The following is a 57671-nucleotide window of genomic DNA, read 5'->3' as shown; positions in this document are numbered from 1 at the left end:
GAGCTTGAAACGGAGTTGGCGGAATATGTAGGAGTGAAACATTGCCTCTCGTGTGCCAACGGAACCGATGCTTTGACACTTGCTCTTAAAGTATGGGGAGTCGGAGCCGGAGATGCAGTCTTTGTTCCCGATTTTACTTTTTTTGCTTCAGCAGAGGTGGTCTCTTTGGAGGGAGCTACACCTATCTTTGTAGATGTTGATACAGATACGTTCAATATGGATTGTACGGATTTAGAGCGTAAAATAGAGAACACTATTAACGAGGGGAAACTAATACCCAAGATAATTATAACGGTAGACCTATTTGGTCTTCCTGCTGCTTACCCTCAGATTCGTAAAATTGCTGATAAGTATCATCTTCTTATATTGGAAGATGGTGCACAGGGTTTTGGAGGAATGATTGATGGTGAGAGAGCGTGTAGTTTTGGCGACATATCAACAACTTCGTTTTTCCCGGCTAAACCATTGGGTTGTTATGGTGATGGTGGAGCTATATTTACGGATAACGATGAGTGGGCTGCTTTGGCTGATTCATACCGTGTACACGGCAAAGGTGCATTTAAGTACGACAATGTACGAATAGGAATGAACTCACGTTTAGACACCCTTCAGGCTGCCATTCTGCAAGTTAAATTTAAAGCGTTTAAAGAGTATGAACTGGCAGATATAAATGTAGCAGCGGCCAAATACACAGAAAAGCTTCAAGGAAAGGTAAAGACGCCGCTTATTCCCGAAGGATACTGCTCCAGTTGGGCACAATATACTATTCAGCTGTCCTCTAAAGAGGAGCGTGATGTACTTCAAGCGAAACTAAAAGAGCAAGGCATTCCATCTATGGTATATTATCCTACCCCGATGCATCGGCAAACTGCCTACCAGAGTTTGGGTAAAAATGATTGTCCAGCAACTGTTCGCTTATGTGATACTGTTTTAGCTCTTCCATTGCATCCATATATCTGCGACGAAGATATTAATGCAGTGTGCAACGCTATTCTAAAATAAACTAATATACGATGGTTCGATTTACTCGCAGAGAGCTTATAATCATATTTTTTGATCTGCTGATTTCTCTGTTTGCATTTTGGTTTTCACGTTATTTTGGAGATTTTCCACGTTGGTATTACTTGGTGTTATCTGCTCTATTGTGGGTGGCTATCAGTTGTGTTTCAGGAAAGCTTAAATTTGGAGATTATAAACGAATAAGGTATGCTTTAGCGGGGATTTTTACAATTAATATCTTCACAGGAGTAGTTCTTTTCTTCTCTTATCGATATACTATCCCAGAATACAGATATGACTATTCTATTTTGCTTGCAGTAGTAATAATAACACTGTTAGAGTGGATTTTGTATTATTCTGTAAGGAAAATTGTGTATCGAAAAATACCGTTTTTCTATGAAGAACCTACTTTTGAGGATTTTACACTATTGGGGATTAATGGTGGGGCAACCGTAAGCGCAGATATAGATAATAAAGATGTTAAATTCCTGTTAGACAATACTCAAAAACAGAAGGATTTTACTACGTGGATAAAAGAAAACAGAGATTCATTTTCAAATAAGACGATTATTGTTGAAACATCGAACCCTGAGGACATTCTCAGTTATAAAACACGTAACGTGAGTCTAATAATAAATACATTACCTCTAAATAAAATACGTCATATTAATACAGGGCTTTCTTATGCCAATTACTGTCTTCAAGAGGGCGGCTTTATCTCTTGTCATTGCATTACCAGCGGTATTCGCAAAGAAAAGATAATGAAACAATGCCCCATTGTCATCAGAGATATAATACATTTTTTTGATTATCTATGGCATCGGGTTGCCCCGAAGATATCTGTATTTAAGTATTTCTACTACTGGTTAACAAAAGGTGAAAGACGCTCCTTGACCCGGGTGGAAGTGTTGGGTAGGTTTTATAGAGCTGGTTTTGAGGTGATAGAAGATAGCGTTATGAATGGTAAATTTCATATATTGGCAGTCAAAGTAAAAGCTCCGATACGGGACGATAAACCATCTAATGGAATGCTTATCAGACTTAGGCGTGTTGGGAAAAATGGTAAAATCATCGGAGTTTACAAATTTCGGACAATGCACGCCTATTCGGAATATCTGCAACCCTACATCTATAAATGCAACAATTTGAGCAAGGGTGGTAAAATAGAAGACGATTACAGAGTGAGCCCGATTGGTCATTTTTTACGAAAAACTTGGTTTGACGAACTGCCAATGCTTATCAATTGGTTGAAAGGTGATTTAAAACTGGTGGGTGTACGTCCGCTCAGTCAGCACTATTTTGGTCTTTACTCGCCAGAGTTACAGCAATTACGCGTAAAAACTAAACCTGGATTAGTCCCACCATTTTATGCCGATATGCCTGAAACGTTAGAGGAGATAGAAGCGAGCGAAGTTCGCTATTTAAAAGTTTACCTAAAGAATCCCATGCTTACCGACTGGAGATACTTCTGGAAGGCGTTTAGAAATATTGTGCTTAAAGGAAAAAGAAGTAAATGATCTAAGTTATTTGTAATAGTTAGATATTAAAAATATTTATATGAAAGGAATAGTATTGGCAGGGGGCTCAGGTACAAGATTGTACCCAATCACAAAGGGCGTAAGCAAACAAATGCTTCCCGTGTATGACAAACCAATGATTTATTATCCAATATCGGTTCTGATGTTGGCTGGCATTAGGAAAATCTTGATTATATCCACTCCAGACGATTTGCCTTCTTTTAAAAGATTATTGGGAGATGGCTCTAATTATGGGGTAAGTTTTTCATTTGCTGAACAACCTAGTCCAGATGGATTGGCACAGGCCTTCATCATTGGAGAAAAATTTATTGGAGAAGATTCGGTTTGTCTGGTATTGGGGGACAATATATTCTACGGCAGTGGCTTTTCAAAAGCATTGACCGATTCTGTACGAGCTGTAGAAGATAATGGCAAGGCTACTGTTTTTGGCTATTGGGTTTCAGATCCAGAGCGTTATGGCGTAGCAGAATTTGACAAGGAGGGAAACTGTCTATCTATTGAAGAAAAACCCTCTGTTCCAAAATCTAATTATGCGGTTGTGGGTTTATACTTTTATCCTAATAAGGTTGTTAATGTAGCAAAGAATATCAAACCTTCGGCACGTGGGGAGTTGGAGATTACAACAGTCAATCAAGAGTTTTTGAACGATGGTGAATTAAAAGTGCAAAAACTCGGACGTGGTTTTGCGTGGCTTGACACAGGAACTCACGACTCTTTGAGTGAGGCATCTACTTTTATTGAAGTCATCGAGAAGCGTCAGGGTTTAAAGGTCGCTTGTTTAGAGGCAATTGCATACAGAAATAATTGGATAGATGAACATCAGATGCGTGAGTTAGCACAGCCGATGATTAAAAATCACTATGGTCAATACCTATTGAAAGTTATTAATGAACTTAAAGGTGATAAATAACCGTGGAATCAATAAAGACAAATATAAATGGGGTTATTATCATTGAACCTCGTATTTTTAAAGATGATAGAGGATATTTCTATGAATCGTTTTCAGAGAGAGAGTTTACTGAAAAAGTCTGCAAGACCATCTTTGTACAAGACAACCAAAGCAAGTCAACCTACGGAGTGTTGAGGGGTTTGCATTTTCAGTGCCCTCCTTATGCTCAAAGCAAATTGGTACGTTGTATTAAAGGTAAGGTGCTGGACGTGGCAGTTGATATTAGAATCGGATCTCCGACATACGGTGAATATGTGTCGGTTGAGTTGTCAGAGGAGAATTACCGTCAGTTATTTATACCACGAGGATTTGCCCACGGCTTTGTTGTACTCAGCGATGAAGCTATATTTCAGTATAAGTGTGATAATTTTTATAATAAAGATAGCGAGGGGGCTATAATGTGGAATGATCCGAATTTAGGAATAGATTGGGGCATAAATTCTAATGATGCGATACTCTCAGACAAAGACAAAAAAAACACTTTGTTCAAAGAATTTAATTCTCCGTTTAGCTATTTTGAAAATTATTATGAATAAAAACATACTTGTAACAGGGGCTAATGGTCAGTTAGGTTCTGAAATGCAAATTTTATCCAAAACAAGTAAAGAACGATATATCTTTACTGATGTGGCCGAACTTGATATTACGAATTTAGCAGCAATTAGGCAGATGGTCGTCAAGAATAATATCGATGTAATTGTTAATTGTGCTGCTTATACTAATGTAGATAAGGCTGAGGAGAATGAGAAAATGGCAAATTTATTGAATAATATTGCTGTTGGACATCTTGCAAATGTGGCCAAAGAGGTTGGAGCAACGCTGATTCACATCTCGACAGATTATGTTTTTGATGGAGTTGCTCATATACCATATACAGAAGAGCATACTACTACTCCAATAGGTGTTTACGGCAGGACAAAGTTGGATGGCGAAAAGAGTGTCGTGGCATCGGATTGCAACTATATCATTATTCGTACTTCGTGGCTCTATTCACAGTGGGGGAACAATTTTGTTAAGACAATACAACATCTAACAAATGGAAGAGACTCACTAAATGTAATTTTTGACCAAATAGGAACACCGACATACGCTGGTGATTTGGCAAATGCAATAGGTATGATAATCAACTCAAACCAAATTACCAAGAAGGGTATCTATCATTTTAGCAACGAGGGTGTTTGCTCGTGGTATGATTTTGCAAAGATGATTTGTAGTATGAGTGGAAATAAATGCGAGATTCATCCCATACACTCCTCTGAATTTCCCAGCAAAGTTACTCGCCCTCATTACTCGGTGCTGGACAAAACAAAAATCAAAAATACATTCAATATTGCTATTCCGCATTGGATTGATTCTCTAAAAAAATGTATCTTAAATTTACAAAACTATGAATAGAAATATAATAATAACAGGAGGAGCTGGATTTATTGGAAGTCACGTAGTTTGCCTATTTGTAAACAAATATCCTGATTATCATATCATCAATGTTGATAAATTGACTTATGCCGGAAATTTGGCAAATCTTACGGATATCGAAAACGCTCCAAATTACACGTTTATAAAGGCAGATATTTGCGATTTTGATAAAATGGTGTCATTATTTGCTGAGTACAATATCGATGGAGTGATTCATTTGGCAGCCGAAAGTCATGTAGATAGAAGTATTAAGGATCCATTTACTTTTGCACACACCAATGTAATTGGAACATTATCATTACTGCAAGCAGCAAAAAATCAGTGGAAAGGCAACTATGCAGATAAACGATTTTATCATATATCAACAGATGAGGTATATGGCTCTTTGCAGTTTGACGGAACATTTTTTACCGAAGATACTGCTTACTCACCTCATTCACCATATTCGGCATCTAAAGCAAGTAGCGATCACTTTGTACGTGCATTTCACGACACCTACGGTATGCCGACTGTTATTACCAATTGTTCAAATAACTACGGGCCCTATCAGTTTCCTGAAAAATTGATACCTCTTTTTATCAACAACATACGTCACAGCAAACCGTTGCCAGTATATGGCAAGGGCGAAAATGTACGTGATTGGTTATATGTTGTGGATCACGCACGGGCAATAGATGTTATATTCCACGAAGGGAAAATTGCTGAAACTTATAACATCGGTGGATTTAATGAGTGGAAGAATATTGACCTCATTAAGGTGATTGTTAAAACTGTTGACAGGTTGTTAGGCAATCCAGATGGACACTCCTTGCGTTTGATTACGTATGTTACTGATCGTGCAGGTCACGATTTACGATATGCCATAGACTCTAACAAGTTGAAAAAAGAGTTGGGCTGGGAACCATCATTACAGTTTGAAGAGGGGATAGAGGAAACGGTTCGTTGGTATTTAGATAATCAGGAGTGGTTGGATAATATCACTTCAGGCGAGTATGAAAAATATTATCAAGAGATGTATAAAGGATAAATTATGAGTATGGATGATAAGAAATGGAGCACTATAATTAAGCCAAAAAATAAGTTGTGGGACATTGACTTTATTGAATTATGGCGTTATAGAGACTTGTATACACTATTTGTCAAGCGAGATATTGTTACTCAATACAAACAAACAGTACTGGGGCCGTTATGGTTCTTTATTCAGCCATTACTTACCACGTTGATGTATATGGTGGTTTTTGGAGGTATTGCGGGTATTAGTACAGATGGGTTGCCGCAACCCTTATTTTACTTATCAGGAATCTTGTGTTGGCAATATTTTTCAGAATGTTTGAATAAAACATCAACAACATTTACTGCTAATCAGGCAATATTTGGTAAAGTGTATTTTCCTCGATTAGTAGTTCCGTTAGCCACTGTAACAAGTAATCTTATAAGGCTTGGTATTCAATTGTTGTTGCTGATTATTGTCTATGTATACTATCTGTCGTTTACCGATTTTTCATTTTCAGTAAATTGGACATTATGCCTATTTCCTATATTAATTGTACTATTGGCTTTTCTTGCATTAGGATTTGGTATATTGATATCATCAATGACTACGAAATATCGAGATATGACAGTGTTGTTTACATTTATAATTCAATTATGGATGTATGCAACTCCTATAATCTATCCGCTTAGTACCATCAAAAATCCGAATATTTATATGTTAATGACTTTAAATCCCGTGACAGGAATTGTGGAGGCATTTAAGTATAGTGTTTTGGGGGTAGGTGAGTTTTCTTGGACATTATTAGGTTATAGCATTGGGTTTATGACAATACTAATGGTGGTTGGTATAGTTGTGTTCAACAGAGTACAACGAAGTTTTATGGATACTGTTTAAAAGTTTCAAAAAAGCAATGACAGCAATAGAGTTTAATAATATATCGAAACAATACCGTTTAGGTTTGGTTAGTACTAAAACACTATCACACGACTTGAATAGGTGGTTTCAGATGAATGTAAGGGGCAAGGAAGATCCTTATCTAAAGATAGGAAGTGTAAACGACCGCAGTGCTGCTGCTGATTCCGATTATGTATGGGCATTACGCAATATCGACTTCAAGGTAGAACAAGGAGATGTAGTTGGGATTATTGGTAAAAATGGTGCAGGGAAAAGTACGCTACTCAAAATTTTGTCGAGAGTTACAGCTCCAACAACAGGTACGATACGAGCAAAAGGACGTATTGCATCACTATTAGAGGTTGGAACTGGATTCCATCCCGAAATGACCGGACGAGAAAATATCTATATGAATGGTGCGATAATGGGTATGACAAAAGCTGAGATCGCCAGTAAAATAGATGAGATAATCGATTTTAGCGGTTGTGAACGCTATATTGATACTCCTGTCAAACGCTATTCAAGCGGTATGACGGTACGTCTTGGGTTTGCAATTGCAGCACACTTAGATCCTGAGATATTGGTGGTTGATGAGGTTTTAGCCGTAGGAGATGCAGAATTTCAGAAAAAAGCGATTGGTAAAATGCAGGAGGTGAGTAAAGGTGACGGACGTACGGTACTGTTTGTTAGTCATAATATGTTAAGTATGAGACAACTTTGCACTACTGGTATTTTATTGGATAAAGGAGGTGTTTGTTTCTCCGGTAATATATCTGATACTATAGCAACCTATATTGTAGACCAAATTGTACAATCGTCATTTGACGCTGGAGAAGGTGATAAAGATGTGCTGTTTTTAGAATATGCGAAAGTCTATCCTACCAAAGGAACTGTCATATATAATAGTTCGGAAATTATTATTGAATTTGGAGTTACAATCGGTAAAGATATACCATCACTTGTAATCGGCTTTAATATTAACAGTTCTTATGGACACCCATTAGCACGTGCTGATTATAATGATAATTCTAAGAAAGCAACGCTTAACCCTGGATCGTACATTTTTAAATTTAAAATTCCACCTTTGAGATTTTCAAATGGTGATTATAAAATTGTTTTTGATGTGGCAATTAGAAATATTAGAAATTATGCGACAAGTAAATCGAGTTTGTCGTTTAATGTAACAACTGATGAAAAAGGATTTGGTAATTTTTTTTGTGAAGATATGATAATTAAATCTTCAATAATGAGAGAAAATTGGTTTGATAAATATGAGATAGTAAAATGATTCCATTAGTATCTATAATCTTACCCAATTACAATCATGCTCGTTATTTGCCCGATCGAATAAATTCCATCTTGGGGCAGACGTTTCAGAATTTTGAACTGATTATTCTTGACGATTGCAGTACCGACAACAGCCGTGATGTGATAGAACAATACCGAAACCATCCCAAGGTTACTCATATTGTCTATAATGAGCAGAATGGAGGAACATCTTATAAACAGTGGGAAAAAGGCATTGCGTATGCCAAAGGCGAACTTATTTGGATTGCGGAGAGTGATGATTTGGCAGACGTACATTTTCTTGAATATTTAACCCCTCATTTTAAAGAACCCAAAATAGTATTAGCATTCTCAGGTATTCAATTTTTTATAGATAAAATCCATACCAAACCCATTATGAAAGAGATAGATATTAGATATAATGGAATCGATTTTATCAGAGATAGATTATTATGGGGTAATGGAATATGTAATGCAAGTATGGTACTTTTTAGAAAAGATAACTACTTCTGCGTTGATACAAATCTTTGGTCGAAAATGAAACTTGTCGGAGATTGGATGCTGTGGACAAACATCACCTCGCAAGGTGATGTTGTAGAGCAACCAGCTAAATTGGACTACTGTCGAAGACACGATACAAATGTAACGGGACGTTTCCGAAAATTAGGATATGATTTTATTGAAGGGGTTAAGGTATTGAATTTTGGGAAACGTGTTTGTAATAATAGATTTGATTGTAAAAAAGTATATTATAAGTGGTATGATAATTATATTCTATGGTCAAAAGAATGTACATATAAAACAAAATATAAAATTATAAAAACAATATTGTGTAGTGATTTTTATTTAGGATATTTTTTTTGTTGTAAACTAATTCGTAGAAAGATAAAACAAATATTATGTCTCCAAAAGTCTCAATAATTGTTCCGATATATAATGTAGAGAAATATCTGTCGGCTTGTCTTGATTCATTGATAAATCAAACGCTAAAAGATATTGAAATTATTTGTGTGAACGATTGTTCTCCGGATAGTTCTAACATAGTATTGCAGCAGTATGCTGAAAAAGACAATCGAATTAAAATTGTTAATCACAAAGAAAATCAGGGATTAGGAGCTGCTCGCAATACAGGCGTTAACGTTGCGTCTGCCAAATATGTCGGATTCATTGACTCGGACGACTATGTTTCAACAGATATGTTTGAATTGCTATATTACGCTATGTTATATGGGAATGTTCAGGTGGCAATGTGTGGTATCTCCAAAGTCTCTGATGATGGACTTGTCATAACCACTGGTGAATACCTAAAGAAAGGAAAGTTTTCAGTCTTGGAAGTGCTGACGAACGCTTCTCTCTATGAAGCTTTGCTACCTGCATGGAATAAGTTGTACATCAGGGATATAATCAAAGATATAAAGCAACTTCCCATTGTTAGTGAAGACCAACCTTTTCTTGGAGAACTATTTTCACAAATAGATAGAGTATCTATTGTTTCAAAACCTTGTTACTATTACAGAAATAGAGAGGGTACTTTATCCAAGCCGAAAGAGCATACTCCCAAAAATTGGGATGATTTCTTTTATGCACATCGTCTGTTTTTTTTAGCACTAAAACATAAGTTTTCAGATAAGGAACTACGATTGCAGTCATTAAGACGTAGTTTCTCCGTTCTATGGAGAATAAAACGATTTAATTTATTGAACAATCCTAACTGGACAGAACAAGAGAATTGCATTAGAGAACATATTAAGTCAGATGATTTTGAGCTGAAGTCTAATAGCAAAGTTGTATATTATATTTTGTTGTTTATTGTTTTTCGCAAGAAAATATCAATATACTCCAAAAAGAAACGAATAAACAGGGGAATGCAGCTTATTCAGTTATGTGCTACTAATCCTTGGTCACAGTCAAAAGATATTTTATTTGTTATAAAGATGGTGCGAATACTATCGCAACAATTCTTGTTTTCTATTTCAGATAAATTTGAAATATTATTTTATAAAAAATTGGCTTCCACGTTTAAACTTTTTGTACAAAAAAAGATTTGGCTTATCGGAGAACGTGTTGACACAATGCAAGATAATGGATTTGCATTTTTTAAGTATTTGCAAAATACTGCTACTGATAAAAAGGTATATTATATATCATCAACAAGCCAAAGTACTTGTATTCCGAAGAAGAACACTCTCAAATATAATAGTTTCTACCATAAACTGTTGTTCTGTGCTTCCAAAGTGTATGCTAACTCGCATTATAATGCTGGATATCCACGAACAAGATTCTCATCAAAAATATATCAAAAGCCCTTAAATTGTTTGAATGTTTTTCTACAACATGGTATAACTAACGCAGATGTGTCACCCTATTACGGAAAACAGAGTTCTGATATAGATTTATTTGTTTGTGGAGCAAAGCCTGAATATGATTACGTAGTTGAAAAATTTGGATTTAATAAAGAACAGGTTCTACTTACTGGATTTCCAAGGTTCGACAACCTGCATCATAATAATACACTAAAAAAACAAATGCTCTTTATGCCTACTTGGAGGCGGACTCTAAGTAATTTATCGTTAGAGGCATTTCAAGAAACTGAGTACTATATGCGAATAGATCAATTTTTAAATGCTCCAGAGCTATCTCTATTGCTTGAAAAGTATAACTATACTTTAATATTTCAGCCACACTACGAAATGAAATCCTTTTTATCCGTATTTAAAACTACTAACAAGCGTATTACAATTGCTGAAGATGGTACCGAAATTCAACAATTACTTAAAGAATCGAAATTACTAATTACAGATGTGTCAAGTGTTCACTTTGATTTTGCTTATATGAAAAAACCTATCGTGTATTATTGTTGGGATTATCCACAATTGATTGCAACGCATTTAGGCAGAGGGTATTATTCTCATCATAAAATGGGATTCGGACCAGTTGTTGGAAATCATGAAGAATTGATAAATGCATTAACTTCTATGATGGAGAATAATGCAAAAATGAATGACCTTTATCTTGATCGAGTGAATATTTTTTTTCCTTTAATGGACAACAAAAACTGCAAACGATTATATAATCATATCAATAAAATAGTAAAGTGAAAAAACTTATTAAAAAAGCGATCAAACAATTTCTGGGCATACCTGTACATTTATCTCTAAAGGAACTACTTGTCAAACATGACATTAAAGGAGATATTGATAGTGCCAATGGAAATTTTTGCTATATAAATAACAAAGGAAGCATAAAAGTGGCGTCCAATGTGCAATTTATCTCCGAGCCAAATGGGTCTATCTTCAAGGTCGCTTTATCGACCTATTTGCCAGATAGTGAATTGTTTATAGGGAGTAATTGTAAATTGCATGGTGTTGTAATTCATTGTAATGAAAAGATAACGATCGGGAATAATTGCCTTTTAGGTCCTGGTGTCATTTTATGCGATAACAATTCGCATCGAGTATCTGTTAATTACGAAGAAAGAATGAAATCTCCCGCTTCGGCTCCTATCGTATTGGAGGATAATGTTTGGATCGGGATGAATTCTATTGTATTAAAAGGAGTTACAATAGGAGAAAACTCAATTGTTGCAGCTGGTAGTGTTATTACCAAAAATTTACCTGCAAACGGATTGTATGGCGGTAATCCGGCGAAATTCATAAAAGTCATTGATTCAATTGATTAAAATGTTACTATTTGTAATTAGACCATTTGTTCTGATTTATATTAAACTTAAATTTAAGAACATCTACAATTTGTATCGATATTTACATTCAAACAGCAATAGAAAATTATGACTTAGTTCCTTCGAATATTTATTGCGAAAAAATAATAGTTGGATTGGGATTCAAGCTGAAATAAAATCTGAACCTATTTTCCCGCATGGTATTAGTGGTATATTTATATCTCATCAAGCCAAAATAGGTAAAAATGTAACTATTTATCAACAAGTAACGATTGGTTCAAACAATGACAAACAATCTCCTTATTATGGGTCGCCAACTATTGGAGATAATTGTTACATAGGGGCTGGAGCCAAAATCATAGGACGTTGCACAATAGGTGATAATTGTAAGTTAGGAGCAAACGTTGTCGTTGTACGAGATGTTCCTAAAGATTGTACTGTTGTTAGTGCAACGAACAGAATTATTAAGCTAACAGAAAATTTATAAATGATATCTATCATAATACCTTTATACAATGCTCAGCAATATATAGCTGAGACGTTAGAGTCTGTTTTGTCCCAAACTTACGCAAATTGGGAGTGTATTGTTATCGATGATGGCTCTACGGACAACTCGGCAAATATCGTTATGGAATATACAAAGAGAGATTCCCGTTTTTCTTATTTTAAGCAAGAAAACAGCGGTCCGTCAAAAGCTCGAAACTACGGATTGTCCTTATCAAAAGGCGAATATATTCAATTTTTGGATGCCGATGACGTGCTGTTACCCGAAAGGTTTGATGTGTTGATCCGGGAATATGCTAAGGTGGGAGACAATTTTATCCTGTATTCAAATTTAGAAGTAGGCAATAGTCGCAATATTTACGATACACAAAAATTCGGACAGCGTATATCGATGGGATATGACATCTATTTTAAAGATATGTATACTCATTTTCTGAAAGATTTTTTATTTATACCGGGTTGCGCACTTTTTCCTGCGGCATTAATAAAAAACACTCAATGGGATACCTCTATAAAACATTCGGAAGATTGGGAGTTTTATCTTCATGTATTATGTAACAATAAATCCGCATCATTTAGATATGTTCCTCAGGTGTTCTTTTATTATAGAAATACGGAACAAAGCTTGTCTAAAAATTTATCCTCTGTGTACGCAGCAAGTTATGTCGTATTAGAGAAATACTTCTCAATAGAGAATTTTTGGGGATATATAAAGACTACGTCAAAACTCTTTTCAAGGAATCTATTCAAGTATATTTTTAGCAAAGACGTTCATAAAGTTGTTTTCCCTATTAACGCCAAGAATCATCGTTCATACGGGCTATTCTTATGCTTTCCTATTATATGTATCTTGTCTCTTTATTACTTTGTTAGAACACTACTAAAAAATAAGTCGTATGCCGGGATTTTTAAGCTCCACAAATTCGAAGATTAATCTGTTTAGCGATCAGCGTCAGTTGGTTTCCAAATCGATAGATCGTGAAGATCTCTTTGTGCAGCAATATACAATAAATAAATTCTTACAAGATAAGATCATCTATGGTGATCCTAATTACATTTTCTTAATCGAGGGAGTTGTTTTCAATTACAATGTACTCCTTAAAGAATATAAAACAGCCGATAAAATTGAGCTTATCAAAGAAATGTACGGTAAGGAGGGAGACGCTTTCTGCAATAAATTCAGAGGGTCGTTTTCTGGGCTTTTTTATGATATAAATGCAAAAAAGCTCATCGTATTTACGGATCACATCGGAGATAAACCCATATTTTATGCTGAAAACGGAGGGGATTTATATGTCGGATCTGAGATTAAGTTTGTTACGCATATGCTTCGGCAAACCGGTGCTTCGATCGAGCTAAACGAAACGGCGGCATATAGCTCATTAACCTTTGGCTATATGATCGAGGAGATGACCTATGTGGACAATGTGAACAGACTGTTGGGGGGTAATTATTTGGTATTTCAATATGGGAAACTGAGTGTTTATACTTACTTTCAGTTTGAGTATAAACCGAACTATCAGCTCTCAAAAAAGGATATTATTGATAGATTAGATCAATTGTTTGCCGCATCGGTTCAGGCTCAGGTCGATAAAAACGCTGAGTATGGTTATCAAAACTGGACGTCATTAAGTGCAGGTCTTGATTCGAGAATGACAACCTATGCTCTTGAGCGTATTGTGGGAAAGGAGTTTTATTCATATACCTATTCTCCCATTGGGTTTGCTGATCATAAAACAAGCGGAAATATTGGAGGTCAATTACAATATGGACATTATGTCCATATGGCAAATTATATCGGTTCGCTACTAAAAAACATAGATGAGAGTATTTATGAAAATGAAGGTCTTTACATGTATTTTGGTGCAGCCGTCCTAAAAGACTTTTTTGAGATCTTGAATAAGACAAATATCGGTGTCATCCATACCGGTCAGATCGGAGATGTCATTGTCGGTACTTTTGCAAATCAAGGAGACGAAACCATCTCTACATTAAAAGGGTATGATCTGCATTCGAAACGCTTAGCCAAATCGTTTTATGCTAAATACGACATTGATGGATTATTGAAAAAATATAAAGGTCGTGAACTGTTTTCTTTTTATAATAGGGGATTCAATGGGGTAAATTCGGGTGCTAATCCGGTTCTACAAAACTTTACAGAAACCTATTCTCCTTTCTGTAATGTCGAGTTTATTGCGTTTTGTTTTTCAATTCCTTACGAGATAAGGCGCAATAAGATCCTATATGATCAATGGATTGTTACGAAATATCCGAAAGCAGCACGCTTCAGGCACAATGGAGTAAGGTTGATCGGTAAACCCAATTTAAATAAGATAATTATTACAATAAATAAGGTGCAGCGCAAACTTAAAAAATTATTCTTTGAAAACGCAACGGCAATTAATTCGGTGACGCCGATCAATATATGGTCATTAAATCCAAGTACGGCAAAGGCAATGGATGACTATTTTAATTCGCACATTCATAAAATGAATGATTATCCGCAATTAAAAGAAGATATGGTTGAATTATATAAAAACGGCAATCCATTGGAGTGTAATCAGGTGCTAACACTATTGGGCGCATACAATCTTTTAATTCGGAAATGACATGGTGAGGGTATTGATCATTATAGTTACCTATAACGGAGAAAAGTTTATTCGGAAATGCTTAAGCTCAATCGACCGCGTAAAATATGATGTGTTAGTGATCGATAATAAGTCGTCGGATGATACGATTCGCATCATAAAGAGTGAGTTTCCGGATGTCATGTTGTCGATCCAAAGTCAAAATTCAGGTTTCGGACAGGCGAATAATATCGGGCTGAAAAAAGTAATTCGGGAGGGGTATGACTACGCCTTGTTGTTAAACCAAGATGCTTGGGTGCTCGAAAACACCATAGACGATCTGATAAAAGCCCAGCAAGAACATCCTGCATTTTGGGTTTTATCGCCTTTGCAAATGCATAGCTCGGAAGGGGGTATCGAGAAACAATTTGCAAGTTATTTAAAAAATGCGCATATCGATCCATCGTCGAAGCAAGTTGAACCAATTGCATTCGTTAATGCTGCTATATGGCTGATGACCATTGATTGTATAAAAAAAGTAGGTGGTTTTGACCCTTTATTCCCTCATTACGGAGAGGATAATGATTATGTGAACCGAGTAGTATGCTGGGGCGGTAAAGTAGGGGTTGAACCTTCGGTGATAGCATATCACGACAAAGATTTGGGAAACAAAGCGATAAGTATTGATAAAAACATATACAGAACGACGTTAGCCTATATAGGTTCTGTTAAGAATCCGAACCATTCGATCGCTTACGGTTATTTTAAATGTGTGCAATTGTGTTTGCGGAAAACAGTAAAAGCGCTTTTAACGATGGATATGACGCTGATGCACATCAATGGTGCCGCTATGCGTAATGTGTTTAAACTGACACATCAAATTATGGAACATAGAAAACTATCTTTTGAGGAACGAGCTTTTTTAAACAAAATATGATATCATTTATAATAATAGGGCGAAATGAAGGAGAGCGTTTGAGGCAATGCTTTAATTCTGTATTAGATGTAATTAAAGCCGATGACATTACGCAGTATAATATTGTGTATGTAGACAGTCAATCTACCGATGGCAGTGTTGAATTGGCTAAGAGTTATAACCTTATTAAGACGATTCTCATTACGGGAGAGTGCAACGCGGCGGTAGCACGTAATATAGGAGCCAAAGAGGCAAAAGGAGATATTCTCTTTTTCATTGACGGAGATATGGAAATTCAGCCGGGCTTTCTTCCTAAGATACTCAAGTCGGAGCGCGAGATGATATATCCTTTTATTTCGGGTATTTTTATCGATTATGTCTATAATACCAAGCAGGAATTATTGTATAAAAATCAGCGTATCCCATCCCAAGAGGGGGGCAGGTATGAGGCGATTGTCGGTGGGCTATTCCTGATCGAAAAAGCCTATTGGATACGATTCAATGGGATGGATATGAGGCAGAAACGGAGTCAGGACTACGATTTGGGGCTTCGCATGGCGAAAAGCGGAACCTTACTGTTCCGAAAGGATCAACTGTTGGCTTATCACCATATGGTTAGCTATGGGATGAGGGTCGATAAGGTGTCCAATATTAAATATACAGCATTGTTGTTCCGCAAGCATTGGAATAATAAGTATTACATCCCGACTTTTGTGAAGCAGCAATATACGACGATTCTGTTATTGGTGTCCCTTGTAGCTGCTTATTTTAGTTGGTGGTTTTTCTGTTTGTATAACGTTGCTTTAGCGTATAAAATAAGAAAACAGATGCGTGTAAATAAAATCGGCGTTTTTACGCAATTAAAATCACTAATATCAAGAGACATACTATTTTATTGCTTCCTGTTATTTTTCTGGCCCAATCAAATTGTAGAGAAATACGAAATACGATAAATATATGATGCTGACACTGAGACTAACTGACTTGTTTCACAAGACAACACGTAAAGTAATAGATAGATTACGTTATTGCTATTTTAAATTGCAAATAGGAAATATTGGCAAAGGTTCATGTATTAAACCAGGTGTCAAAATAACGGGAAATCCTAAACGGATATTTATTGGTAAAAAGTTTAAAATATGGCATAATAGTGTCATTTCTGTAGGTAAAGGAAAGATATTATTTGGCGATGATGGATTAATTGCCGTTGGATCTTTCGTGAGTGCAGGAAATAGTCAGATAATAATCGGAAATGGTGTTGCAATAGCACCACATTGTAACATTATAGCCTACTCACATCACTACAAAGAAAATGAGGCATATGTAAAATGTTATAGGGAGGGAGATATTATTATTGGTAATAATGTATTAATCGGGGCAGCCGTCACTATTCTCCCGAGTGTGAACATTGGTAATAACTGTGTTATTGCTGCTGGCTGTGTCGTAAATAAAGATGTTCCTGACAACACGATGGTTGGAGGTATTCCTATGCGTGTAATTAGAACCATAAAATAATAAGTAAACTATTTCAATATGTTGATTAGAGGACTCTCGGCAAACACCTTATTGATATATAATATTGCAGTGTTGGTTGCTTTAATTTTCTTATTAAGAAGATATAAGAGCAATCAGATAGCAATTTTTATTATTATCCTATTCTGGGGTGGTCTTTTTGCTGATATGGGTAAAATAGTTCAAAATATATACAAAATTGCGGTGGTAATTTTTGCAATTCATTTACCTTATAAATACTATTTTAAAAATGAAATCAGGGCAGTACGCCCTTTGTGGATAACATTGGGAGCTTTTGTCGTTTTTGTCGTCTGTGTTAATTTGATAGTTCATAGAGAAAGCCCGTTATTGGTCTTTGCTCAGATGTATAAATATGTAGTACCAGCAGCTCTATTCCCTATTTTATTGCATGTTTGTAAGCAGACAATCAATGCATATCGATTAAATAGGTTGTTTGGAGAGATTTTAGTGATTCAGATCGTATTGAATATGGTTAAGTTAGTTCTTGTTGGAGGCTGGTATGAAGGATTGGTCGGTAGTATAACAGGGGTTGCTGGAGGTGGTGCGGGAACTACGCTACCGCTACTCGGATTATGCTGGTTCGCATTAAATACGAATATGAATATTGATAACAGAAAATCTATTCTTTTCCTTATAGGTTTTTTGTTTATTGGATGGATGGCAGGAAAACGTGCTGTTTGGTTATTATTCCCCATTTTGTTTTTTTTATTAGGGATTTTTGTATCTAAAACGATATCCGTGAAAAGGATATTGCCATTGCTTTTGTTATTACCCCTATTTTTATATTTAGGATTGCGATTTTCGCCGACACTTAATCCAGAAAAGAAAATATGGGGAAGTTTCGACCCTATGTATGCGTGGAATTATACAATGGAATATTCCGCTGGGAAAAAGGATGTGGCAGGAGACCGAGAAGTAGGTTCTGGACGTATAGGAGCAAACACCTTGTTGTTTCAAACGTTTTTCAATAAAGGAGGTGATTTAAGTACTTCATCAAGTCTAATAGGCCTTGGGATAGGTCATGTTTTCACACCCAATTATGATAATTATAGAAATAGAGATTATTATTTAGGGATAAGCACACGAGGTGCTTTGACTGGGTTTGGTATGTTTTTGATGGCATTTGGTGCTGTAGGACTTATCTTTTTTATTCTGTATATACTTCGTTTGATGTATTACGCTAAAAACAGAAACCTAAGATATATATTCGAAGGTGTCATCCTTTTCGATTTTGTATTCTATAATTCTACTATTGTGCAAGATCCAGCTTTAATGGTTTTCATGATGTTTCTTATTGCCTATTCAAATAAGGCATACAATAAGGATGGAGAATTTAGAGACATCCCCTATTTATATAAGCATTTGGTTTGTAAATAATTGGAGTAAATATTTTAAATGAATATACTAATCGTTGCTAATTGCAACACAGGGCATTTTGCACCATTTGTTGTAGAACAAGTAGAGGCAATAAAATCTTATGGTGTTAACGTAGAGTATTTTGGAGTAATAGGTAAAGGCATTAAAGGGTATTTGAAAAATATAAGAAAATTAAAAGCTAAGATTAAAGAATTTAAACCTGATGTAATTCATGCACACTATGGATTATGTGGTCTTTTGGCAAATATTCAAAGATCTACTCCAGTAGTTACTACCTATCACGGAAGTGATATAAATATACCAAGCGTAAGACGATTCTCGGAAATTGCTATTTGTTTATCGAAGTTCAACATATTCGTTTCCGAGAAAACGAAGAATCTGATAAAATCAAGATCTAACTCCGAATTAATCCCATGCGGAATCAATTTGAATTTATATGGTAATTTATCAAGGAGTATTGTTCGCACAAAATACCATTTTCCCGAAACCGAACAAATTGTACTCTTTGCCGGAGATTTTGACAATCAAGTTAAAAACTCAAAGTTGGCAAAGGAAGCTGTATTGTTATTACCGAAAGTGAGACTCATCGAATTAAAAGGCTATACAAGGTTGCAAGTTATAGAATTGATGTATGCTTCCGATGTTTTCTTGATGACATCATTCACCGAAGGTTCTCCACAAGTGATTAAGGAGGCGATGGCGTGTTGCAGACCTATTGTCTCTACTGATGTAGGAGATGTAAAGTGGGTTGTGGGTGATACTAACGGGTGTTATATATGTTTCTACGATCCACGGGATTGTGCAGACAAAATAAAACAGGCTTTGGAATTTTCAGAAAATAACACTCAAACTAATGGTCGCAACCGTATAGAGGATTTGGGGTTGGATAATAAGATTGTTGCGAAGAAGATCATAGAAATTTATAATAATGTAATCGAGTAGACATAGAATGAGAATATTGATTTATTTGGGGCATCCTGCTCATTTTCATTTATTTAAGAATGTAATAAACAGTCTTCAGAAAAAAGGATGTGACGTATTAATCTTAATTAAGAAAAAGGATGTATTGGAGGAATTGCTTATCAACAAAGGGCTAAAGTATCATAATATACTTGCTGAGGGTAGAAAAGATAGTAAAATTGGAATTATGTGGGGAACTATCAAAAGAGCGTATCGACTATTACGCTTTGTGGTTAATAATAGACCCAGCTTACTGGTAGGAACGAGTGTTGAGAATTCATGGATTGGTAAAATTATGAATATTCCAGTTATTAATGTAAATGAAGATGATGCAAAGATTGTTCCATTATATGCAAAACTCAGCTATCCATTTGCTTCTGAAATACTCAGTCCAATAACTTGTAATAATGGGAAATGGGAACAAAAGTCAATAAAATACGCTGGATTTCAGAAGTTGGCATATCTTCATCCCAACCAATTTAAACCTGATATAGAAATTGTAAAAAGATATTTACCGATAGATAAGCCCTATTTTCTACTAAGGTTTGCAAAACTAAATGCACATCATGATGTTGGAGCTAATGGAATATCAACTAAAGTGGCGCAAAATTTAATCGATATTTTATCAAAATATGGGAACATTTATATAACCACCGAGAGAGAACTTGAATTGCAATTTGAGAAGTATAGACTTAATATTAATCCACTGGATATCCATCATATAATGGCATCCGCCAAGTTATATATTGGAGACAGTCAAAGTATGGCTGTTGAGGCTGCAATGTTAGGTGTACCATCTATAAGATTCAACAGTTTTGCAGGAAAAATAGGAGTATTAGAGGAGCTTGAAAACAAATATGAATTAACTCATTCAATTTCGCCAAATTACCCAGAGGAACTATACCGTTTTGTTTATAATTTACTTTCTCAAGAGAATTTGAGAGACACATATCAATCACGACGAAAAAGAATGTTAGCTGACAAAATAGACGTCACTGCATTTTTCACTTGGTTCATAGAAAATTACCCTGAAAGTAAAAAGATAATAAAAGAAAACCCAGACTATCAATACAGATTCAAATAATGATAAAAATACTAACTATAATTGGAGCTCGGCCTCAAATAATAAAAGCCGCAGCCATTAGTCGAGCGGTGGCTAAACGTAATGATGTTGAGGAGGTTATTGTTCATACAGGACAACACTATGACCAAAATATGTCTGAGATATTCTTTGATGAGTTAGGAATACCAAAATCCAAATACAATTTAAATGTAGGCTCTGGAAGTCACGGAATGCAAACTGCGAAAATGATTGAGGCTTTGGAAAATGTATTTATTAAAGAGAGTCCTGATTGCGTGATAGTTTATGGGGATACAAATTCGACCTTGGCTGGAGCTGTTACTGCGAGTAAGTTACATATACCTATTGCTCACATAGAGGCTGGGTTACGCTCATTTAACATGAGTATGCCGGAAGAGATTAATCGCATTGCTTGTGATCATCTATCTTCTATACTTTTTGCTCCCACGCAAGTTGCAATGGAAAATTTGAGAGCAGAAGGCTTTATGACTTCTCATGCTCAATTTAGTAATGGTAAAGGTCGAAAGGTGTTAAATTGTGGTGATGTAATGTATGATAATAGTATTTACTTTGCTCAGATTGCAGAAAGCAATAGTGTAATACTTTCCACGCTTAATATAAAACCTAACGGGTTTATATTAGCAACCATTCATCGTGATAACAATACAGATAATCCTGAAAGTTTGAATAGTATTTTCAGAGCTTTATCAGATATATCTGAGACAAACAAACAGGATGTAGTTCTACCCCTACATCCTCGTACTGCTAAATTGTTAAGAACTCTCTCTCCAGAACTTTTTGACAAAGTTATTCATTCAGAATTGATGAAAATAATAGAACCTGTGTCTTTTTTAGACATGATTGCTTTAGAAAAAAATGCATCACTGGTAATGACTGATTCTGGTGGGGTACAAAAAGAATCCTTCTTTTTTGAAAAACCTTGTGTGATTTTACGTCCGGAGACAGAATGGGTAGAGATAGTTGAACATAACGCCGGCGTACTTACTGATGCAGATTACGAACAGATTATGGATGGATATCACAAACTATTATCAAAAAAAGTAACCTTCCCAAAATTGTTTGGCGATGCCAATGCTGCTGAACATATTTTGGATAAAATTATAATCTATATTTAGACATACTTCTTATCCTCAAAATGACGAAAACGGATTTAACCATCCTAAGAAGGTATTATAAAAAGGTATAGTTTCTTGTTAAATGAAATCGCACATAAAAATATCAAAATCCAGAATAGCTATATTATTGGCATTTATATACACACCTTATCTATCGGCTCAAGAGGAAGAGTTGCAAGATTTGAAATTTATTATAAAGCTTAATACTTCTACATTGGCTGGTGTTGTCAACCCAGCTGTTGAATTTAGGATTTTCAGGAAAGGGAGTATTCAATTTGAAGGCTGGAATATCTATACTCCAAGGAATTTTTAGGAACCGTACATCCTTGCACATTAGCTCTTATGTATGGTGAATTTATAAATTACCCAAGGTGGTATTTAGTGGGTTCTTTTGTGGAGCATATACTGGAGGCGGAGTTTATCGACTTAATAAAAACATACTTCCGATATTTGGATATTTGAAACAACAAAACTCACTACAAGTAGGACAAACCTTAATAGTAGGATTAACCACAGGCGATCATTTCGGTCTTAATAAACACTTTGGTTTTGAGATAGTTGTGGATTATGGCAAACAATGTTCTATGTATGAGTCATATACACGTATAGATGATGTTACGATTATATATCATTCTGTAAATGGTTCTGCCAAATATTTACCCATAAAAGCTGGGTTATTAGTAGTTATATATCGATTTTAAAAATAATAACAAAAAAATATGATTAAAACATCTTTCAAATTTATGGCGATTTTAAGCATTATAATGCTTTCAAGTTGCGCTTCACAGAAGCATATATCTTATCTCCAAAATACTCCCAACGGGTATCAACAAAAGGGAGAAGATAATTATGAAATTAGGGTAAGGCCTGATGATCTTGTCGCCATTATGGTGAATAGCAAAGACCCTCAACTTGCTCAGATGTTCAATTTGCCAATCCTAACTGCTCAAGGGAGCGATGGAACAACAGGTCAAAATAGAGTATTGGGATATCTTGTGGATAAAGATGGAAACATTGATTTTCCACAATTAGGAACGATTAAAGTTGGAGGGATGACTCGAAGTGAAATCACACGTTTCATTAAAGATCAAATAATTACAAAAGGCTATTTTAATGATCCAATAGTTACCGTTCAATTTCTTAACTTTAAGGTATCTGTAATGGGAGAAGTAGCCCGTCCCGGTACTATGAATGTGCCAAGTGATCGTATTACCATATTCGATGCACTGAGTGCTGCAGGGGACTTAACTATTTATGGAAAACGAGAAAATGTGAAAGTTATTCGAGAGATTAATGGTAGAAAAACAGTCTCAGAGGTTGATTTAAGGGATGCCGATATTCTTGATTCTCCATTTTATTACTTGCAGCAGAACGATGTCGTTTATGTTGAGCCTAATAAAGTTAAAGCAGGACAAAGGGAGATAAACCAGAATAGGTCTGTGGGTACGTGGGCTTCTATCGGTTCTGTATTAGTATCAATAGCTACATTAATTATAACATTGGCAAGATAGAACTATGAATAAGAAAAAAATAGAACAATTTGACTTCATCGATTTTACTGATGAAAAAGGTAGAGATAATACTGCCATATCAGATCTTTTGGGAGTCATTTGGCGGAATAGATTTTGGTTTGTTTTGTCAATTATTATAGCTTTATCCATAGCCGTAATTCATGTGCGCAGTACTCCTAAAACCTTCTCACGCACAGCAACAATTCTAATAAAAGATGATAAAAAAGGTGGTGGTGGGATTAGTGAAGCTGCAGCATTTAAGGATATGTTTTCGTTAGGGTCCAATTCAGTGTATAATGAGATAGGTGTGCTCAAAAGCAGACATCTTATGACACAAGTTGTCGAACAACTAAAATTAGAGACAAATTATCAAATAAAAGATGGGTTGAGATTAAAAGACTTGTATACCTCTTCTCCTATTGAGGTTGAGTGTTTGGATGATGTATCTTTACAAGGTACTTTTTCAATAACTATTACCCCTTTAGAAAACAAAAAAGCAAAACTTACCTATGTTGAGATTAAGGAGGATTCTGATGGTAAGGTTACTGAAACTACCATTGTTGATGATATTTCTCTTGATAGTGTGTTTGAATTTCGTTATGGTAAGGTGAAAGTGAAATCGACACTATTTATGAACCGAGGGTATATTGATAAGGATATAATTATCACCAAAAATAATATTAAAAATATAGCCAAATCTTATATACAGAAATTAAACATCGAATGTAATGATAAACAATCCACAATTGTTTTGTTGTCTATCATCGATACAAATCCTCAAAGAGCCGAAGATATAATCAATACACTTGTATCTGTATACGAAAACAGTGCAATAGACAATAAGAACAAAGTATTAAGTAAAACAGTCGATTTTATCACTGACAAAACAACTGTTCTCGAAAATGACTTGAAATTGATTGATTCAGATATTGAAAAATACAAGAAAGAAAAACAGCTTACAGATATTCCCTCTGTTAGTTCTATGTACCTGAATACATCTTCAAGAATTAACGCTGAAGCGTTAGAGCTGGAAAATCAACTGAGTTTAGCTTATTATATGAAAGAGTATCTTCAGAATAATTCTAATCAATCTGAATTAATACCTGTAAACCTCGGAATTAATAGTGGTGGAATTGAGAGCCAAATAGCCAAGTACAATGAAACAATGACTTTGCGAAACAAACTATTAGCCAATAGTACCTCTAATAATCCAATCATAAATGATTTACAGATATCATTAGTTTCAATGCGCTCATCTATTCTTAGCTCTGTTGATAATCTTGTAGCTTCACTAAAAATTCAGTTGAAGAAATACCATAGCGAAGAGCAGAAAAGTAGTTCTAAAATAGCAGATGTTTCATCTCAATACAAATTTATGGTCAATATAGAGAGACAGCTAAAAATTAAAGAGGAGCTATATCTGTATTTATTGAAAAAACAAGAGGAGAGTGAAATTCAACTTACAACAACCGAGAGCAATTGTACCGTTGTTGATGTAGCGGATGGTAGTAATAGTCCTGTTGCACCGAATAAGATGCAGATTATTCTAATAGCACTTGTATTGGGTTTTGTAGTTCCTGCTATTTGGCTCTATATCCGCTCATTACTAAACACCAGTGTATATACGCAGAAAGATATCAAAAATAGCATCGATATTCCTTTCGTGGGAGAATTACCATTAGAAAAAAGAAAAGAGAATGACAATAGTCTTGTTGTAGAAGATTGTAATCGCAATGTGATAAATGAGACATTTAGGCTATTAAGAGATAATATTGAAATGATGAATGCTAAGGAGGCGACAGAGGGAACCGTTGTGCTTTTTACATCGTTTAATGCTGGGGCCGGGAAAACATTTGCAACATCGAACTTGGCCCTTACAATATCCCTCTCAAATAAAAAAGTGATCCTTCTTGATATAGACCTACGCAAAGGTTCATTAGGAAAACGGTTTGGATTTGACAGAAAAACCTCTGGAGTTACAACCTATTTAAGTGGCAAAGTGAATAATATTGATGATATTATTAATGGATATGGCAATAGTAGTTTAGATATCATTTCGTCAGGTGCTTTACCTCCTAATCCAGCTGAATTACTTAAAACAGAGAAACTGGGAATACTTATAACTGAACTAAAAAAGAGATATGATTATATAATTGTTGATTCTGCTCCTTATGGTTTGGTTACCGACACAGGTATAATTGCTAAATATGCTGACTTGTCTATTATTGTGGTACGTTCAGGAAGGTTTGACAAACGACAGTTACCGGCATTAGCAGAATTATATAAATCTGAAACTCTAAATAACCTCAGTGTTTTGCTTAATGCGGTGAATATTAATAAGATAGGTTACGGTTATGGTTATGGTTACAGTTACGGTTATGGTTACGGTTACGGTTATGGTAATAAAGTTACGAAAAATTTGAGACATTACATAAGATTGATACTGGGAATTTAATGATGATAAGATGTTATTTGAGAAAAAGAAAAGATTGATTGATTCAGGTTGTTTCAATGGTATCACCGATTATCATTGCCATATCCTTTTTGGTGTCGATGACGGAATAAATGAACTATCGGAAAGTCTATCAGCACTTAGTTATTATGAATCATTAGGAGTGAAAAGGGTTTTCCTTACTCCTCATATAAATTTGACTTATAATAACATATCTTTGATTGAGAGGAATTTTGATATTTTAGAAAATCGATATAATGGCGACATTGAACTTCATTTAGCAGCTGAATATTTACTTGACTCAGGGTTTGAAAAACAAATAAAACAAGGTTTAAAATGTATCAAAGACAATATGGTACTTGTAGAGAGTTCTTATCTTCATAAATCTGCGAACTTTGATGAGACCTTGTTCCAGATTGCAAATGAAGGATTTTCTCCAATTATTGCCCATCCGGAAAGGTATCTTTTTATGGATATAAATAAATACCATGAGCTAAAAAATTGCGACTATTTGTTCCAATTGAACTTATTGTCATTATCTGGTATGTATGGGATTCAAGTAAAACGTAGAGCTCAATATTTATTAGAGAATAATATGTACGACTTAATAGGTAGCGATATGCATAATTTAGAGCTATTTAAAGACCATATACGGGAGATTAAATTATCAAAAATGAAGCATCGTAGTTTGATGTTGATTTTCAATCAATTGTGTTAGTAAAATGAATGAATTAGAGTTCTTAAAAAAATACGAATTGAGTTTTTATGAATCCGATTACAAACTAAAGGATATCAGGAACACCTAAGTTTTTGGCGTAATAAACGAGACCTCTCAAAACTTTCAAATTACCATATAAACTGCCTTCATTGTCTCGTTCTGCATCACGTTTTTGAATAAAGAGACTAAAGTCATCCGCAAATTCCTTGGTGATGTCATTGAAGTAAAAAGAGGAGAGCGTACGACCATGTTTTTGAAGAGTAAATTCTTCCATTACACGGCTAAAACATCTATATCGCGGAGCTGTACTAATTCTTGTCAAAACAGCCCATTCTTAATTCGTTCACGATTACGGAGTTTGTCGTCGATAATATCGAACATCTGACAAACAGAAACAACTTTTGTCCCTTGACGTTGTTTATCAATATCATTAAAATAGTGAGACCATTGAACTAAAGTCCATTGTTTCCCTTCTGCCTCCCAAACCTCCACCACTTTAAGATATTTGGTTTTGAATTCGAACAGATTTTTATTTTTTTCTGATGCTTCAACGCCTTTAGTTTTGAATTGCTGAGTCTGATTGTCCCAATCTTTAATGGACCCAGTGATGTTTAAGGCTTTGGTAACTCTCGCATAGCCAGTTTTAAAGAGCACTGCTTCGAGTTTAACTAATTGAGAAGTTTTAAAGCTTTCCTTTCCTTTGATGTTAATTGTAAACATAGCGTACAAGTTTAATTGTTATACATTCTTTTTCTACAATCCAGAGCCTAAATCGGACTACATGAACCACTACATCCGAATAGTGTTTTTTGCTGAAAAGAGTTTGTTTTTGCCATGAGATTACCCTTTTTGGCTTAAAATCTGTATGAATAATTAAACTAATACGATATTTTACTGTTACTTTCAATATACTAATTGTAAAAAGGGGCTGTTTCAAAAAGTGAAGTGTACCCCAAAAGTTTTATGTCCAACTTTTGGGGTGCACTTCACTTTTTGATGACAGCCCCTTTTATTATTTGTGATTCTTAGCAAATACATATTCTATGTATATGCTTACAATATCATCGCAGAAATGACTTTAGACCTATGTAGGATTTCTGCAATTTATTTCTTTTATTCTATTGGAATATAGATTTCAGTCAATAAATCTTCGGGAGCCGTACTACATGGATCATTCAAATACCGTTCTGCGCTGGCTTCATCACGTATGGTACATTCCATCTCCGGAAGATATGTTCCGTAAATAGTATCATATACTGCTTGCAGATTGTCATAAGGGCCTTTATAAAGGAAGGTTGCGTAGCGACCGGCAGGGATTTGTTTAAATCCAATATCTCCTTTGGGAGCCATTTTTTCGGGCATTATCATACACACGTCAGTGCGTAATTTTTCTACCGGGGTTACTTTGGGATCGTCGTGGTAAATACAAAGAGGGGCCGGTTCTCCCATAGGCAGTTTTTGCTCAAAAATGAACTGGCACAATCTTCCCCAAGTGCCTCCATAGTCGTTAAGTTTATAGTCTCCCGACAAGCGGATATAAATCACATTACGTTCCGGGAGATTCTTTATTTCCCTTTTCAGTTCCAGATCCGGTCTGATAATCGCTGGTTTCATAATTACAAAGTTTTTATTGTTTCGATACTCTAAAGGTGAAATTCCATAAAACTGTTTGAATACTTTCGACAGTGAAGAAGGAGAAGAATATCCGATTCGATAAGCTATATCTGCAATCGGAATATCCGAGTAACGTAGTAGGCGGGCTGCCGCTTCTGTCCGCGTCCGGACAATAAATGTGCCAATGGGTTCACCGAGGAAAGCTTTCATAATCCGGTGAAAATAGAAAGGAGAAAAGTTGGATATCCTGGCCAGCGATTTTAAATCAATCTCCTCTCCTAAATGCAAGTTAATGTATTCCACTACTACGTTTACACACTTCTGATACTCTTCTTTAGTCGTTTTCTTGGGTTGCATGGTTTTATTTTTATTTCACTCTGCAAAAGTATGGGTAAAAAAGAGAACGGACTTGTCCAATGTTGCTAAATTGTGTCTTTTTGATTATAAAATATTTTAGGCTGTTATTTCGGCAGTTTTTATATTGGTTATTTAAAAAGTGAGTTTAAGCTGATTGTACCTCCAGAAAGTGTTGTGATAACGAATGAAGCAGCTTGTTTTTATCATTGCTATGAACTGATAATGTGAAACAATGGTCACTTCCTCCATAAGCGATTAGTGATATTGGAATATGTTTGATCGTATCCATAATCTTACTTTCCATTTGAGTACGTTCCCAGTGAAGGGCACCAATGATATGTATTGCTGACATATTTTCGTCAATGACCATTTCTACGTATTTATGCAATTCTCTTTGGATAATTCTTAACGTATCATGACTGGCGTTTAGTAGCATAGAAATGGATACATTAGATGATACCATTGATACTACGTCTATTTTATATTTACTAATAACCTCCAATAGTTTTCCCATTAATAAATAACCGGGTAATACATTGAGTGAATTGAAACGTATAAAGGCTACTGAATCTTGAGTCAGGATTGCTTTAACTCCATTTCCCGTATCTTCAGAAGAGATGTAGAGGCGTTCGGTGATTAGATCGTTAGTATCGGTTAAACGAATAACTAGTTTAGATCGTGATGCGAGTGTAATACAATCTGTATAAAGTAAATGTACTCCACTATTGATTAGATTTTCAGCTTCTTCATAGGTCAGTGAGTGTTCTTCTCTTTGACTGTCCTGATTGGCATAAATATTGTCGAGTTCGGTTGATAAGACAATTTCATCAGCTTTGAAAATAGAGGCAAGTACTGTAGCATAATAGTCATTTTTCGCTTCACTCATGAAATCTATTTCTCCATAAATGTTCTTGCATAAAGAGAGTGGGGCAATGAATAGCTCAACAGTGCGATTTTCATTTAGATACTGTTCAATATTCTCTTGAATATAGGGAATGTCGGGCTTTCTTTCTAAATTAATTTGCATGAATTTACTAGTATCCAGCATTTTGGCATTCATTCCTCGTTCACGTAGGCAGAAAGCAAGTAGGTTACTTGATAATTTATATACTTCCGCTTTTATGATTTTGTCAATTAATAGATCTGCTTTATCTTCAACGAGGTTATGTAGATTTTCGACACATCGTTGAATGATTACCTTCATTTCTTGATTCAGGTTTGGATTTATAATGAAGTGATCTGTCATGTTAAAACAATATTTTGTGATAGCACGGATCGTTGTATGCGAATCCTCATCTTCGTCTTGAAACCAACTGATTGATATATTTTGTAACCATTCCTGTAGTTGTGTCAATACCGGAACTACAATTACATAAGGACGTTCTTTTTGAATGCTGTTGATGATTTGTTTTATTTCAGCCTCGTCCTTTATTTTTTCAAATTTGCAAACTTTCATTGTTTTCTAGTTATTTACTGGTTGTTGTTCTTGTCAAAATGGTATGCTTTTTACCAAAAGAGGAAGCTTTGCCAAGCGATTCTTGTTTGTTTGGAAACTTGCATACCTCTAAAAATCAATATATTATAGTAGTATCCTTTATTTCTAAAGAAACTTTTTATAATAAGTATGATGCCAAAACCATACCATTTCTAATAAGAATGCCTATTTTTGTGCTTTCAATAATTGATGTTTTCTCAAAATGACTGAAGATATAAAGAATAAACTTTTGATGTGTGCAGATGTATATCACTGTGCGGAATTTATAGTGAGTGATCCGGTACAATTTCCACATCGTTACAAAGTGAAGCAAGATATTGAGATTAGTGGTTTGCTGACGGCTATTATGAGTTTTGGTAACCGCAAACAGATATTGAAAAAAGCAAATGAGTTACATGATTTGATGGGGGAATCACCGTATCAATATGTGATGTCTCGACAGTGGGAAAAGGATTTTCCAGTGGAGATGACTCATAGTTTCTACAGAATGTTGTCCTATGCCGATTTTCATGGATATTTTCAGCGATTGTATAAAGCATATTCGAAACATAAAAGTTTGGAGGATACTTTAAACACATTTTCAGGAATCCCTATGGAGAGGCTATGTGCATTTCTTGAAGTGTCTCCCAAAAGTCCGCAAAAGAAGTTGAATATGTTTTTGCGTTGGATGATCCGGCAGGATTCAGAAGTTGATTTAGGTATTTGGAAGAGTTTTGACCGACGAGATTTGATTGTACCTTTGGATACACATGTCTGCCGTGTTGCTCATTTTTTCAATCTTACTGATGCTGATACTTTTTCGTTAAAGAATGCCCGCCATATTACTGCTGCGCTAGCGGAAGTTTTCCCGAATGATCCCTGTTTGGGAGATTTTGCCCTGTTTGGGTTGGGGGTGAATGGGGAAATATAAAATTGAAATATCCGATAAAGTTCAATGAAATAATTATTCGGATGAAAAGGTTTGATTTTAGACGAAACAGTAATTAAATTGGATGAAATTTTATCTGTTCGAATAATGATCTGGCTATTAAAAATGTAGGGATAGTGTATTTCTACAATTCATAGGAACATTTCTCCATTTCAATAGATTAATAATTTGGTAGGTCGCTTTGAGTCTATATCTTTGCATCCACATTCTCTGAAAAATCATTTTGAATCCCATTTTCACTATATGACTAACTGGAAAAAGAAACTTATTATAATATGGGCAGGACAATTGTTCTCTATATTAAGCAGTTCGATAGCACAATTCGCTGTTGTACTGTGGATTAGTTTGGAAACAGGTTCTGCGGAAGTATTATCATATGCAACTATAGCGGCATTATTGCCTCAGGCATTGCTGGGACCATTTGCAGGAGTCTTTGTTGATCGTTGGAGTCGTAAGTGGACAATGATTGGTGCTGATAGTTTTGTTGCGCTTTGTTCGGGAGTTATTGCTTTACTATTTTATCTTGATGTGGTAGAACTATGGCAGATTTATATTCTGCTGATGCTCCGTTCTATTGGAGGTGCTTTTCATGCTCCGGCTATGAAATCATCCATACCTCTGTTAGCCCCCGAAAGTGAGTTGATGCGTATTGCTGCTGTGAATCAAGCTATCCAGTCCATTTGTAGTATTGGAGGACCTGCATTGGGTGCAATATTGTTACTATCCTTTGATATGAGTATGGTGATGATACTTGATGTAGCTGGGGCTTTTATTGCTTGTACATCTCTACTATTTGTCTTTATACCCAATCCAAAGAAAGAGCTTTTATCAGCAAAAGGAGTAATGAACGATATGGCTGAAGGCTTTAAAGTCATACTTAAAAATAGAGGAATCAGTTGGGTAATGGCAACAGAGGTATTGATTACGTTCTTCGTTTTGCCCATTGTTGCGTTAATGCCACTTATGACCTTGCAAAATTTTTCCGGTACAGCCTATCAGGTAAGCCTTATTGAGGTTTTATTTGGAATAGGTATGTTGATTGGAGGAATATTACTAGGAATATGGAACCCTAAAATACGGAAAATATATTTGATAGTTTCTTCTTATTTTTTCTTAGGACTTACCTTGGCATTATGTGGATTGCTCCCGTCAAATGGATATATTCTATTTGCAATTCTAACAGTAATGCAGGGGATTGTTATTCCTTTTTATTCAGGACCATTCACTTCTTTGTTGCAAACACAATTTAAACCGAATTATTTGGGTCGTGTTTTTGCTTTATTTGATAGTGTAAGTCTTTTCCCTTCTATTATCGGATTGCTTATTACTAGCTTCATGGCTGATTCATTGGGCATTGCCAATATCTTTCTTTATTGTGGTATTGCAATTGTTCTGACAGCCGTTCTGGTAATGTGCATTCCCTCAGTCAGAAGTCTGGGAAAAGATGAATTTTAAATATTTCTGTATATGGAAGTGTATTTAGAAATTCATAGAAGCATAAATTCCCCAACGATCATTGCCGAAAACAGCGGGAGAGATGGTAAGGTTATGTTTTTTTGCGAATGGGCGGGTAAATATATAACTACTTCCTATACCTATTGCTGCTCCCGCCAGAATGTCCCAACAGTCATGTCTCTTCGCATATACACGTCCCCATGCCACATAGCCCGATACAAGATAAGCGGGAATTCCGTATTTCCAACCATATCTACGTTGGATGAAAGAAGCTCCTTGAAATGACATAGCTGTATGATTGGATGGGAATGCATGATTGTCGCTGCCATCCGGGCGTTGTTTTTTTATGCTGTATTTCAGTATATAAGAGGTAGCCAGACTGGTAGCTCCACCCAGAACTAATTGTTTGGTTCCTTCATAATCTTTCAGGATAAGGGTGGTTATCAGACCTGCTGCTGGGGTTGCAAACATTAAAACATCAGTAGACTTTTTTACGGTTTCACGCGGTTGTGCCTGAATGGAGTTCAGGTAACAGAAGAATAGAAACCATGTGCAAATGATTACTCTTCTCAATATATTCTTGTTATTTAAAATTCCAGTCATAGGATTTTGCCTGATTGTTGAAATGGTATTTGTATACATTTAAAGTATCTGTTTTAGCAGTATTTTATGTTGTATGAGTTAATTTTGCGTCAAAGGTATTATTTTTATTTGGATTTTTGATAAATCTCTTGACTCGTACCTTAGGGGAGGACTTATCTTTGTGGCATAAAACAACTGCGCAGAAGTTTATGAAGAATAAAATGAAGTTTAAAATTGGAGAATTTTCCAAGCTTTGTCAGGTGACGGTCAAGACACTTCGTCACTATGAGGAGATAGGGTTACTCATTCCTTTTGAGGTGGATGAGTGGACAGGTTATCGTTACTACAATATCAGCCAACTTCGGCAGATGAACCGTATTGTTTATTTGAAACAGCTCGGTTTTAGTCTGGAAGAGATTGGAAGACTGTTTGAAGAAGGTAAAGATTATCCTGGTCCGGAACTGATAGAAGCCAAAGTTGAGCGTTGTAAAGAAGAAATTGAACGCTTGATCCGGCGTCAGACTGAACTTGCTAAGTTGGAAGATATGCTCCGTAAACAAGAGAAAGTTATGAAGAAAGTATTTGAAAAATCACTTCCTGCAAGAGTTTTTGCTACACATCGCCGTAAGATTGATTCTTATCAGGAATTATTTAATCTATGTCCCAATGTTATAGGACCGGAGATGTATCGTTTAGGTTGTGAATGTCCTGCTCCTGAATATTGCTTTACAATTGAATATAACGAAGAATATGGAGTAGATATTGATATCGAGTATTTTGAGGCAGTTGCCCAGCGCAAAGAAGACTCTGAATTAATCAAGTTCAAAGAACTTCCTGAAGTACCTGTTGCCCTTTGTATCAGTCATTATGGTGCTTATGAAAAAATGCCTGAGACTTTTGCCGAACTCTACGCCTATGCTGAAGCAAATGGTTATGAGGTGAGTGACCGCCCCCGTTTCTGTTACATTGATGGCATCTGGAATAAGGAATCGGTGGAAGAGTGGCTGACCGAAATTGAACTCCCGGTAAAACGATAAGTACTGTATTCTGAAATGGAATTTCACAGAGTTTACACGTGTCTGTGAAATTCCATTTCTCTAAATTACATACTTTCGCTTTCTCGGGCATTAATCATCCAACTCACACCAAACTTGTCGGTAAGCATACCAAAATATTCTCCCCAGAACATTTCATCCATAGGCATAAAAATTTTGCCACCATTAGAAAGTGCGGCAAACAGCTTGTCTGCTTCTGCTTTATTGTCTATACTAATGGAAAGATTGATATTGTTTCCTACAATAAAAGCGGGACCACAATCTCCTCCCGTATCGCTACCCATCAAAACTGTTTCTCCTACTTGCAGTGAGACGTGCATGATTCTTTTCTTGAATTCTTCCGACAGGGTGGGCATATTTTCCTGCGGGGGCATTTCTCCGAAACGTCCCATGTACAGGAATTCTCCACCGAATACGGACTTGTAAAAGTTGAAGGCTTCTTCGCAGTTACCGTCAAAATTGAGATAAGGATTAATTTTCATCATAATGGTTGAATTATTAAGGGTTGGGATAGACTATTCCAAGTATAGCTATCGCAATATGTAGAACTGAAATGCTATTGATTTGTTTTTGTGCATTAATGATTTCTAGGTTTCATTACGATTGCTTGTATATTCTTGCATCCGAATCTGGGTATTCGGATTTATGATATGGCAAAAGTGATATGATAAGCCCGAGATCAAAAAAAATTATTTGATATTTTAAAAAATATTCCTATTTTTGTATCAGTACAACAGAATTGTGTGTTTGGTTACTGTGATTTAAATTTATGTTGTATTTTAAATAGTTTTTATTCATACATTTAAAATTAATCAGCATGGGCAAAAATGGCGTATTAGGTGCCGGAGGGAAGTTTGTTATTGAATATGACGAAGAAAAAAAGGTAGTAACAATAAGTACTCCGGGAAATAATTTAATTGAAATCAGCGACGACGCAAAGAGCATCACGCTGAAAGACCAGCACAGAAATGAAATTGTGATGAACGATAATGGCATAAAGCTGACTTCGGCTAAAGACATAGTGCTAAAGGCGCAGGGGGATATCTCTATTGAGGCACCGGGTAAGCTCAAAGTAAAAGCCATGCATGATGTGGCGATAGAGGGGATGAACATCAATGTCAAAGCTCAGGAGTGTGCTAAAGTCACGGGTACTGCCTTGGCAGAGCTCTCGGCTTCAGGCCAGACTACAGTCAAGGGTGGAATGGTGATGATTAATTAACAAAAATATCAACTTTTAAAAAACAATATTATGCCTCCAGCAGCAAGATTAACAGATATGCACACGTGCCCTATGCAGACTCCTGCATGGCCTTCTCCAATCCCACACGTAGGTGGTCCGATAATAGGTCCGGGAGCACCAACGGTAATGATCGGTAAAATGCCGGCAGCAGTGATGGGTGATAATTGTGTTTGTGTGGGACCGCCGGACACTATTATAAAAGGTTCCTCCACAGTAATGATCTGCGGAAAGCCTGCGGCAAGAATGGGGGATACCACTGCACATGGTGGTACAATTGCCGGTGGATGTTTCACGGTACAAATTGGAGGCTAAAAACTTTGGTTGTAAATGATCACCACCATACTTTAAAATTGGTAGGTGATCATTTTCTGTTTGTCTAGGTATTCTGAATCGTTCCTGATTTTTTTCATATCTCAATACTTCAGTAATTGTGTTCTTCTGTTCAAGGCTAAAATAGCAGAGATATATTAATTAACTACAAGATTAAAATCAACTTGTAGTTTACATAGAAGCATCTAAAAAACATAAGGAACTTTGTAGTAAAACTTCTCAATGTTTATTTTCGATTATTAGGAAGTTTTTTTTAATCTTTCCAATGATTTTCTTTCATTTTGAAATGACAAAATGACAAAAATGTCATATGGAGTTTTTTTGAGTGCATTCAATTGTACTTATTTTGTAATTGACTGTTTGTCAATGTGATATGTTTTGTTATTACCTTTGCTAAGGGATTTGTAGGAAGTGCTAATTACGTGGGATTTAAAAGATGTTGTAATACATAATATTGGACTAGTATATGGCGTAAATTGCATTTTATGTACGTATTGTTTATTGAAACTGTATAATGGCTTATTTGAATTATATTTTATGGTGAGATTAGAATACTCTTTTAAAATTAGTAATTATATGATATGATATTGAGACATATTTATGATAAATGTTAAAAATATTCCTATTATGTTTTCTTGCTTTTATCTTTTAAGTTACTTTTAAAAGTACTATATGGCATTTTTGTCATTTTGTCATTTTGAGAAAGAGCGGAAATGCAATTGATTATCTCATAATTAAAATCGTAACTGTCAAATAATCAATTGATAGTACTAATGCTAAGATTTTGGTCTATTGTTTCTATATACGATAATTCCGCGTAATTTATGTTTTTGAATATCATTTTGAATATTGCTTTTTAGTTGTTGTTTAATAATATAAATGTATCTATATTTAAATATTTATATTTGGAAGAATTAATTACAATATTTATAATGCTAATATAATGACTCTATGGTTGGGTATGCAGGTAATAACAGATTAGAGTATCTGTTATTAGAATAAGTCTTGACTTCAATCAATACTTTTCTTCTTTCTTTTACTTAGCTTTGTCTTCTGGTTCGAAAAAACGAGCATTAGCCATATCAAGACGTAGAAATGCAAATTAATACTGATTTGTCTTTGAGTTGTTTTGAGTGGGAGGATAAATATAGATAATTCAAAATCAGGATGAAGAATAAAAAATTACTTGGTAGATTTCTGCAGAATTTTCAAAATCCGAAAGGCTTCTGCGGCAAGATTATACTTTGGGGAATGAATAAAGGACATTCATCGCTTTCTCATTGGGGAATGTCGCATATTACATGGATACAGGATTGGAATGTACTTGATGTAGGTTGTGGCGGTGGTGCTAATCTTGCTCAGATATTAAAACATTGTCCGCAAGGTAAAGTATATGGCATAGACATATCACAAGTAAGTGTAGATTTTGCACGTAAGAGAAATAAAGAGTTGTTATCCACGCGCTGTTTTGTTGAACAAGGTACGGTGAATGAACTTCCGTATACAAACAATAAGTTTGATGTGGTCACTGCCTTCGAAACCGTTTACTTTTGGGATCATTTGCCTCTTGCATTTACTGAAGTGGCGCGTGTTTTAAGAGGGAAAGGCTATTTTCTTATTTGTTGCGAGATGAATGATCCATATGAAAAAACATGGCCTAACCGCATTGAAGGAATGAAAATCTACTCCGGTGATGATTTAAAATTAATTCTTTCCGAATCTGGTTTCATATCTGTTACATTATATAGAAGGAAGAATGCGTTGTGTATCGTAGCACAAAAATGAGATTAAAGGAAAGTTATCTATAACGTTTGAAACTATTAGTTAAACACTAAGAAAAAATACTCACTCAAAGAAAAGTATTGAATTGTTTCAATGCTTTTTCCTTTTACTTTTCATTAATTTGTATTCATATTAATATAAAAACACTTTTCCATTTCCGTGATATCCAATTAGAGTAAGATGAGCTATTGAGTAAAAAAGAGATTCATTGGTATAAATAGATATATGGCGATAAAATCAAGATGAGAATTAAAACAGGTATACTATTATTGTTCTGTGCCATATCAATACAAGCACAGAACATAACCGGAAAGATAATAGACCGGGAACAACAGCCAATCGATGGAGCTACTGTTATTTTGCAAACAATGGATTCTACTTATATAAGTGCATCTATCTCAAATGCTGACGGAACGTTTATTCTACACAATCAACTGGAGGTATATCGGCTGATCGTGCAACATCTGTTGTACCAAACGAAGCAAATAACAGCAAGAAATAAAGATGCAGGTATTATTCAACTTGAATCTAAAGATTATGCTTTGGCTGAAGTTCTTGTGAAAGCTGAACGTCCCTTTGTGAAGGTTGAAAATGGGCGTTTGGGATATAATCTGTCCGTACTTGCCACAGATAAAGTAGTGAATAATACTTATGAAGCATTGACTAAACTTCCCGGAGTCAGCGAGAATAGAGGAGCATTAACTTTAGCCGGAGCTAACAAACTGACTGTATTGTTAAACGGCAAGCCGACAACAATGGATGAGGCGCAACTTGAAACGCTATTGCGTAACACTCCAATCAGTCGGGTAGAAAAAGTGGAAGTAATGTATAGTGCACCTCCTGAATATCATATAAGAGGTGCAGCCATTAATGTTATCTTGAAGCGTTCCAATGATTATTCTTTTCAGGGAGAAGTAACTGCCAATTATAAAAACCAATACTTTAATAGTGGTGATATGAATGGGAATTTTCGTTTGTCTACTCCTAAAATGGCTTTTGATGTAATGTATGAGGTCAATGATACTAAGAACATGGAGTATATAGATCTTTATTCCAAACATACTTTAAAAGGACAAGTGTATGACATTCAACAGAATGAACAATTACGCAGTAAATATTGGAATCATAATCTCAGAACTGCATTTGAATATAATTTTAATGAAAAAAATAATATAAATATAGCATATACGGGAAGTTATACTCCTGATCAATATAATAATAGTCGTACAACGGGTAACTTCCAAACCGGGAATGTGGATAAATACATCCGCAATCGTATGCACAACATCACATTGCAGTATCACTCCGGCTACGGTTTAGAAGCGGGAGCCGACTATACACATTATACCTCTGATCATAATCAAAACCTGCATACAGATTTTCAAGATGGTAGTCAGAGCCAATTTTATATGGTTGGCGGACAAAGGATAGACCGATATTCTATCTATGCAGATCAAAAACACTCATTGCCTGAAAAATGGAATTTAGGTTATGGAGCTTCTTTCCGATTTGCAAAGGACCGTGATTCTCAAACCTATGACCAGGTTACGGGAAATATCCAGACTCAAAATACGAATTCCAACTTGAACGAACAGTCTGCCAATTTTTATGTATCATTGAGCAAAGATTATACAACGGGAACTTCTATGTCAGTCTCTGCTACCGGAGAATATTACACGATTGGAAATTATCATAAATGGGCAATTTATCCGCAGGCATCGCTGACTTATTTTAAAACTCCGAAACATACATTTCAACTCACGCTGTCTACGGACAAAACTTATCCGGGCTATTGGGATATGCAATCTTCCGTTAGCTACCTTAATGGATATACAGAGCTATGGGGAACACCGGGATTGAAGCCAATGACCACCTACAACCTGAACGGGAGTTATATATTGAAACAGAAATATATTTTCAGTTTATTTTTCATGCATTCGTCAGATTACTTTATACAAGCAGCCTATCAATCGACCGACCGTCTGGCGTTGATATATAAAAATATGAATTGGGACTATATGCGGTTATGGGGCGCAAACATCATAGTACCTTTTAAGACCGGTAATTGGCTGGATTCTCGTTTGACCTTGGTAGGTATGCAAATGCAACAACGTTGTGATGATTTTTATGATATTCCCTTTAATCGAAAAAAATGGATATTCAATGCTTCTTTAGACAATACCTTTAAAGTAAATAAAAACTTAGCTTTTGAGTTAATAGGGGATGTACAAACTCCGGCTATACAAGGTACATTTGACATTGAATCAATTTTTAATCTTACTGCAGGAGTAAAATGGAGTTTTGCGAAAGATAAGATGAGTCTGTCAGCCCGTTGCAATGATATATTTAATATTGGAATGCCTAAAATAAAGGTTCGTTTCAAAGGACAGCATTTGGATATGAACAGTGCTTTCTATTCACGCACCTTTACTCTACATTTCAGCTACCGTTTCGGCGGGTATAAGAAAAGAGACATAAAGAAGGTGGATACATCAAGATTTGGGCATTGATTAAAGTCCTATGAATTACAGTCCATTTTATGGGTAAACGAAAGAAAGGTTGCTATGTTGATATTTAAAACTTTATAGTTTTTGCATTAAGCATATCCTATGATTTAAACCACTCATTCTCTATGCACTCTGACGGTAGTTTACTCATGGAGAATGCTGAAAACAAAGATAAGACTTTTCCTTATATTGGTAAAATTGAAAACCGTTTTGATTTTCTATCTCCCAATGATGGAACAGTTATTCAAGTGGCGTTTTATTTTTTCTGTGTAATCCTCTCTGTTTTGTCCAGTTTTTTAAAGAGTCAGCTTTGTAACCTCGGGCATGTGTTTCTGTTTTCTTGCTAATGTCAGGGAGTATTTGTCGTAATGTTTGCTTTTCTCATATGTAATTACACTACCTTTCCATGTATGATGAAGTTATTTGGACTTGTTCAGTGAACCTTAAAACTGTTTGAGTTGTTTATTATTAATAGGCAAGATTAATTTTAAATAATTAAAGAAATGGCTAAATACATAGAGCGAATGAATAATTACAACACAGTAGTGGATGGAAAAATTCTTTACTATTCGTTTCTTGCCGGTGCAAATCAACTACTTCAACATCAGGTAGAGATAAATAGGATAAATGTTTTCCCTGTAAATGATAAAGATACTGGAACAAATTTAGCCGCTACAGTTCGATCTGTATTGGATAACATCAAACCGCATAAATCGTACAAAACTACAGTAAATGATATTGCTGAAGCGGCATTAGTTGGAGCCAGGGGTAATTCGGGCGTTATTTTTGCTCAGTTTTTGTATGGGCTGAGTTGTGAAACAAAAAACAAAGCCCGAATAAATATCACCGAATTTGCAGAAAGCGTTTACCGTTCAATTCCTTATATTTATGCGGCTATTTCAAACCCTGTGGAAGGCACTATGCTGACGGTGATTAAAGAGTGGTCCGAATTTCTTAATACTAAGAAGGAAAATATTCATGATTTTAAAAATGTGATCATAGATTCTTTTTACGTGTTGGAAAAATCTTTATCCGAAACTACGTTCAAACTAAAGGCGTTAAACAAATCGGGCTTTGTCGATGCAGGAGCAAAAGGTTTTGTACTCTTTATGAAAGGGATCATTGATTTTATCCGAATCGGAGATATTCGCCATTTGACTGTTGGCTTCCAAACAAACATTTCTCTTATTCAGCCCGAGCATATTATCGATCATGAAATAACTTATCGCTACTGTACGGAAGCTATCATTAAAAACTTGGGTGTTGGTTCTGCTGAGATTCAAAAATTATTAAGTAAAAATGGCGATTCTGTTGTGGTAGCCGGTTCCGAAACAATTTGTCGGATTCATGTTCATACCAATCGGCCTGCAGAACTTTTTCAGGAATTGAAAGCGTGTGGTACTATTACTTTTCAGAAAGTCGATGACATGGTTCGACAACAGGAAACAGCCACCAAACGTAAATGGAATATTGCATTAGTGACTGATTCTTCTTGTGATCTAGCGCAGGAATTGATTGATTATTATCAAATAAACGTTGTTCCGCTTAATTTGAATTTCGGTGACAATCATTTTTTAGATAAAGTAACGATTAAACCCGATCGGTTTTACGATATGCTTGAATCGCAAACCGAATTTCCTAAAACGTCTCAGATAAATGAACAGACCTTTACTAATTTGTACTCACATCTGGCTTCGCATTACGATGCCATTATTGCAATACACCTGACCAGTCAATTCAGCGGAACTTTTGGCAATAGTGTAAAAGCCGGAAAGCGTATTTCGAAAGAGTTTAATAAACCGATCTATGTAATTGATTCTAAAAATTTATCCGGAGGATTGGGGTTACTTGTGCTGAAAGTTGCAAAAAACATTGAATCCGGAAAGACGGCTGATTCTATTGTAAAAATGATTACTGATGATATCCTGCAAACAAAGATATTTGTTAGTGTCCGTGACCTGAAGTATATGATTAAAGGAGGACGGGTGTCGAAGCCCAAAGGCTTTATAGCCAGTCTGTTTGGCTTTAATCCGGTTATTTCTATGGATGAATATGGAAAATCACTGTTGTTTGGAAATACGTTCAGCCAGCACTCCAGTTTAAAAAAAATAATGAGCCATATCGAAAAAATTAGCCGGCAGAAAACGGTGTGGAACTATATTGTGTTACATGCACACAATCCGGAAGGTGCTCAAAAAGCAGCAGAAGAGATGGTGCAACTTATCGGTAAAAATGCCGCTTCAATTGTTGATATTTCACCTGTTATTGGGATGCATGCTGGCAATGGGGCTATAGCAATCTCTTTATTATTAACTAATTAATCATACTCGTAATGTTGTCACTATTTTTACAGGCATCGCTTATTATTCTAATTCTTTTTACGCTTTTATGGCTCTTGAGCGTTCAACTGAAAAATGTAAGCATTGTTGATCTTTTTTGGGGAGCTGGCTTTGTGGTGGTAAATACCTTCTATGTATTGATGTCGGGCGATCTTACTGCCCGAAAAATACTAATGCTCGTTTTGGTTACTATTTGGGGAGCGAGGTTGTCTATCTACCTTACTTGGAGAAATAAAGGAAAAGGCGAGGACTTTAGATATCAAGAGTTCAGAAGAAAATATGGCACTGAACGCTATTGGTGGATTAGTTTTTTTCAGACCTTTTTATTGCAGGGGGTATTGACTATGGTGATTTCATTACCTTTACTGGGTGTTAGTATGGGCAATCAATCCGATTCTCTCCATGTGCTCGATTACTTTGGTATTTTGGTCTGGCTTGTGGGTTTTACTTTTGAGGCCGGGGGCGATTATCAATTGTCGCGTTTTAAAAATAATCCTCAAAACAAAGGAAAGGTATTGAGTTATGGATTTTGGAAATATACCCGACACCCCAACTATTTTGGTGATTCGGCTGTGTGGTGGGCTTACGGTATATTCAGTATAGCTGCCGGAAGTTATTGGCAGGTGCTAGGCTCTGTCATAATGACTTTACTTATTATCAAAGTTTCGGGTGTGGCTTTGCTCGAAAAGACATTGAATAATACAAAACCGCAGTATTATGAATATGTAAAAAAAACAAATTCTTTTTTTCCCTGGTTTCCTAAAAAATAAATGTTCATGGAACTAAATAAAAATCTTTGGTTTGTCTTATTTATAGCTTGGGGGTTGCCGCTGGGATATTACAGAAGTAAATTCCGCAAACTGGTATACCAAACCGATAGTTGGACGATTAATATCAAACCTGTATTCTGGCTGGAAATCAAAGGATTATTTGGAAATATCTATCCCGGAAATAAGAAATATATTAAATTCCGAAATTTTTATTTGTTTTATCTTTTAGTATATATCGTTCTTTTTATTATTTATTTTAATACCGACACAATGAAAGTAGTTGAAGGAAGTAAAGTACCAGCATTTGAACTAAAAAATCAGTATGGCGAATTATTCTCATTAGATTCTGTAATAGGAAAGAAGAATTTAGTAATCTATTTCTACCCGAAAGACGATAGTCCCGGTTGTACAAAGGAAGCATGCTCCTTTCGCGATCAGTTCGCTGTGTTTGCCGATGCTGATGCAATGATTATTGGAATTAGTGCTCAATCTGTGGAAAGCCATTTGGCATTTGCTAAAAAGCATCGGTTGAATTATCTTTTGCTAAGTGATACGGATAATAAGGTGCGGAATTTATTTGGTGTACCCAGTAATATATTTGGGTTGATTCCGGGAAGGGTTACTTACATCGTTGATAAAAAGGGAGAAGTAGTTTACATATTTAATTCGCAAATGCAAGCAGAGAAACATGTGGATGAGGCATTACGTATTTTGCAGACAATAAAATGAGTGTTTGGATTGAAATAATATTTGTTTTAGCCAGTTATTTGATTGGTTCAATTCCTGTAGGATATCTATTGATACGCTACTTAACCGGACAAAATATTCTGGAGTTAGGAAGTGGAAATATAGGCTCTACAAACGTAAAGAGGATAGCCGGTAAAAAAATTGCAGCTATTACCCAGTTATTAGATATGACGAAAGGGCTTCTACCGGTAGGTTTATATTTTTATTTAACGTATGATTTAAATTTGACTTATAATCAAAATATAGTATCTGATTTATCCATCTACTATGTTGCGCTTGCCTCTATTTTGGGACATGATTTCAGTATTTTTCTAAAGTTCAAAGGAGGAAAAGGAGTAAACACAACATTGGGAGCTTCCGTTTTACTTGCTCCATTTTCGGTTTTTATCTCGGTGGCGTTTTATTTTATAGTTAAATGGCGTTTTAAATATGTTTCGCTAGGCTCCATCGTTCTGGCAATTACAATGGTTATTAGTGAGTTTATTATTTGTGGAATAACTCCAACATTTTATTATTTGTTGGCTTGTATGGTACTTATTATTGTTTTACACTATAAAAACATCGGTCGCTTATTACGTAATCAGGAGCTTCCGTCCTGACAGTTACCTTGATGCTAAATTGATAATAAATGCAATTTATTTAAGAAGCTGTTTTGATTTTTTACAAACTTCGTTTTTGTTCATAGTTTGTAGATGTCTTCGGTCTTATAGATTCCTTTTATTTGTCAGATTGGAATATATTTTTGTGTTTAAAGGAAGGAAAGATTTTATTAAATTATTCGATTGAGAAATAAGATATTAGATCGGTTACTACTATTGTATGTTTCTCCTATCTATGGAATAAAAACCTAACTTCTTGACACATACACCATTTTTAGCATTAGCACACTCAATACCGATATGACCGAAACCATACTTTTGGCTTACTTTGGTCAGAAATATAAGAAAGTACGTTTCCTATCTGGATGTGTAGTCCGCTTCAATGCCATTTATTCTCAGAAAAGTAAAATCCCTGAATTTCAAAAAAAATCAGGGATTTTACTTGATTTTTAATTTATTGAAAGTGGTGCCACCAAGAATCGAGTGTCGATATTTGGCGGCTGTATATAAGCACTTTATAAATCTAAATCTTGAAAAGTCCCACGAATTTACAATGCAAAAGATTCGTCGTTTTTCACCGAGACTCTCTCACTCGGTTTTCTAATTGCAAAAGTAGTGAAAGTTTTTGAGACTATAAAGAGTTCGGTTATTTCTTCTTTCTCAGTTTCTGGATATCCTGTTCCAGTTCTTTAATACTATCCAAATGCTCCAAATGCTTTTGCACCTCCTTATATTTATCATATTCATCGGTGGCTTTTTGCAGTGCCAGTTTGTGAGAGATAGATCCGGCGTGCTCCAATATGTTTTTATCATTCATCGTAAGCACCTGTTTCAGTTTCTCAATCCAATCCCGCATATACATCGGTTTGTGCTGTATCGCCTGAGTCTCCGCATAAGCAAGAAATTGCTCTACAATCAATTTTAGGAGTCCAATCTCCTCTTCATTCAGATAATTCTTACCGATTTCAACATCCGCTTTGCGCACCTTGTTGGGCAAAGATGTCGATGTCAGCCCCATTTGCGGCAATGAAGCATTTGCCCTATAATAAATCAGCTCTGCTGCAGTTTTCCCACTGACCGCCCATAGTAGTTTATTCTGTACCTCTTTGTAAAAGGCAAGAGTCATTTCGTCGGACGGATCGTAATCAATACTTGTAGCGTAAATATCTTTGATCTGCTGATAGAAAACCCGTTCCGATAGACGAATCTCCCGTATCCTATCTAACAGCTCTCGGAAGTAGTTCATGGACGAGCCGCTCTTGAATCGTTCATCGTTCAGGGCAAAACCTTTAATGATGTAATCCCGTAAACGTTGAGTTGCCCAAATACGAAACTGCGTACCTTGCACAGATTTTACCCGGTAACCAACAGAGATGATAACATCCAGATTATAATAATTAACCTCATGGCTCTGAGTCTTATCTTCAATCGCGCCATGTTGAGTGGTTGTTCGGAATTTCCGAACAACCATATTTTCATTCAGTTCTCCTTCCTCAAAGATGTTTTTGATATGCTCACTTATAGTAGATTTAGCTTTTCCAAACAGAGAGCTAATCTGCATTTGCGTCAGCCAAACCGTCTCTTCAGAGAATAGTACATCAACTTTTACACTACCATCTTGAGACTTATATATGATTATTTCGTTCTTACTTTCCATTACGTATCATCTTTATACCAATCAATTAATTCTTGTATTTCAGGAGGTATGCCATCCTCCCATTCATCGCTTACCTCTTGATTATCCAATTCTAACCGTTCGTAATAATCCTGCCTTTTCTCCCAGTCACGAAGTTCTTGGCTCCACGAGTAATCTTCTTCTTGCTCGCTCATACTCAATCAGGTTTATTCCTCTCCTTTGTGCTTATCTATTTGGTGAATAGACTTCGCATTGAGCGAAGTCACGACCTTTTGTCCGGTCTTTTGCTCTAAATCCAAGCGGGCATTCCGTGCCACTTCACCACCTTGTTGGGCAACAACAGCATGTTCATCCATTGTCTGCGGATTGACAGCCTCCGAAATGTCTTGCAGAAACTCATTAAAGATATTGTATAGTGTAACGTAATAAATAAACTCAGGACTATTTTCTTTATAAACCTCTGTTATATTTCGTATAACTTCTTCAGTAACATCTTGCATCTTTGCTTTGTCATTCCACAATTCATTGAAAATCTTAAGGTAGTTTTCGCTAATAGGTGCAGGCATCCTATTGACCGGATTACACAACTCATTGCCTTTTCACACCCAAGATTAGTGGTCGTAAAGCTATTTAGTGGTTGATACACGAATTTATTCTCGGCATCAATATGGAGAAAATTAGGGATAGTGCTTGTAGTAGTGTTTGATTTAAACCGTACTTTAGATTTTATCCATTCAGCGCATTCTTTTGCAATCGCTCTTTGTGATAATTCATTCCGCAGCTTAACCTCAAACTCGGTTCCATATAGACTCCTTTCTCTTCCAAGTCGTGGAATGTAAAATTCCCGTTTCTCCTTAGCAGACTTTTCTGAAATAAATGTTGGGGAGGTGAAAATAAACCGCAATTCTGAAATATTTTGCAATTTCTTTTTTAATGCCTCGAAAGCAAATATTGAGAAATACGACGCAGCAATGGAAATACGACTATCTTTGGTAATCGTGGATTCCATATCACTTTTCACCGTATAGGTAATGTTGTCTATAAACTTCATCTATTATTCTACTTGCTCTTATTAATCAATTCCCGTCTATCAACATCCAACAATTCAGCAATCTTGGTCAATGTGTTTAAATCCGGCTGTGAGGCATTTGAACACCACTTTGACACGGTAGATGGGTCTTTGCCTAATTGCTCTGCTAACCATTTTCCTGTTTTCTTCTTTTCGACAAGAACTACTTTTATCCGATTAATATCTTCCATTATTCTCAATTGTTATTGTGTCTAACACAAAGGTATTGAAATTTTTCTTTCCTTGTATCAAATTACTAAACAATTATTTAGATAACCCAATATGTATAGGGTATGCAAACTGTTTGCATTCTTTTTTATAACCTCCGCCCTTTCTTCTTTTTTCGTTGCATCAATTGTCTGAATTCAGCTTCTTCAGCGGTTTCGGAAATACTTGGCTCAAATGGCAGATCGAACAGTCCTCCAATCACTGATGCTATTCCGGAATTTTCAGAACTTTGTTGATAAGCGGGATTCTGTTGTTGTGGCTGTGGTTCTTGCTGGGATGAAGTCACATTATACTCGCTGTCAGGTGGAGTTTTTGAGAACGATAGGATTTGTTTATCCTCCGATAGTGAAGCGTATGCCGAAAACTGCCTACCAGCTTTCGATGTCATATTTTCGATCCAGACCGACTCTCCGTTTTGTATTCGGCTCCATTGATCTTCAGAAAGTTTAACTCCGTTAATGATTGGCACTTTCTTTTGGAGTGGTGGATTTTTTTTGCTTCTTCCGCTCTAAATACGACAAGGTTTTGAATAAGTATGTTTATGTACTCTTTATTAGGACAATTCGTTTTAGGTAGGTTCTTTTCAAAGTTCCAATGTTCCGCTTTTACGGATACTCCTAAACTGGCATACTTCTTTTTTCCGTCTTTACACACGCGAATCATCAGCGGATGTTCGCCATTACTAAGAGTTTTTGATTTGTAACACAAGACATTAACCGTTGCTGTCATACTGATTTCCGGTTTAACTCTTGGTTTAACTTTGGCAGTAAAAAGTGGCTAAATTTCGGGAAAAACAGGGGGAATATAAAGAAAAAAGCAGTCACATTTTACTGTAACTGCTTTATTTTCAGTGGTGCCACCAGGAATCGAACCGGGGACACAAGGATTTTCAGTCCTTTGCTCTACCAACTGAGCTATGGCACCTTTCTTGTTTGCGGTTGCAAAGGTAGTGAAACTTTTGGATTCTGCAAGGATTTGGGAGATAAAAAACACTGATAAAAAGTTACTTTGCTTATTATCAGTGTTATATATGAAGAAATATTTTAGTTATTTACTAAGGTCTTTTATTTTTCTTCTTTCAAAGGGTTCCACCCTTGAGCTTTTAGCTCGAACTCTTGTCCATCACGGGTAATTAGTGCGCAACCAAGTTCCGGTTTGGTGATATGCCCGATGAGGCGGACACCTTCCATTTGTGATACCTTCTCATGATCGGCAATAGGAACAGTGAAGAGAAGTTCATAATCTTCGCCACCGTTCATTGCACAAGTCGTCAGGTTCATATTGAACTCTTCCGCCATCACAGCAGTCTGGTAGTCGATAGGAATATGTTCCTCGTACACGCGGCAGCCCGTGTTACTTTGTGTACAGATGTGCATCAATTCTGAAGAAAGACCATCAGAAATATCTATCATAGATGTTGGTGCAATGTTGGCAGCCGCTAACTTCTCAATAATATCTTTACGAGCTTCCGGTTTTAATTGGCGTTCCAAAAGATATTCTTTACCCGTAAAATCAGGTTGGACATCTTTCTCACCTTTTAGAACTGTTTTCTCACGTTCGAGTAATTGCAGTCCCATATAAGCAGCACCCAAGTCACCGCTAACACAAATTAAATCTGTCTCCTTTGCACCGTTCCGATAAACAACTTTCTCTTTATCCGCTTCACCGATACAAGTAATGCTGATGGCAAGTCCCGTAAGAGAGGAACTCGTGTCTCCACCTATTACATCCACATGATATTGCTGACAAGCAAGGCGAATACCAGCGTAAAGTTCTTCCATATCTTCTACGCTGAAACGTTTAGATAGAGCCAGCGATACAGTAATTTGACGAGGCGTACCGTTCATCGCATAAATATCGGAGAAATTTACGACTGCTGCTTTATATCCCAGATGTTTCAGAGGAACATAAGTGAGATCAAAATGCACACCTTCCATTAATAAGTCGGTAGTTATCAGAATTTCCTTTTTCGAAGGATAGGAGAGGACGGCGGCATCGTCGCCCACACCGTATTTACTTGATTCGTTTTCCAGTTTGATACCCTCGGTCAGACGTTTGATTAATCCAAATTCTCCGAGAGTTGCTATTTCTGTTCTCATAAATATCTTTTTGCTTTTTATGCACGGTTGATAAGTTCACGCATGATTGTGGTCATTTTCGGTTGCGCAGCATCAGCCGCTTTTTGAACTTCTTCATGTGTTACTTCTACAATTTTTCCTTCTACTCCCAAGTCGGTAATTACTGAAATACCGAACACCTTAATTCCGCAATGATTGGCAACAATCACTTCGGGGACTGTAGACATACCTACTGCATCAGCACCAAGAATATGGAACAGTTTGTATTCAGACGGAGTTTCAAAAGTAGGACCTTGTGTACCTATGTATACGCCATGCTGTACTTTAATTCCCTTTTCTTTGGCAATCTCGTCCGCTTTACGAATCAATTCTTTATCATAAGCCTCGCTCATATCCGGGAAACGGGGACCATAAGGAATATTCTTGCCACGTAACGGATGTTCGGGGAAGTAATTGATGTGATCAGTAATAATCATTAGATCACCGATTTCAAAAGCAGCATTCGTTCCACCGCTGGCGTTAGAAACAAACAGTGTCTTGATGCCCAATTCACGCATTACACGTACAGGAAAAGTGACCTCCTTCATTGAGTATCCTTCGTAATAATGGAAACGACCTTGCATTGCCATAATATCCTTATTACCTAATTTACCGAAAATCAGCTTACCGCTATGACCTTCGACAGTTGATACCGGAAAGTTAGGAATATCCGAATACTTTATTTCATACTTCTCGGTGATTTCGTTTGCTAAACTCCCAAGTCCGGTTCCCAAAATAATGGCAGTTTCAGGACTTGTGTGCATCTTCTCTTTAAGATAAGCTGCGGTTTCTTGTATTTTCTCTAACATAGTTAATAATATGTTGGTTAAATTTATCTTGTTGATTTTGTAATATTTCAATTTCAATGGGCAAGGCATAGATGAATGGTTTCAGTTCCTCGTTCACTGCCAGATGATGGAGCAGCCGGGTCGCGTCTTTTTCTGTGGTAATAATGATCCGTTGCTCACCATTAAGATTTTTAAATCGTTCCTTGACAAGTTGTATATCCCGGTGACTGAAATCATGATGATCGCCAAATGAGAGCAGATCAATTTTTTGCGTATACTCCTTTAATCTTTCGAGAATTGGGTTGGGGGAGGCAATGCCCGTTACCAGTAATATGTTTGCATCAGCCAGCGAAGACAAAGGCCTTTCTTTGTTTCCTGAATCTTCTGTTTTAGGATTGGAATCATTCTGAGAGAATATAGGTTGTAAATTCCCATAACGGAATGATGAAAAGAACAACTGCTGATACGGATATAGATTTAGCCGTTTGGTAATGATGTTATAGTCAATAGGTTTAATATCTTGCGGACATTTAGTGACGATGACAATTTGAGCGCGGTTCTTTCCATTGATCGATTCCCGTAACTGTCCCACGGGAAGTAATATATCATCACAGAAAAGGCGATGATAGTCTGTTAGCAAAATACTTAATCCAGGTTTGACATAACGATGTTGAAAAGCATCGTCAAGCAAAATAACATCTACTGCCGGTTCTTTCAAACAAAGTAAGTTTTCAATGCCGTGACAGCGATTCTCATCAACAGCTAGTGTGACAGAAGGGAATTTAGTATGCATCTGATAAGGTTCGTCACCAATAGTCTTTACGGTACTTTGCGGAGTTGCGAGCACATAACCGCTCGTACGCCGTTTATATCCTCTGCTTAGTACAGCTACCTGGTATTTATCACGAAGCAACTTTATCAAATACTCAGTATGAGGAGTTTTCCCTGTCCCTCCTACGGCCAGATTACCCACGCAAATAACAGGAATATTAAAACTTTTCGACTGGAATATTCCCCAGTCAAACAGTTTATTTCTCATTGCTACCACTGACTTGTAAATCCACGAAACAGGGTAGAGCCATTTATGTATCTTGACAATGTGCTCGCTCATGTTAAAATACGGTTTACTTAATGTTCAACTCAAACGGAATACGTGTCTGAAGCATGGACTTTTCTTTCAAATTCTTCAGCAGACCGAACTGTTGATAATATTCTCCTAACTCACTTTGCAATATTTGCGCTTCCACATAGTTCGTTGTTTTTATATCCAACAAAGAAGACAAGAAATCCATTTTTGCCGGATAAGAAACTGCTGTGTAGCTTTCAATTCCCGCCTTTTGAACAGCAATTTCCAATGCTTCGTCAATGCCTCCGAGAACGTCCACCAATCCTAGCTCTTTAGCAGTTTCACCTGTCCATACACGGCCTTCAGCAATCTTTTCAATAGCCTCTTTTGTCATGTGACGTCCTTCGGCACAGCGGGTAATAAACGTATCATATCCTTGAGTTACCATCATTTGCATCAACGACTTTTCTTCTTCATTAAAAGGACGCATAATATTTCCGAAGTCAGCAAACTTATTTGTTTTTACAACATCGTAAGTCAGTCCGATCTTCTCGGTTAATCCTTTTACATTTGGAACCATACCAAAAATACCGATAGAACCGGTAAGTGTAGTCGGTTCGGCAACGATGGTATCAGCTACGCAAGAAATGTAATAACCACCTGAAGCAGCATAATCACCCATAGAAACAATGACCGGTTTCTTTTCCTTCAATTCCTTTACAGCGTGCCATATTTGTTCGGAAGCAAATGCACTCCCGCCCGGAGAATTAACTCGTAGAACAACAGCTTTTACATCATTGTCTTCTTTTAGTTTACGTAAATCCCGAATAACTTTTGGTCCGACAATACCTTCTTCTGAAGCTGCCGATCCGGATGTGTCGGTGATTTCTCCGGAAGCATAATATACTGCAATAATGTTGCCACTTTTATCTTTCGGTATATTCTTTCCGACATTCATCATTTCGTTTAAACCTAATGTCGGTAGATCGTCATCTTTGTCAATCTGCACTAATTCCTTGAGATAATCGCGTACATCATTCCGATAAATCAATGTATCGGCTAGCCCACATTTTACACTTTCTTCCGCAGGATAGAACATAAGCATACGGTCGGCATACGCGTTCAGGCTATCAACCGGAAGTTGTCGGGAATCCGATACCCCTGTCAGTATCTGCCCCCAGATAGAATTGATAAAAGCGGTTACCTGCTCACGGTTGGCAGGACTCATCTCTGTAGAGATAAACGGTTCTACCGCGGATTTGTAAGTTCCAACTTTGAATATCTGTATCTCTACTCCTATTTTTTGAAGCAAATCTTTGTAGAAAAGGGGAGCGGAAGCAATACCTCGCCATTCAATCATACCTTTCGGGTTGAGCAGTACCTTGTCTGCCACGCTTGATAAGTAGTAAAGTCCTTGTGTATAGTTGTCAGCATAAGCAACGATGAATTTTCCACTTTCTTTGAAGTCGAGTAACGCATTACGGATTTCTTGTAGAGAAGCGTATGAGGTAGCCAGAGAACTGACTTGCAGGTATATCCCTTGAATGTTTTCGTTCTCTTTCGCTTTTTGGATAGAAGAAAGAATATCGTCCAGACCGTATATATTGGTGTCATTATCCAATAATTGAGACAACAGATCGAGAGGATTTTCCTGTATGCGTTCTACAAGAGTACCGTTCAAGTCGAGCATCATCACAGAATTTTGTTTGACTTGAGTTTCAGTTTCAGAGGCGGATATAATGCCGAATAACGTCACCATACCGATTATAAATAGCACAATGCCGGATAGAATAATGCCGGTCACTGTGGCAAGTGTAAATTTTAAGAAATCTTTCATTGTACTTATTGTTTTTGAGGTAACTAGCCTTTAAGCTAACAAAGATAAATAATTGAGTTGATATTTGTCTCATAAGTAGCATGAAATTTTGTTTTGTCACAAAGAAGTGAAGCTATTCCTAGGGGTAAAAGGAACCATTCTCTGAATAAAAAAGTATATTTGCAAATAAAAAATATTATGAAAAGGCTCACATCCGTTATTTTGTTAATTCTGTTTGTCTTGGTGGCGCAAGCACAAACAGCCCGTGAAGAAATTAAAGCCAACCGGCAACTCTCTGCTAACAATTACTACGCCTATCCAACGCCAACCGCCAAACTGAAAGCAGCTCCTAAGGGATACGAACCTTTCTATATTAGTACTTATGCACGTCATGGTTCCCGATATCTTATTGATCCGAATGATTATTTTTTTCCAAAACAGGTGTTATTGCAAGCCGATTCTTTGAATAAACTTACTCCAACAGGAAAGAGTGTGTTGAATATCGTTCTTAAAATGTCTGATATGGCAGACGGAAGACTGGGAGAACTTACTCCGTTGGGGGCACGTCAGCATAGGGGTATTGCAAAGCGAATGTATACTAATTTCCCACAAATATTTGCTGATAGCATAGAGATTGATGCGCGTTCTACAATTGTGATCCGTTGTATCTTATCAATGACTGCGGAATGCCTTCAATTGCAAGCAATGAATCCGAACCTTAAGATTAAAAACGATGCCAGTAATCATGATATGTTTTATATGAATCATAAAGATAAGAATTTGGATAAACTGGTTAAATCCGAAGAAGTCAAGAATGCCATGAAAGATTTTGAAGCAAATCATGTACACCCGTCCCGTTTGATGCATATATTATTTATAGATGACGAATATGTAAAGAGTAACGTAGATACGATACAGTTGATGAGGCGTTTGTTCGATTTGGCTGCGAATATGCAAAGCCACGATACGGATATGGAATTATATTCGTTGTTTACAGATGATGAATGTTATGATTTATGGAGCTGCAATAATGTAAACTGGTTTCTGAATTCCGGTTGCTCCCCTCTGACTCAATGCTTGATGCCTTATCGGGAAGCTGAATTACTACGGAATATTCTGGATACTACCGATGATGCCTTAAAAGATGGAAAACGCAGGGCAACTTTACGTTTTGGGCACGAATCTTGTGTACTTCCTTTAGTGACTTTGTTGGAATTAAACCATTATGGCCGGTCTTATCCGGATCTTGAAAAATTATCCGAGCAATGGAGAGCTTATGAAGTATTTCCGATGGCTTGTAATGTTCAATTTATATTTTTTCATAAAAAAGGTAGTGCAGACATTCTGGTAAAGGTTCTGCTGAACGAGCAAGAAATGCAGTTGCCCTTTAAAAGTGATTTGGTGCCTTATTATCATTGGAAGGATGTTGCCTCTTATTATCGAAACAAATTAGCAAAGTATTAAGTAATTATACAGAATTAGTTGTAGTAATAGTAGTACTTAATTAATAATAATCGTTGCCATGAAAAAAAATGCTTTCTTAATGACCGTTACCTTGGCAGGTTTGTTTTTCTATACCTCTTGTTTTCCGACAGAAGATACGGAAATGAAAGATTATACTCAATATGTGAATACTTTTATAGGGGCTGCTGATAACGGACATACTTTTCCCGGAGCTTGTTACCCTTTCGGAATGATTCAAACCAGCCCCGTGACAGGAGCTGTTGGCTGGAGATACTGTTCAGAATATACTTATCAAGACTCACTCATCTGGGGATTTACCCAAACTCATCTGAATGGAACGGGATGTATGGATCTGGGTGATATTCTGGTTATGCCGGTGACGGGGACTCGTGTTCGTGCCTGGGATGCTTATCGAAGTCATTTCTCAAAAGATAAAGAGACGGCTACTCCCGGATATTATACCGTTGAGCTTTCCGATCCTCAGGTGAAAGCCGAACTGACTGCTTCTGTTCATGCTGCTCTTCATCGTTATACTTATCATAAAGCGGATTCTGCTTCTATACTGATTGACTTACAGCACGGCCCTGCTTGGAATGAGAATCAGTATCATTCACAAGTGAATAGTTGCGAAGTGACTTGGGAAGACGCTCAGACTTTGACCGGGCACGTGGATAATACCGTATGGGTAAATCAGGATTATTACTTCGTGATGAAATTTAATAGTCCGGTGGTCGATTCACTCTATTTACCGATGGCTGAAACGGAAAAAGGGAAACGTATCATCGCTACTTTCGATATGAAACCGGGACAAGAGCTAATGATGAAAGTGGCTCTTTCTACTACCAGTGTGGAAGGAGCAAAGAAGAATCTTGAGGCAGAAATTCCTGCATGGGATTTTGAAGGAGTAAAAACTACTGCTCACGATGAATGGAATAGTTACTTGAGCCGGATTGAAATTGATGGTACAGATGATGAAAAAACAAACTTCTATACTTGTTTTTATCATGCTCTTATTCAACCAAACCAGATTTCTGATGTAGACGGAATGTATCGGAATGCTGCAGATTCTGTAGTCAAAGCGGGTACGGGAGCTTTTTATTCGACTTTCTCTTTATGGGATACTTATCGTGCTGCTCATCCTTTCTATACCTTGATAGTACCTGAGCGTGTCGATGGATTTGTTAATTCGTTGATAGAACAGGGGGAAGTACAAGGTTTCTTGCCTATCTGGGCATTGTGGGGGAAAGAAAATTATTGTATGATTGGCAATCATGCAGTATCTGTTATCGCTGAGGCTTACCGCAAAGGTTTCCGCGGATTTGATGCGGAACGAGCTTTCAATATCGCAAAGAAGACACAAACAGTGTCGCATCCGCTAAAATCGGATTGGGAAAATTATACGAAGTACGGCTATTTCCCGACAGACCTGACGAGGGCAGAATCGGTATCTTCTACATTGGAGTCTGTATATGATGACTATGCAGTAGCAGATATGGCTCGTCGTATGGGGAAAGAAAAAGATGCAGCATACTTTGCGAAGCGTGCCGATTATTATAAAAATTTGTTTGATCCGGTAACGAAGTTTATGCGTCCGCGTAAAGCCGACGGCACATGGAAGTCTCCTTTCAATCCGAGTGATATAGGTCATGCCGAAAGCAGCGGTGGTGACTATACCGAAGGTAATGCCTGGCAGTATACCTGGCACGTCCAGCATGATGTTCCGGGATTGATCGCTCTCTTTGGTGGAGAAGCACCTTTCTTGAATAAACTGGACTCTTTGTTTGCAGTGAAATTGGTAACGACTCAGGCTGATGTGACCGGACTGATCGGACAATATGCACATGGCAATGAGCCTAGTCATCATGTCGCATATTTGTATGCATTGGCGGGACGTTCGGAACGTACACAAGAGTTGATTCGTGAAGTATTTGATACTCAATATCGTAATAAGCCAGATGGACTTTGTGGTAATGATGATTGCGGTCAGATGTCTGCTTGGTATATGTTCAGTGCCATGGGATTCTATCCGGTAAATCCTGTGAGTGGGGAATATGTGTTTGGTGCTCCCCAGTTGCCAAAGATGGTTTTACATTTGGCAGATGGAAAGACTTTTACTGTGATTGCCGAGAACTTATCCAAGGAACATATGTATGTGGATAGCATAATACTGAATGGAGAACCATATACCCAAAAAACTATCTCTCACGAAGATATATTGAAAGGAGGAACTTTGGTCTATAAGATGAAATAGTAGTTCCATGATTTATCTAAAAAGTAACTTCACTCTAGTTAATTGATGAATATAATTGCTATCATGCCCTCACTATCTTTCTAAACGCCCCTTTTTATAGGGATTTCAGCGATGATAGATCCTATGGTAGTAGAGTGAGGGCAAACGTTTGCCCTCACTCTACTGTTTTTTTGCTTCACTATTCTCAAATGATAAAGTGTTCCGTTTTTTGCTATGATCACTTTCTTGTTAAGCTCCATAAGAACATACTGTTAGTACCCAAGGCACAACCTTTTTTTGATAACCATACTATATTTATTTGTTCTTTCCCTATTGTTTATGCAATATTTACTTAGAGTTGTTAAAGGCTCACTGCCGTGAACAAATAAGCTATCATGTGTTAATAGATTTATCTACAGTTGTAAACAAATTAATTCACATATGTGAGCTATTGAAGAAAAGCCTTGATTTACAAAAGAACCACAAAGCATTTGCGTATTCTATAATGAGAGACCACAGAATAAGTACCGTAGCTTTAAAACATAGAACTAGGGCAGCGTTAGTTGAATAAAGTGAGGGCAAACGGTTGCTACCACTCTGCCACCATAGTTGCTCTAATCGTTGTAACTATGATGAACAAAGGGATTGTATCTATTAGTGAGAGCATGAGAGCAAACGATGATATAAAATATAATCACACAGAATCATTTCAAGCTAATTTTCATATGTGCCAACAATGCTAAAAGACTTCTTCCGATTAAAATCATTCGAATAATTGGGTGTAAGCAACCATTAAAGGTACCGTGTTTGCCTCTTATGATATAATTTCTCTGCTTACACGCGCGCATATATTATATTAATGTGTTCTTTTACTTCTATCCTTTCTTTGTTTTTAGATGGCTTATATTGTAACACATCTGTACTCCAGTCCCTTACGATTAATATT

The 57671-nt window shown here is 36.4% G+C and carries 53 protein-coding genes, 1 tRNA gene and 2 pseudogenes (1 of these 56 running past the window's edge); 38 read left to right on the top strand and 18 right to left on the bottom strand.

What is annotated here, in order from left to right; all coding sequences use genetic code 11:
• The 25 genes from PHO71_RS12950 to PHO71_RS12830 form a co-directional block, all read left to right on the top strand.
• Positions 1 to 1002, top strand: partial view of a DegT/DnrJ/EryC1/StrS aminotransferase family protein gene (locus PHO71_RS12950; protein ID WP_300203871.1) — the 3' portion only. It extends 111 nt beyond the left edge of the window; the window shows 1002 of its 1113 coding nt (coding positions 112-1113); the start codon falls outside the window, past its left edge; its stop codon occupies positions 1000 to 1002.
• Positions 1003 to 1013: 11 nt separating this feature from the next.
• The gene (locus tag PHO71_RS12945) at positions 1014 to 2516 is read left to right on the top strand and encodes a sugar transferase (protein WP_300203870.1); all 1503 of its coding nucleotides are present in this window, start codon (positions 1014 to 1016) and stop codon (positions 2514 to 2516) included.
• 40 nt (positions 2517 to 2556) lie between these two features.
• Positions 2557 to 3447, top strand: coding sequence for a glucose-1-phosphate thymidylyltransferase RfbA (rfbA, locus tag PHO71_RS12940; protein WP_300203869.1), 891 nt, complete (start codon positions 2557 to 2559; stop codon positions 3445 to 3447).
• Positions 3448 to 3449: 2 nt separating this feature from the next.
• Positions 3450 to 4022: a dTDP-4-dehydrorhamnose 3,5-epimerase gene (gene rfbC, locus PHO71_RS12935; RefSeq protein ID WP_300203868.1), complete on the top strand. Its 573-nt coding sequence runs from the start codon at positions 3450 to 3452 to the stop codon at positions 4020 to 4022.
• Positions 4015 to 4881, top strand: a complete 867-nt coding sequence (gene rfbD / locus PHO71_RS12930; protein ID WP_300203867.1) for a dTDP-4-dehydrorhamnose reductase — start codon at positions 4015 to 4017, stop codon at positions 4879 to 4881. Before rfbC ends, rfbD begins: the two co-directional genes overlap by 8 nt.
• Positions 4874 to 5929: a dTDP-glucose 4,6-dehydratase gene (rfbB, locus tag PHO71_RS12925; protein WP_300203866.1), complete on the top strand. Its 1056-nt coding sequence runs from the start codon at positions 4874 to 4876 to the stop codon at positions 5927 to 5929. Before rfbD ends, rfbB begins: the two co-directional genes overlap by 8 nt.
• Positions 5930 to 6790 carry an ABC transporter permease gene (locus PHO71_RS12920; protein WP_300203968.1) on the top strand — a complete coding sequence of 287 codons (861 nt, stop codon included), beginning with the start codon at positions 5930 to 5932 and terminating at the stop codon, positions 6788 to 6790.
• 16 nt (positions 6791 to 6806) lie between these two features.
• Positions 6807 to 8078, top strand: coding sequence for an ABC transporter ATP-binding protein (locus PHO71_RS12915; protein WP_300203865.1), 1272 nt, complete (start codon positions 6807 to 6809; stop codon positions 8076 to 8078).
• Positions 8075 to 8998 carry a glycosyltransferase family 2 protein gene (locus PHO71_RS12910; RefSeq protein WP_300203864.1) on the top strand — a complete coding sequence of 308 codons (924 nt, stop codon included), beginning with the start codon at positions 8075 to 8077 and terminating at the stop codon, positions 8996 to 8998. Before PHO71_RS12915 ends, PHO71_RS12910 begins: the two co-directional genes overlap by 4 nt.
• Positions 8977 to 11175 carry a CDP-glycerol glycerophosphotransferase family protein gene (locus tag PHO71_RS12905; protein WP_300203863.1) on the top strand — a complete coding sequence of 733 codons (2199 nt, stop codon included), beginning with the start codon at positions 8977 to 8979 and terminating at the stop codon, positions 11173 to 11175. Before PHO71_RS12910 ends, PHO71_RS12905 begins: the two co-directional genes overlap by 22 nt.
• Positions 11172 to 11756, top strand: a complete 585-nt coding sequence (locus PHO71_RS12900) for a DapH/DapD/GlmU-related protein (RefSeq protein ID WP_300203862.1) — start codon at positions 11172 to 11174, stop codon at positions 11754 to 11756. Before PHO71_RS12905 ends, PHO71_RS12900 begins: the two co-directional genes overlap by 4 nt.
• A gap of 133 nt (positions 11757 to 11889) precedes the next feature.
• The gene (locus PHO71_RS12895) at positions 11890 to 12243 is read left to right on the top strand and encodes a serine O-acetyltransferase (RefSeq protein ID WP_300203861.1); all 354 of its coding nucleotides are present in this window, start codon (positions 11890 to 11892) and stop codon (positions 12241 to 12243) included.
• Complete coding sequence (locus PHO71_RS12890; RefSeq protein ID WP_300203859.1) at positions 12244 to 13194, top strand: glycosyltransferase family 2 protein; 951 nt, start codon at positions 12244 to 12246, stop codon at positions 13192 to 13194. It begins immediately after the preceding gene.
• Positions 13157 to 14869, top strand: coding sequence for a hypothetical protein (locus PHO71_RS12885; RefSeq protein WP_300203857.1), 1713 nt, complete (start codon positions 13157 to 13159; stop codon positions 14867 to 14869). Before PHO71_RS12890 ends, PHO71_RS12885 begins: the two co-directional genes overlap by 38 nt.
• A 1-nt stretch (position 14870) precedes the next feature.
• Positions 14871 to 15764 (top strand): glycosyltransferase family 2 protein, encoded by an 894-nt coding sequence (locus tag PHO71_RS12880; protein ID WP_300203855.1) that lies wholly within the window; start codon positions 14871 to 14873, stop codon positions 15762 to 15764.
• Entirely contained in the window at positions 15761 to 16696 is a 936-nt protein-coding gene (locus PHO71_RS12875) for a glycosyltransferase (RefSeq protein ID WP_300203853.1), read from the top strand. The genes PHO71_RS12880 and PHO71_RS12875 overlap by 4 nt, the downstream gene beginning before the upstream one ends.
• A 4-nt stretch (positions 16697 to 16700) precedes the next feature.
• Positions 16701 to 17258 (top strand): DapH/DapD/GlmU-related protein, encoded by a 558-nt coding sequence (locus PHO71_RS12870; protein ID WP_300203851.1) that lies wholly within the window; start codon positions 16701 to 16703, stop codon positions 17256 to 17258.
• An 18-nt stretch (positions 17259 to 17276) separates the two neighbouring features.
• Positions 17277 to 18653: a hypothetical protein gene (locus PHO71_RS12865; protein WP_300203849.1), complete on the top strand. Its 1377-nt coding sequence runs from the start codon at positions 17277 to 17279 to the stop codon at positions 18651 to 18653.
• Between the two features lie 18 nt (positions 18654 to 18671).
• Complete coding sequence (locus PHO71_RS12860; RefSeq protein ID WP_300203847.1) at positions 18672 to 19595, top strand: glycosyltransferase; 924 nt, start codon at positions 18672 to 18674, stop codon at positions 19593 to 19595.
• Between the two features lie 7 nt (positions 19596 to 19602).
• On the top strand, positions 19603 to 20697 hold the full coding sequence (locus PHO71_RS12855; protein WP_300203845.1) for a DUF354 domain-containing protein: 1095 nt from the start codon (positions 19603 to 19605) through the stop codon (positions 20695 to 20697).
• Positions 20697 to 21830: a non-hydrolyzing UDP-N-acetylglucosamine 2-epimerase gene (gene wecB, locus PHO71_RS12850; protein WP_300203843.1), complete on the top strand. Its 1134-nt coding sequence runs from the start codon at positions 20697 to 20699 to the stop codon at positions 21828 to 21830. Before PHO71_RS12855 ends, wecB begins: the two co-directional genes overlap by 1 nt.
• 371 nt (positions 21831 to 22201) lie before the next feature.
• On the top strand, positions 22202 to 22531 hold the full coding sequence (locus PHO71_RS12845; RefSeq protein ID WP_300203841.1) for a DUF3575 domain-containing protein: 330 nt from the start codon (positions 22202 to 22204) through the stop codon (positions 22529 to 22531).
• A gap of 18 nt (positions 22532 to 22549) precedes the next feature.
• The gene (locus PHO71_RS12840; protein ID WP_300203839.1) at positions 22550 to 23341 is read left to right on the top strand and encodes a polysaccharide biosynthesis/export family protein; all 792 of its coding nucleotides are present in this window, start codon (positions 22550 to 22552) and stop codon (positions 23339 to 23341) included.
• Positions 23342 to 23345: 4 nt separating this feature from the next.
• Positions 23346 to 25796 (top strand): polysaccharide biosynthesis tyrosine autokinase, encoded by a 2451-nt coding sequence (locus PHO71_RS12835; RefSeq protein WP_300203837.1) that lies wholly within the window; start codon positions 23346 to 23348, stop codon positions 25794 to 25796.
• A gap of 10 nt (positions 25797 to 25806) precedes the next feature.
• A complete protein-coding gene (locus tag PHO71_RS12830; RefSeq protein WP_300203835.1) occupies positions 25807 to 26511 on the top strand; it encodes a CpsB/CapC family capsule biosynthesis tyrosine phosphatase in 705 nt (234 codons plus the stop codon).
• A 64-nt stretch (positions 26512 to 26575) separates the two neighbouring features.
• Here PHO71_RS12830 and PHO71_RS12825 read toward each other — a convergent pair whose 3' ends face one another.
• From PHO71_RS12825 to PHO71_RS12810, 4 genes are all read right to left on the bottom strand, one after another.
• Positions 26576 to 26833, bottom strand: a complete 258-nt coding sequence (locus PHO71_RS12825; protein WP_300203833.1) for a phage integrase SAM-like domain-containing protein — start codon at positions 26831 to 26833, stop codon at positions 26576 to 26578.
• Positions 26830 to 27231 carry a hypothetical protein gene (locus PHO71_RS12820; protein WP_300203831.1) on the bottom strand — a complete coding sequence of 134 codons (402 nt, stop codon included), beginning with the start codon at positions 27229 to 27231 and terminating at the stop codon, positions 26830 to 26832. Before PHO71_RS12820 ends, PHO71_RS12825 begins: the two co-directional genes overlap by 4 nt.
• A 393-nt stretch (positions 27232 to 27624) precedes the next feature.
• Entirely contained in the window at positions 27625 to 28482 is an 858-nt protein-coding gene (locus PHO71_RS12815) for a GyrI-like domain-containing protein (RefSeq protein WP_300203829.1), read from the bottom strand.
• Between the two features lie 145 nt (positions 28483 to 28627).
• Positions 28628 to 29938: an aspartokinase gene (locus PHO71_RS12810; RefSeq protein ID WP_300203827.1), complete on the bottom strand. Its 1311-nt coding sequence runs from the start codon at positions 29936 to 29938 to the stop codon at positions 28628 to 28630.
• Positions 29939 to 30179: 241 nt separating this feature from the next.
• On the opposite strand from PHO71_RS12810, the gene PHO71_RS12805 reads away from it, so the two are divergent.
• Both PHO71_RS12805 and PHO71_RS12800 read left to right on the top strand, forming a co-directional pair.
• Entirely contained in the window at positions 30180 to 30887 is a 708-nt protein-coding gene (locus PHO71_RS12805; protein ID WP_300203825.1) for a TIGR02757 family protein, read from the top strand.
• Between the two features lie 261 nt (positions 30888 to 31148).
• A complete protein-coding gene (locus tag PHO71_RS12800) occupies positions 31149 to 32360 on the top strand; it encodes an MFS transporter (RefSeq protein ID WP_300203823.1) in 1212 nt (403 codons plus the stop codon).
• A gap of 24 nt (positions 32361 to 32384) precedes the next feature.
• Here the strand turns inward: PHO71_RS12800 and PHO71_RS12795 are convergent, their stop codons facing one another.
• Positions 32385 to 32963 carry a phosphatase PAP2 family protein gene (locus tag PHO71_RS12795; RefSeq protein ID WP_300203821.1) on the bottom strand — a complete coding sequence of 193 codons (579 nt, stop codon included), beginning with the start codon at positions 32961 to 32963 and terminating at the stop codon, positions 32385 to 32387.
• A 188-nt stretch (positions 32964 to 33151) separates the two neighbouring features.
• Between PHO71_RS12795 and PHO71_RS12790 the strand changes: the two genes are divergently transcribed.
• Positions 33152 to 33979 (top strand): MerR family transcriptional regulator, encoded by an 828-nt coding sequence (locus PHO71_RS12790; RefSeq protein WP_367279900.1) that lies wholly within the window; start codon positions 33152 to 33154, stop codon positions 33977 to 33979.
• Between the two features lie 65 nt (positions 33980 to 34044).
• On the opposite strand, the gene PHO71_RS12785 is transcribed toward PHO71_RS12790, so the two are convergent.
• Positions 34045 to 34482, bottom strand: a complete 438-nt coding sequence (locus PHO71_RS12785) for a VOC family protein (RefSeq protein ID WP_300203817.1) — start codon at positions 34480 to 34482, stop codon at positions 34045 to 34047.
• A 332-nt stretch (positions 34483 to 34814) separates the two neighbouring features.
• On the opposite strand from PHO71_RS12785, the gene PHO71_RS12780 reads away from it, so the two are divergent.
• From PHO71_RS12780 to plsY, 8 genes are all read left to right on the top strand, one after another.
• Positions 34815 to 35216: a hypothetical protein gene (locus PHO71_RS12780; protein ID WP_300203815.1), complete on the top strand. Its 402-nt coding sequence runs from the start codon at positions 34815 to 34817 to the stop codon at positions 35214 to 35216.
• A gap of 30 nt (positions 35217 to 35246) precedes the next feature.
• Positions 35247 to 35549, top strand: a complete 303-nt coding sequence (locus PHO71_RS12775; RefSeq protein WP_300203813.1) for a PAAR domain-containing protein — start codon at positions 35247 to 35249, stop codon at positions 35547 to 35549.
• A 1185-nt stretch (positions 35550 to 36734) separates the two neighbouring features.
• Complete coding sequence (locus PHO71_RS12770) at positions 36735 to 37352, top strand: class I SAM-dependent methyltransferase (RefSeq protein WP_300203811.1); 618 nt, start codon at positions 36735 to 36737, stop codon at positions 37350 to 37352.
• A gap of 239 nt (positions 37353 to 37591) precedes the next feature.
• On the top strand, positions 37592 to 39859 hold the full coding sequence (locus tag PHO71_RS12765) for an outer membrane beta-barrel family protein (RefSeq protein ID WP_300203809.1): 2268 nt from the start codon (positions 37592 to 37594) through the stop codon (positions 39857 to 39859).
• A gap of 500 nt (positions 39860 to 40359) precedes the next feature.
• Positions 40360 to 42177, top strand: a complete 1818-nt coding sequence (locus PHO71_RS12760) for a DegV family protein (protein ID WP_300203807.1) — start codon at positions 40360 to 40362, stop codon at positions 42175 to 42177.
• Positions 42178 to 42188: 11 nt separating this feature from the next.
• Entirely contained in the window at positions 42189 to 42965 is a 777-nt protein-coding gene (locus PHO71_RS12755; protein WP_300203805.1) for a DUF1295 domain-containing protein, read from the top strand.
• Positions 42966 to 42971: 6 nt separating this feature from the next.
• Positions 42972 to 43694: a peroxiredoxin gene (locus tag PHO71_RS12750; protein ID WP_300203803.1), complete on the top strand. Its 723-nt coding sequence runs from the start codon at positions 42972 to 42974 to the stop codon at positions 43692 to 43694.
• The gene (gene plsY, locus PHO71_RS12745) at positions 43691 to 44311 is read left to right on the top strand and encodes a glycerol-3-phosphate 1-O-acyltransferase PlsY (protein WP_300203801.1); all 621 of its coding nucleotides are present in this window, start codon (positions 43691 to 43693) and stop codon (positions 44309 to 44311) included. Before PHO71_RS12750 ends, plsY begins: the two co-directional genes overlap by 4 nt.
• A 646-nt stretch (positions 44312 to 44957) precedes the next feature.
• Here plsY and PHO71_RS12740 read toward each other — a convergent pair.
• From PHO71_RS12740 to sppA, 12 genes and pseudogenes are all read right to left on the bottom strand, one after another.
• Positions 44958 to 45968 (bottom strand): virulence RhuM family protein, encoded by a 1011-nt coding sequence (locus PHO71_RS12740; RefSeq protein ID WP_300203799.1) that lies wholly within the window; start codon positions 45966 to 45968, stop codon positions 44958 to 44960.
• Positions 45968 to 46141 carry a hypothetical protein gene (locus PHO71_RS12735; RefSeq protein WP_300203797.1) on the bottom strand — a complete coding sequence of 58 codons (174 nt, stop codon included), beginning with the start codon at positions 46139 to 46141 and terminating at the stop codon, positions 45968 to 45970. Before PHO71_RS12735 ends, PHO71_RS12740 begins: the two co-directional genes overlap by 1 nt.
• Before the next feature lie 12 nt (positions 46142 to 46153).
• Positions 46154 to 46513, bottom strand: coding sequence for a hypothetical protein (locus PHO71_RS12730; protein ID WP_300203795.1), 360 nt, complete (start codon positions 46511 to 46513; stop codon positions 46154 to 46156).
• Positions 46514 to 47006: 493 nt separating this feature from the next.
• Positions 47007 to 47207 carry a helix-turn-helix domain-containing protein gene (locus tag PHO71_RS12725; protein WP_300203793.1) on the bottom strand — a complete coding sequence of 67 codons (201 nt, stop codon included), beginning with the start codon at positions 47205 to 47207 and terminating at the stop codon, positions 47007 to 47009.
• Positions 47208 to 47332: 125 nt separating this feature from the next.
• A complete protein-coding gene (locus PHO71_RS12720; protein WP_300203791.1) occupies positions 47333 to 47632 on the bottom strand; it encodes a hypothetical protein in 300 nt (99 codons plus the stop codon).
• A gap of 24 nt (positions 47633 to 47656) precedes the next feature.
• Positions 47657 to 47713, bottom strand: a pseudogene (locus PHO71_RS26215) (hypothetical protein); the annotation flags it as partial.
• A 17-nt stretch (positions 47714 to 47730) separates the two neighbouring features.
• Positions 47731 to 47973 (bottom strand): annotated as a pseudogene (locus PHO71_RS12715) (Arm DNA-binding domain-containing protein); the annotation flags it as partial.
• A gap of 122 nt (positions 47974 to 48095) precedes the next feature.
• Positions 48096 to 48168 (bottom strand) — tRNA-Phe (locus tag PHO71_RS12710).
• Positions 48169 to 48308: 140 nt separating this feature from the next.
• Positions 48309 to 49343, bottom strand: coding sequence for a thiamine-phosphate kinase (gene thiL, locus PHO71_RS12705; RefSeq protein WP_300203789.1), 1035 nt, complete (start codon positions 49341 to 49343; stop codon positions 48309 to 48311).
• A gap of 17 nt (positions 49344 to 49360) precedes the next feature.
• Positions 49361 to 50170 carry a purine-nucleoside phosphorylase gene (locus PHO71_RS12700; protein ID WP_300203787.1) on the bottom strand — a complete coding sequence of 270 codons (810 nt, stop codon included), beginning with the start codon at positions 50168 to 50170 and terminating at the stop codon, positions 49361 to 49363.
• Positions 50133 to 51260: a tetraacyldisaccharide 4'-kinase gene (gene lpxK, locus PHO71_RS12695; protein WP_300203786.1), complete on the bottom strand. Its 1128-nt coding sequence runs from the start codon at positions 51258 to 51260 to the stop codon at positions 50133 to 50135. Before lpxK ends, PHO71_RS12700 begins: the two co-directional genes overlap by 38 nt.
• Before the next feature lie 13 nt (positions 51261 to 51273).
• Positions 51274 to 53052: a signal peptide peptidase SppA gene (gene sppA, locus PHO71_RS12690; RefSeq protein ID WP_300203785.1), complete on the bottom strand. Its 1779-nt coding sequence runs from the start codon at positions 53050 to 53052 to the stop codon at positions 51274 to 51276.
• A 177-nt stretch (positions 53053 to 53229) separates the two neighbouring features.
• Between sppA and PHO71_RS12685 the strand changes: the two genes are divergently transcribed.
• Together PHO71_RS12685 and PHO71_RS12680 are read left to right on the top strand one after the other, a co-directional pair.
• The gene (locus PHO71_RS12685; protein ID WP_300203783.1) at positions 53230 to 54495 is read left to right on the top strand and encodes a histidine-type phosphatase; all 1266 of its coding nucleotides are present in this window, start codon (positions 53230 to 53232) and stop codon (positions 54493 to 54495) included.
• Positions 54496 to 54553: 58 nt separating this feature from the next.
• A complete protein-coding gene (locus tag PHO71_RS12680; RefSeq protein ID WP_300203781.1) occupies positions 54554 to 56746 on the top strand; it encodes a GH92 family glycosyl hydrolase in 2193 nt (730 codons plus the stop codon).
• Positions 56747 to 57671: the final 925 nt, after the last annotated feature.

The organism is Bacteroides sp., from assembly GCF_028690125.1.
Classification (GTDB): domain Bacteria; phylum Bacteroidota; class Bacteroidia; order Bacteroidales; family Bacteroidaceae; genus Bacteroides.
Note: the sequence above shows the minus strand (reverse complement) of the source record. Positions and strands in the feature narration are given on the sequence as shown.

Excerpts from the sequence above, each read along its gene's own strand:
- PHO71_RS12945 (WP_300203870.1), top strand. The coding sequence starts at position 1,014 with ATGGTTCGATTTACTCGCAGAGAGCTTATAATCATATTTTTTGATCTG.
- rfbA (WP_300203869.1), top strand. The coding sequence starts at position 2,557 with ATGAAAGGAATAGTATTGGCAGGGGGCTCAGGTACAAGATTGTACCCA.
- rfbD (WP_300203867.1), top strand. The coding sequence starts at position 4,015 with ATGAATAAAAACATACTTGTAACAGGGGCTAATGGTCAGTTAGGTTCT.
- rfbB (WP_300203866.1), top strand. The coding sequence starts at position 4,874 with ATGAATAGAAATATAATAATAACAGGAGGAGCTGGATTTATTGGAAGT.
- PHO71_RS12915 (WP_300203865.1), top strand. The coding sequence starts at position 6,807 with ATGACAGCAATAGAGTTTAATAATATATCGAAACAATACCGTTTAGGT.
- PHO71_RS12910 (WP_300203864.1), top strand. The coding sequence starts at position 8,075 with ATGATTCCATTAGTATCTATAATCTTACCCAATTACAATCATGCTCGT.
- PHO71_RS12905 (WP_300203863.1), top strand. The coding sequence starts at position 8,977 with ATGTCTCCAAAAGTCTCAATAATTGTTCCGATATATAATGTAGAGAAA.
- PHO71_RS12890 (WP_300203859.1), top strand. The coding sequence starts at position 12,244 with ATGATATCTATCATAATACCTTTATACAATGCTCAGCAATATATAGCT.
- PHO71_RS12885 (WP_300203857.1), top strand. The coding sequence starts at position 13,157 with ATGCCGGGATTTTTAAGCTCCACAAATTCGAAGATTAATCTGTTTAGC.
- PHO71_RS12880 (WP_300203855.1), top strand. The coding sequence starts at position 14,871 with ATGGTGAGGGTATTGATCATTATAGTTACCTATAACGGAGAAAAGTTT.
- PHO71_RS12875 (WP_300203853.1), top strand. The coding sequence starts at position 15,761 with ATGATATCATTTATAATAATAGGGCGAAATGAAGGAGAGCGTTTGAGG.
- PHO71_RS12870 (WP_300203851.1), top strand. The coding sequence starts at position 16,701 with ATGATGCTGACACTGAGACTAACTGACTTGTTTCACAAGACAACACGT.
- PHO71_RS12865 (WP_300203849.1), top strand. The coding sequence starts at position 17,277 with ATGTTGATTAGAGGACTCTCGGCAAACACCTTATTGATATATAATATT.
- PHO71_RS12860 (WP_300203847.1), top strand. The coding sequence starts at position 18,672 with ATGAATATACTAATCGTTGCTAATTGCAACACAGGGCATTTTGCACCA.
- PHO71_RS12855 (WP_300203845.1), top strand. The coding sequence starts at position 19,603 with ATGAGAATATTGATTTATTTGGGGCATCCTGCTCATTTTCATTTATTT.
- wecB (WP_300203843.1), top strand. The coding sequence starts at position 20,697 with ATGATAAAAATACTAACTATAATTGGAGCTCGGCCTCAAATAATAAAA.
- PHO71_RS12840 (WP_300203839.1), top strand. The coding sequence starts at position 22,550 with ATGATTAAAACATCTTTCAAATTTATGGCGATTTTAAGCATTATAATG.
- PHO71_RS12835 (WP_300203837.1), top strand. The coding sequence starts at position 23,346 with ATGAATAAGAAAAAAATAGAACAATTTGACTTCATCGATTTTACTGAT.
- PHO71_RS12830 (WP_300203835.1), top strand. The coding sequence starts at position 25,807 with ATGTTATTTGAGAAAAAGAAAAGATTGATTGATTCAGGTTGTTTCAAT.
- PHO71_RS12820 (WP_300203831.1), bottom strand. The coding sequence starts at position 27,231 with ATGTTTACAATTAACATCAAAGGAAAGGAAAGCTTTAAAACTTCTCAA.
- PHO71_RS12815 (WP_300203829.1), bottom strand. The coding sequence starts at position 28,482 with ATGCAACCCAAGAAAACGACTAAAGAAGAGTATCAGAAGTGTGTAAAC.
- PHO71_RS12810 (WP_300203827.1), bottom strand. The coding sequence starts at position 29,938 with ATGAAAGTTTGCAAATTTGAAAAAATAAAGGACGAGGCTGAAATAAAA.
- PHO71_RS12805 (WP_300203825.1), top strand. The coding sequence starts at position 30,180 with ATGACTGAAGATATAAAGAATAAACTTTTGATGTGTGCAGATGTATAT.
- PHO71_RS12800 (WP_300203823.1), top strand. The coding sequence starts at position 31,149 with ATGACTAACTGGAAAAAGAAACTTATTATAATATGGGCAGGACAATTG.
- PHO71_RS12795 (WP_300203821.1), bottom strand. The coding sequence starts at position 32,963 with ATGACTGGAATTTTAAATAACAAGAATATATTGAGAAGAGTAATCATT.
- PHO71_RS12790 (WP_367279900.1), top strand. The coding sequence starts at position 33,152 with ATGAAGAATAAAATGAAGTTTAAAATTGGAGAATTTTCCAAGCTTTGT.
- PHO71_RS12785 (WP_300203817.1), bottom strand. The coding sequence starts at position 34,482 with ATGATGAAAATTAATCCTTATCTCAATTTTGACGGTAACTGCGAAGAA.
- PHO71_RS12780 (WP_300203815.1), top strand. The coding sequence starts at position 34,815 with ATGGGCAAAAATGGCGTATTAGGTGCCGGAGGGAAGTTTGTTATTGAA.
- PHO71_RS12775 (WP_300203813.1), top strand. The coding sequence starts at position 35,247 with ATGCCTCCAGCAGCAAGATTAACAGATATGCACACGTGCCCTATGCAG.
- PHO71_RS12770 (WP_300203811.1), top strand. The coding sequence starts at position 36,735 with ATGAAGAATAAAAAATTACTTGGTAGATTTCTGCAGAATTTTCAAAAT.
- PHO71_RS12765 (WP_300203809.1), top strand. The coding sequence starts at position 37,592 with ATGAGAATTAAAACAGGTATACTATTATTGTTCTGTGCCATATCAATA.
- PHO71_RS12760 (WP_300203807.1), top strand. The coding sequence starts at position 40,360 with ATGGCTAAATACATAGAGCGAATGAATAATTACAACACAGTAGTGGAT.
- PHO71_RS12755 (WP_300203805.1), top strand. The coding sequence starts at position 42,189 with ATGTTGTCACTATTTTTACAGGCATCGCTTATTATTCTAATTCTTTTT.
- PHO71_RS12750 (WP_300203803.1), top strand. The coding sequence starts at position 42,972 with ATGGAACTAAATAAAAATCTTTGGTTTGTCTTATTTATAGCTTGGGGG.
- plsY (WP_300203801.1), top strand. The coding sequence starts at position 43,691 with ATGAGTGTTTGGATTGAAATAATATTTGTTTTAGCCAGTTATTTGATT.
- PHO71_RS12740 (WP_300203799.1), bottom strand. The coding sequence starts at position 45,968 with ATGGAAAGTAAGAACGAAATAATCATATATAAGTCTCAAGATGGTAGT.
- PHO71_RS12735 (WP_300203797.1), bottom strand. The coding sequence starts at position 46,141 with ATGAGCGAGCAAGAAGAAGATTACTCGTGGAGCCAAGAACTTCGTGAC.
- PHO71_RS12730 (WP_300203795.1), bottom strand. The coding sequence starts at position 46,513 with ATGCCTGCACCTATTAGCGAAAACTACCTTAAGATTTTCAATGAATTG.
- PHO71_RS12725 (WP_300203793.1), bottom strand. The coding sequence starts at position 47,207 with ATGGAAGATATTAATCGGATAAAAGTAGTTCTTGTCGAAAAGAAGAAA.
- PHO71_RS12720 (WP_300203791.1), bottom strand. The coding sequence starts at position 47,632 with ATGACATCGAAAGCTGGTAGGCAGTTTTCGGCATACGCTTCACTATCG.
- thiL (WP_300203789.1), bottom strand. The coding sequence starts at position 49,343 with ATGAGAACAGAAATAGCAACTCTCGGAGAATTTGGATTAATCAAACGT.
- PHO71_RS12700 (WP_300203787.1), bottom strand. The coding sequence starts at position 50,170 with ATGTTAGAGAAAATACAAGAAACCGCAGCTTATCTTAAAGAGAAGATG.
- lpxK (WP_300203786.1), bottom strand. The coding sequence starts at position 51,260 with ATGAGCGAGCACATTGTCAAGATACATAAATGGCTCTACCCTGTTTCG.
- sppA (WP_300203785.1), bottom strand. The coding sequence starts at position 53,052 with ATGAAAGATTTCTTAAAATTTACACTTGCCACAGTGACCGGCATTATT.
- PHO71_RS12685 (WP_300203783.1), top strand. The coding sequence starts at position 53,230 with ATGAAAAGGCTCACATCCGTTATTTTGTTAATTCTGTTTGTCTTGGTG.
- PHO71_RS12680 (WP_300203781.1), top strand. The coding sequence starts at position 54,554 with ATGAAAAAAAATGCTTTCTTAATGACCGTTACCTTGGCAGGTTTGTTT.